At 45.6% G+C, this 57,671-nt stretch carries 53 protein-coding genes, 1 pseudogene and 1 riboswitch (2 of these 55 only partly in view); of the genes and pseudogenes, 16 read left to right on the forward strand and 38 right to left on the reverse strand.

The genetic code is table 11. The features are described 5' to 3' along the window. From MHI32_RS25105 to MHI32_RS25120, 4 genes are all read right to left on the reverse strand, one after another. Positions 1–221, reverse strand: the 5' end (the start) of a protein-coding gene (locus tag MHI32_RS25105; protein WP_076129168.1) for a sugar ABC transporter permease. It extends 655 nt beyond the left edge of the window; 221 of the gene's 876 nt are visible here — the first part of the coding sequence; it begins with the start codon at positions 219–221; its stop codon lies off the left edge, out of view. Between the two features lie 84 nt (positions 222–305). After that, positions 306–1,712, reverse strand: a complete 1,407-nt coding sequence (locus tag MHI32_RS25110) for an extracellular solute-binding protein (RefSeq protein ID WP_340011199.1) — start codon at positions 1,710–1,712, stop codon at positions 306–308. A 147-nt stretch (positions 1,713–1,859) separates the two neighbouring features. After that, positions 1,860–2,501, reverse strand: a complete 642-nt coding sequence (locus MHI32_RS25115) for an SGNH/GDSL hydrolase family protein (protein WP_076129213.1) — start codon at positions 2,499–2,501, stop codon at positions 1,860–1,862. 5 nt (positions 2,502–2,506) lie between these two features. Next, positions 2,507–3,418 (reverse strand): dihydrodipicolinate synthase family protein, encoded by a 912-nt coding sequence (locus MHI32_RS25120; protein ID WP_038573110.1) that lies wholly within the window; start codon positions 3,416–3,418, stop codon positions 2,507–2,509. A gap of 507 nt (positions 3,419–3,925) precedes the next feature. Between MHI32_RS25120 and MHI32_RS25125 the strand changes: the two genes are divergently transcribed. Further along, positions 3,926–4,111 carry a hypothetical protein gene (locus MHI32_RS25125; protein WP_036679656.1) on the forward strand — a complete coding sequence of 62 codons (186 nt, stop codon included), beginning with the start codon at positions 3,926–3,928 and terminating at the stop codon, positions 4,109–4,111. A 200-nt stretch (positions 4,112–4,311) separates the two neighbouring features. Here the strand turns inward: MHI32_RS25125 and MHI32_RS25130 are convergent, their stop codons facing one another. After that, the gene (locus MHI32_RS25130; protein ID WP_076218773.1) at positions 4,312–5,241 is read right to left on the reverse strand and encodes an aminoglycoside phosphotransferase family protein; all 930 of its coding nucleotides are present in this window, start codon (positions 5,239–5,241) and stop codon (positions 4,312–4,314) included. Positions 5,242–5,489: 248 nt separating this feature from the next. Here MHI32_RS25130 and MHI32_RS25135 point away from each other — a divergent pair, with 248 nt between their 5' ends. The 4 genes from MHI32_RS25135 to MHI32_RS25150 all read left to right on the forward strand — a co-directional run bounded on the left by MHI32_RS25135 (position 5,490) and on the right by MHI32_RS25150 (position 9,286). Then, entirely contained in the window at positions 5,490–6,701 is a 1,212-nt protein-coding gene (locus MHI32_RS25135; RefSeq protein ID WP_340011202.1) for a sugar efflux transporter, read from the forward strand. A gap of 87 nt (positions 6,702–6,788) precedes the next feature. Further along, positions 6,789–7,337, forward strand: a complete 549-nt coding sequence (locus MHI32_RS25140; RefSeq protein WP_339244764.1) for a hypothetical protein — start codon at positions 6,789–6,791, stop codon at positions 7,335–7,337. Positions 7,338–7,596: 259 nt separating this feature from the next. After that, entirely contained in the window at positions 7,597–8,130 is a 534-nt protein-coding gene (locus MHI32_RS25145; protein ID WP_076129163.1) for a sigma-70 family RNA polymerase sigma factor, read from the forward strand. After that, positions 8,117–9,286, forward strand: a complete 1,170-nt coding sequence (locus MHI32_RS25150) for a DUF4179 domain-containing protein (protein ID WP_340011203.1) — start codon at positions 8,117–8,119, stop codon at positions 9,284–9,286. The genes MHI32_RS25145 and MHI32_RS25150 overlap by 14 nt, the downstream gene beginning before the upstream one ends. 97 nt (positions 9,287–9,383) lie before the next feature. Here the strand turns inward: MHI32_RS25150 and MHI32_RS25155 are convergent, their stop codons facing one another. Next, positions 9,384–11,336 (reverse strand): AraC family transcriptional regulator, encoded by a 1,953-nt coding sequence (locus tag MHI32_RS25155; protein ID WP_076303269.1) that lies wholly within the window; start codon positions 11,334–11,336, stop codon positions 9,384–9,386. Positions 11,337–11,475: 139 nt separating this feature from the next. Here MHI32_RS25155 and MHI32_RS25160 point away from each other — a divergent pair, with 139 nt between their 5' ends. Then, positions 11,476–11,787: a hypothetical protein gene (locus tag MHI32_RS25160; protein ID WP_340011205.1), complete on the forward strand. Its 312-nt coding sequence runs from the start codon at positions 11,476–11,478 to the stop codon at positions 11,785–11,787. A 173-nt stretch (positions 11,788–11,960) separates the two neighbouring features. Here the strand turns inward: MHI32_RS25160 and MHI32_RS25165 are convergent, their stop codons facing one another. The 8 genes from MHI32_RS25165 to MHI32_RS25200 form a co-directional block, all read right to left on the reverse strand. Next, complete coding sequence (locus tag MHI32_RS25165) at positions 11,961–12,425, reverse strand: phage tail protein (RefSeq protein WP_340011206.1); 465 nt, start codon at positions 12,423–12,425, stop codon at positions 11,961–11,963. A 92-nt stretch (positions 12,426–12,517) separates the two neighbouring features. Then, entirely contained in the window at positions 12,518–13,417 is a 900-nt protein-coding gene (locus MHI32_RS25170) for a hypothetical protein (RefSeq protein ID WP_076186413.1), read from the reverse strand. Positions 13,418–14,039: 622 nt separating this feature from the next. Next, entirely contained in the window at positions 14,040–14,456 is a 417-nt protein-coding gene (locus MHI32_RS25175) for a hypothetical protein (RefSeq protein ID WP_339244773.1), read from the reverse strand. 31 nt (positions 14,457–14,487) lie between these two features. Further along, positions 14,488–16,227 carry an ABC transporter ATP-binding protein gene (locus MHI32_RS25180; RefSeq protein WP_076186415.1) on the reverse strand — a complete coding sequence of 580 codons (1,740 nt, stop codon included), beginning with the start codon at positions 16,225–16,227 and terminating at the stop codon, positions 14,488–14,490. Next, a complete protein-coding gene (locus MHI32_RS25185) occupies positions 16,224–18,005 on the reverse strand; it encodes an ABC transporter ATP-binding protein (protein ID WP_340012764.1) in 1,782 nt (593 codons plus the stop codon). The genes MHI32_RS25180 and MHI32_RS25185 overlap by 4 nt, the downstream gene beginning before the upstream one ends. Before the next feature lie 171 nt (positions 18,006–18,176). Continuing rightward, positions 18,177–19,196: an AraC family transcriptional regulator gene (locus MHI32_RS25190; RefSeq protein WP_179086330.1), complete on the reverse strand. Its 1,020-nt coding sequence runs from the start codon at positions 19,194–19,196 to the stop codon at positions 18,177–18,179. A 200-nt stretch (positions 19,197–19,396) separates the two neighbouring features. Continuing rightward, a complete protein-coding gene (locus tag MHI32_RS25195; protein ID WP_340011209.1) occupies positions 19,397–20,158 on the reverse strand; it encodes a SagB/ThcOx family dehydrogenase in 762 nt (253 codons plus the stop codon). 166 nt (positions 20,159–20,324) lie between these two features. Beyond that, on the reverse strand, positions 20,325–20,549 hold the full coding sequence (locus MHI32_RS25200; RefSeq protein WP_019908812.1) for a LuxR C-terminal-related transcriptional regulator: 225 nt from the start codon (positions 20,547–20,549) through the stop codon (positions 20,325–20,327). Positions 20,550–20,764: 215 nt separating this feature from the next. On the opposite strand from MHI32_RS25200, the gene MHI32_RS25205 reads away from it, so the two are divergent. The 8 genes from MHI32_RS25205 (at position 20,765) to nagA (ending at position 30,227) form a co-directional block, all read left to right on the forward strand. Continuing rightward, positions 20,765–20,932 carry a hypothetical protein gene (locus MHI32_RS25205; protein WP_169744806.1) on the forward strand — a complete coding sequence of 56 codons (168 nt, stop codon included), beginning with the start codon at positions 20,765–20,767 and terminating at the stop codon, positions 20,930–20,932. 1,038 nt (positions 20,933–21,970) lie between these two features. Then, entirely contained in the window at positions 21,971–22,858 is an 888-nt protein-coding gene (efeO, locus tag MHI32_RS25210; RefSeq protein WP_076219327.1) for an iron uptake system protein EfeO, read from the forward strand. Positions 22,859–22,863: 5 nt separating this feature from the next. Further along, positions 22,864–24,201: an iron uptake transporter deferrochelatase/peroxidase subunit gene (efeB, locus tag MHI32_RS25215; RefSeq protein WP_340011210.1), complete on the forward strand. Its 1,338-nt coding sequence runs from the start codon at positions 22,864–22,866 to the stop codon at positions 24,199–24,201. A 238-nt stretch (positions 24,202–24,439) separates the two neighbouring features. Beyond that, on the forward strand, positions 24,440–26,044 hold the full coding sequence (locus MHI32_RS25220) for an FTR1 family protein (protein ID WP_340011211.1): 1,605 nt from the start codon (positions 24,440–24,442) through the stop codon (positions 26,042–26,044). Between the two features lie 194 nt (positions 26,045–26,238). Beyond that, positions 26,239–27,219 (forward strand): LacI family DNA-binding transcriptional regulator, encoded by a 981-nt coding sequence (locus MHI32_RS25225; protein ID WP_076187186.1) that lies wholly within the window; start codon positions 26,239–26,241, stop codon positions 27,217–27,219. A gap of 229 nt (positions 27,220–27,448) precedes the next feature. After that, the gene (locus MHI32_RS25230) at positions 27,449–28,327 is read left to right on the forward strand and encodes a MurR/RpiR family transcriptional regulator (protein ID WP_076219325.1); all 879 of its coding nucleotides are present in this window, start codon (positions 27,449–27,451) and stop codon (positions 28,325–28,327) included. Then, positions 28,327–29,055 (forward strand): glucosamine-6-phosphate deaminase, encoded by a 729-nt coding sequence (gene nagB / locus MHI32_RS25235; protein ID WP_076130421.1) that lies wholly within the window; start codon positions 28,327–28,329, stop codon positions 29,053–29,055. The genes MHI32_RS25230 and nagB overlap by 1 nt, the downstream gene beginning before the upstream one ends. Then, entirely contained in the window at positions 29,043–30,227 is a 1,185-nt protein-coding gene (gene nagA, locus MHI32_RS25240) for an N-acetylglucosamine-6-phosphate deacetylase (protein WP_076130422.1), read from the forward strand. The genes nagB and nagA overlap by 13 nt, the downstream gene beginning before the upstream one ends. A gap of 81 nt (positions 30,228–30,308) precedes the next feature. On the opposite strand, the gene MHI32_RS25245 is transcribed toward nagA, so the two are convergent. Next, entirely contained in the window at positions 30,309–31,343 is a 1,035-nt protein-coding gene (locus MHI32_RS25245) for a YhcN/YlaJ family sporulation lipoprotein (protein WP_076187184.1), read from the reverse strand. Between the two features lie 201 nt (positions 31,344–31,544). Here MHI32_RS25245 and MHI32_RS25250 point away from each other — a divergent pair, with 201 nt between their 5' ends. Then, complete coding sequence (locus MHI32_RS25250; RefSeq protein WP_076130424.1) at positions 31,545–32,612, forward strand: glycosyltransferase family 4 protein; 1,068 nt, start codon at positions 31,545–31,547, stop codon at positions 32,610–32,612. A gap of 73 nt (positions 32,613–32,685) precedes the next feature. Here the strand turns inward: MHI32_RS25250 and MHI32_RS25255 are convergent, their stop codons facing one another. From MHI32_RS25255 to MHI32_RS25315, 13 genes are all read right to left on the reverse strand, one after another. Continuing rightward, on the reverse strand, positions 32,686–33,726 hold the full coding sequence (locus MHI32_RS25255; protein WP_339169615.1) for a glycosyltransferase family 4 protein: 1,041 nt from the start codon (positions 33,724–33,726) through the stop codon (positions 32,686–32,688). After that, a complete protein-coding gene (locus tag MHI32_RS25260) occupies positions 33,723–34,445 on the reverse strand; it encodes a glycosyltransferase (RefSeq protein ID WP_339244792.1) in 723 nt (240 codons plus the stop codon). The genes MHI32_RS25255 and MHI32_RS25260 overlap by 4 nt, the downstream gene beginning before the upstream one ends. 33 nt (positions 34,446–34,478) lie before the next feature. Then, a complete protein-coding gene (locus MHI32_RS25265) occupies positions 34,479–35,054 on the reverse strand; it encodes a class I SAM-dependent methyltransferase (RefSeq protein WP_076141519.1) in 576 nt (191 codons plus the stop codon). A gap of 5 nt (positions 35,055–35,059) precedes the next feature. Next, the gene (locus tag MHI32_RS25270) at positions 35,060–35,776 is read right to left on the reverse strand and encodes a glycosyltransferase (protein WP_076130428.1); all 717 of its coding nucleotides are present in this window, start codon (positions 35,774–35,776) and stop codon (positions 35,060–35,062) included. Then, positions 35,773–36,744 carry an NAD-dependent epimerase/dehydratase family protein gene (locus MHI32_RS25275; RefSeq protein WP_340011215.1) on the reverse strand — a complete coding sequence of 324 codons (972 nt, stop codon included), beginning with the start codon at positions 36,742–36,744 and terminating at the stop codon, positions 35,773–35,775. Before MHI32_RS25275 ends, MHI32_RS25270 begins: the two co-directional genes overlap by 4 nt. Continuing rightward, complete coding sequence (locus tag MHI32_RS25280) at positions 36,741–37,580, reverse strand: SDR family oxidoreductase (RefSeq protein WP_076130430.1); 840 nt, start codon at positions 37,578–37,580, stop codon at positions 36,741–36,743. Before MHI32_RS25280 ends, MHI32_RS25275 begins: the two co-directional genes overlap by 4 nt. Beyond that, on the reverse strand, positions 37,577–38,563 hold the full coding sequence (locus tag MHI32_RS25285) for a polysaccharide biosynthesis protein (RefSeq protein WP_340011218.1): 987 nt from the start codon (positions 38,561–38,563) through the stop codon (positions 37,577–37,579). The genes MHI32_RS25280 and MHI32_RS25285 overlap by 4 nt, the downstream gene beginning before the upstream one ends. Continuing rightward, on the reverse strand, positions 38,553–39,647 hold the full coding sequence (gene wecB / locus MHI32_RS25290) for a UDP-N-acetylglucosamine 2-epimerase (non-hydrolyzing) (RefSeq protein WP_076195127.1): 1,095 nt from the start codon (positions 39,645–39,647) through the stop codon (positions 38,553–38,555). Before wecB ends, MHI32_RS25285 begins: the two co-directional genes overlap by 11 nt. A gap of 369 nt (positions 39,648–40,016) precedes the next feature. Then, positions 40,017–40,400, reverse strand: coding sequence for a hypothetical protein (locus tag MHI32_RS25295; protein ID WP_340011220.1), 384 nt, complete (start codon positions 40,398–40,400; stop codon positions 40,017–40,019). Then, positions 40,401–41,873 carry a glycosyltransferase family 4 protein gene (locus MHI32_RS25300; RefSeq protein ID WP_076280493.1) on the reverse strand — a complete coding sequence of 491 codons (1,473 nt, stop codon included), beginning with the start codon at positions 41,871–41,873 and terminating at the stop codon, positions 40,401–40,403. 171 nt (positions 41,874–42,044) lie between these two features. Further along, positions 42,045–42,215: a hypothetical protein gene (locus MHI32_RS25305; RefSeq protein ID WP_175619029.1), complete on the reverse strand. Its 171-nt coding sequence runs from the start codon at positions 42,213–42,215 to the stop codon at positions 42,045–42,047. Between the two features lie 53 nt (positions 42,216–42,268). Continuing rightward, complete coding sequence (locus MHI32_RS25310; RefSeq protein ID WP_076134266.1) at positions 42,269–43,384, reverse strand: glycosyltransferase; 1,116 nt, start codon at positions 43,382–43,384, stop codon at positions 42,269–42,271. 54 nt (positions 43,385–43,438) lie between these two features. After that, a complete protein-coding gene (locus MHI32_RS25315; protein WP_340012766.1) occupies positions 43,439–44,539 on the reverse strand; it encodes a DUF3880 domain-containing protein in 1,101 nt (366 codons plus the stop codon). A gap of 253 nt (positions 44,540–44,792) precedes the next feature. Between MHI32_RS25315 and MHI32_RS25320 the strand changes: the two genes are divergently transcribed. Beyond that, positions 44,793–45,545 carry an AAA family ATPase gene (locus tag MHI32_RS25320; protein WP_076130435.1) on the forward strand — a complete coding sequence of 251 codons (753 nt, stop codon included), beginning with the start codon at positions 44,793–44,795 and terminating at the stop codon, positions 45,543–45,545. 328 nt (positions 45,546–45,873) lie between these two features. On the opposite strand, the gene MHI32_RS25325 is transcribed toward MHI32_RS25320, so the two are convergent. The 10 genes and pseudogenes from MHI32_RS25325 to MHI32_RS25370 form a co-directional block, all read right to left on the reverse strand. Continuing rightward, the gene (locus tag MHI32_RS25325) at positions 45,874–46,788 is read right to left on the reverse strand and encodes a phosphotransferase (RefSeq protein WP_076280494.1); all 915 of its coding nucleotides are present in this window, start codon (positions 46,786–46,788) and stop codon (positions 45,874–45,876) included. Positions 46,789–46,814: 26 nt separating this feature from the next. Then, a pseudogene (locus tag MHI32_RS25330) lies at positions 46,815–47,657 on the reverse strand (IS1595 family transposase); the annotation flags it as partial. Between the two features lie 235 nt (positions 47,658–47,892). After that, on the reverse strand, positions 47,893–49,308 hold the full coding sequence (locus tag MHI32_RS25335) for a hypothetical protein (RefSeq protein WP_076302431.1): 1,416 nt from the start codon (positions 49,306–49,308) through the stop codon (positions 47,893–47,895). A gap of 8 nt (positions 49,309–49,316) precedes the next feature. Further along, the gene (locus tag MHI32_RS25340; RefSeq protein WP_339188373.1) at positions 49,317–51,215 is read right to left on the reverse strand and encodes an LTA synthase family protein; all 1,899 of its coding nucleotides are present in this window, start codon (positions 51,213–51,215) and stop codon (positions 49,317–49,319) included. A 206-nt stretch (positions 51,216–51,421) separates the two neighbouring features. Then, positions 51,422–52,588, reverse strand: a complete 1,167-nt coding sequence (locus tag MHI32_RS25345; RefSeq protein ID WP_340011223.1) for a hypothetical protein — start codon at positions 52,586–52,588, stop codon at positions 51,422–51,424. Next, a complete protein-coding gene (locus MHI32_RS25350; protein WP_076272754.1) occupies positions 52,588–53,160 on the reverse strand; it encodes an RNA polymerase sigma factor in 573 nt (190 codons plus the stop codon). The genes MHI32_RS25345 and MHI32_RS25350 overlap by 1 nt, the downstream gene beginning before the upstream one ends. A 140-nt stretch (positions 53,161–53,300) precedes the next feature. Beyond that, a complete protein-coding gene (locus MHI32_RS25355) occupies positions 53,301–54,638 on the reverse strand; it encodes a 5'-deoxyadenosine deaminase (protein ID WP_076130441.1) in 1,338 nt (445 codons plus the stop codon). A gap of 70 nt (positions 54,639–54,708) precedes the next feature. Beyond that, positions 54,709–54,807: riboswitch (purine riboswitch) on the reverse strand. 1,625 nt (positions 54,808–56,432) lie between these two features. Beyond that, on the reverse strand, positions 56,433–56,963 hold the full coding sequence (locus MHI32_RS25360; protein WP_076179672.1) for a GNAT family N-acetyltransferase: 531 nt from the start codon (positions 56,961–56,963) through the stop codon (positions 56,433–56,435). 142 nt (positions 56,964–57,105) lie between these two features. Continuing rightward, entirely contained in the window at positions 57,106–57,546 is a 441-nt protein-coding gene (locus tag MHI32_RS25365) for a hypothetical protein (RefSeq protein WP_139330222.1), read from the reverse strand. Next, on the reverse strand, positions 57,527–57,671 hold the 3' portion of the coding sequence (locus MHI32_RS25370; protein WP_051491084.1) for a hypothetical protein. 158 nt of this gene lie beyond the right edge of the window; only the last 145 of its 303 coding nucleotides appear in the window; its start codon lies off the right edge, out of view; the stop codon is at positions 57,527–57,529. The genes MHI32_RS25365 and MHI32_RS25370 overlap by 20 nt, the downstream gene beginning before the upstream one ends.

The following is a 57,671-nucleotide window of genomic DNA, read 5'->3' on the forward strand; positions in this document are numbered from 1 at the left end:
ACGGTGTTGATAGTAGCCTTAAAAAATACCGGATCATTAAACAATGTGGTGTAATTGGCAAAACCCACAAACTTCTCGCTGTCATAATTAATCTGGTATAGACTCAGCCGCATCCCTTCTAAGATCGGATAGACAAGAAAGGCTAAGAATACTATCATCTGAGGTAAAATAAACAGATAACCTGTAATATTCTCTTTTAGGTAATTACTACGTAGTTTCATATCGTTTACCTTTCTAATTAACAGCCCTAGAGTCTCTTCAGACCCTAAAGGCTGTCAATCGTGTATTGTTTATCTGGTCTTAGATTATTGGAAAATTACAGAGCCAGCTTTATTGGTCTCAATCACCTTGTTGCCACTTGCCTGATAATCTTGCACAAACTGTTCCGGTGTCTTAGCTCCCATGTAAAGTGCTTGTAGCTCTGGATATAAGACCTCTCTTAATTGGCTGTATCCTGGAACGTTGCCTGTGAAGTTGAACAAATATTTAGAGTTGGCATCGTAAGCTGCAAACAGTGGATTTTCTGCTTTAAGTGCTTCGGCTACAGAACTTCTTACAGGAATACCATTCTTAGAGGATTTAACTAACTCAGGATCGCTTGAGAAGAACTTCACGAAATCCTTAGCTACTTCAGTCTTCTTAGCATCTTTGGACTTGAATACACTAGCGCCTACTACATAAGTAAAGGATAGAGGATCTCCGCTTTCCGACGGAATATTAGCAAGTCTCATATCGAATTTCGCTGCCGTACCGTCCGCCATATTAGCTTTCGTACCATTAAACAGAATTGGGTTAGTGAAACTGATCGCTAATTGCTGATTTTGGAACATAGCATTGGCATCATTAGAAGAAACAGATTCTGCGCCTGGATTTGTATATCCGCCGTCATATAGGTTTTTCAGCCAAGTTGCAGCTTTAACTCCGTTCTCATCATTCAGGACAATGTTGCCTTGATCATCAAAGAACTTATTGCCGAAGATTCTCATATAGGCAAGGTTCCATGTATCGCCCTGATTATTTACAGCGAATAATGCCATTGGATATGCATTGGAATACTTATCCTTCGGCAGATTGTTTTTCAGACCCTCAAGAATTTGGTGATATTCATCCAAGTTCCAAGTTTTGATTTCGGATTCTTCACCCACAAACTTTTCTAAGCCTGCTGCTTTAAACATGTCCGCGTTGTAAACCAAGGTGCCTGGGTTGTGCTGGAATGGATAGAAATAAATATCTTCTCCGAACGTTACAGCGTCCCAGTAGTTTTGAGCAATATCGCTTTTCGCGTCTTCATCAATGATGTCAGTCAAAGGAACCAATGCTCCCCGGTGAACGTAATCCCCCATCGGGAATACACTCTCAAAGAACACATCTGGAGGTGTTCCTCCGCTTAAGTTAACATTAAGCAATTGATCGCGCTGATCTCCAGCAATGACCTCTATTTGAATATCTGCATCGTATTTATCATATTGTGCTTTGAATTTCTCAGCGGCGTGCTTTAGGAAGCTATCATAGTCCGCGCCTGCCTCCGTGGCATCCACAACACCCTTCCACTGTGGAGTCAGCCATACTCTGATCGCCACTTTTTCCTTCCCAGATGCAGAAGAATTATCGGATGTATTAGAACTCGCAGCATTGTTACCTGAGCAACCTGAAATTAAAGAAATAATCACCATTAGCGCAAGCATTGCCGAGAGTAAACGTTTTTTCTTCATTTATAAACCTCCCTAAAAGTTTTGTGAGCATTACCTTCTCTGAATCGCTACGTACAAAACTCGCATCGAAAGCATACGCTTAAAGTTTTGTGAGCATTATCTTCTCTGAATCTCTTCGTACAAAACTCGCTCGAAAGCATAGAACCTTTAATTTAAAATCCGTTTGGCATGGTATTGCACTAAATCGGCCATGCTGCGATGTCCTTGCGGATCAAGATGCATATAATCAATTTCATTCATCGATACATGGTCTCTGGAATCTACAAAGTGGATACCAGTTCCCGTTAGCAAAGCTGCAAGATGCTCAGCGAGCTCCATAGACTTCTCACTACACCCGCTACCCATTGGTTTGCCAATAGGGGTATGAATATACTCTGCTCCAATCGGAGGGGGCGCGATTACTAGAACCTCTGGAGCCTTCCCCTCAGGTCCTGCACCGCTACCTTTAGCTTTAAGAGCCAGTCTAACAATACCTTGTGCGATGTTATAAGAAGTTAATCCAAACCTTTCTTTGGTATCATTGGTCCCAAGCATGATCACAACCAAGTCTAATGGCGAATGTGACATTAGGCAGGGATAGATATAGGAAATTCCAGAAAGTCCTTCGAATAGAGGGTCCTCACTGACACTTGTTCTGCCGGGAAGCCCTTCTTCGATCATACGGTAGGCGTCACCCAATTCTGTATGAAGAATTCCCGTCCAACGAATATCATCCTTAAATCTGCGGTCTGTCTCTGCGTCGTAGCCCCAAGTATTAGAATCGCCAAAGCATACGATGGATTTCTTCATTTGTCTTAACCGCAATATCTTTCAATAGCTTGATCAATCAATTTCATAATGTCTGCGATCGGACCAGCATCTTCAGCGGCTACTGCCTCAAGCGGTGCTCTTACGCTACCAATGTTTACGCCTCTTAATTTTAGAATCTCTTTTATTCCGGCATACATGGCACCTTTCAGCGAACAAAGGGCGATGATAATATCGTTGATATCGCTTTGAATTTGTCCAGCTTCTTCGAACTTACCAGCCTTAACAAATTCATTTGCTTGCAGGAACAGCTCAGGCATAACCGCATAGGTTCCACCGATTCCCGCATCCGCTCCCATAATTCTTCCCGCAACATATTGTTCATCCGGTCCATTAAATACCACTACATCTTTTCCACCCACTCTTTTGAATCTTTCAATATCCATAGTCGGCATGGAGGAGTTCTTCACACCAATCACCTTTTTGTTCGCAAGCAGCTTCTCAAATAGGGACGGAGTCAGTGTATATCCAGTAGTCTGAGGAATGTTGTAGATGATGAAGCTTAGAGGGGTTGCCTCCATAATCTCGCTCCAATATTTATAGACTGCACTATCAGGTAACTTGAAATATATAGGCGGGATTGCGGATAATGCATCGTATCCTAAGGTTGCAGCATGTTTCGCTAACTCAATACTATCTCTAGTGGAAGGGGCACCCACGTGGGCAATCAGTGTCATTTTACCTTTCAGGTTACTAGCTACGTAGCTTAGTACCGCTTTGCGTTCGTCGAGACTCTGGTAAATACATTCTCCTGAGCTGCCTCCCACATATACACCTTGAACTCCTTTTTCAAATAAGTAATCACATAAAGCATGCGTCCGGGATTCCGAAATATTTCCTTGATCGTCATAGCAGGCATAAAAGGCAGGTATAATTCCGTGGAACTTTGTGAGTGTCATTGTTAATCCCCCTTAAGTTGTGAGCGGTTTCTTTTCTACATAAACAAAATATCATTATATTTTGCTTTTGTAAATTATTTTCTCTATTTTTTGAAAAATAAAATTTATTTCCACCAATCTTATTTATGATTAGCAAAATAATGGTTTTCAGTGCAACTCGCAGCTAATAATCATTTATTTTTCCATATTCATTAGAAAATAATCCTGTAAATTCTCCACCCTAAATTTATTTCTTCAGGGCAGTATTTGTTGGATATACGGATGTAAAATAATTTAAAAAAGTGGTACTAATGAGTATCCTTTCAGCTTCGTTAAAAATGTCTCCTACAGGGAGACACTTCTCTCCAGATGAAGCACAAAACCTAAATAACACACAATGTTCACTGAATAATCTGTGTTTTTCAGACGGACACACCTTTTAAAAAATGGAGTTTAGGATTATAATGAAAGCGTAAACAAAGAACAACAAAATCTATTTTGTTTCTTCGCCAAAGGAGGCTGGAGGAAATGCTAGCAGGACTTAAGGAACTTAAAAATTGGGTGACAGAAAACTGGAATCCAACATTGAATACAGGTAATGAGGACTACCGGAAAATGGAGTACTCCGTGGAGCGCCATCTGCACACTCCGCAATCTCCGAAACCACTTAGCTATGAAGAAGAGGCTCGCATCAAGACCGTTAAATTTCATTAACTAACCCTTCAGATAAAGATTGATTCATAACGAAGACATCAGACCGCCAGTTCTGGAAGCAATTTCAGTGGATGCGGTCTTTTATTATGCCTTGTAGTTGTATACCGAAAAAACCTCCTCCACCCTAAAGGGTGAAGAAGGCTAATAGGTTACTTTCAAGGACATGGCAGTAGGTTATCAATTCAAAGGCCTTGTTTAGTTCATCCTTCGATAAACCTCAGCGCGCGTTCCGATTGATAATCAGCTAGGCCTTGGGCGAATTGTTGATCAGGAAATCCTCTATGCAGCAGCTTTAATCCACCTGAAGTTAAGGAGACATGATGGTGGAATTGATAAAATAACAGCCTATCATGATCCAGAGCATCGTTCTTTAAGTACCGGTAGAAATCCCCAAATCTCATCTGCAAAAAACTATGCTCATGCTCAATATCATAAAACATTGCTCCTTCGATATCGATCAAGAAAGGTTCCAGTTTATCGTTAACCATAACATGGTCAGGACCCAGTTCCCCGTGAATAAACCCATATTGCTGTCTGGGTTGAATTTTTGATTCAAGCTCGTACAACTTATCGAGCAGTTTGCTTTGATTAGACCTGATCTTCTCAATATGTTGGGAGGCATAGGCTAGCTGTACTTTCGCATTTTCCATTTGTAATAAATGACATTGCCCCATGCTGCTCTCGTTAGCATTTGCTTTCCCAAAAACATGCCTCTCGTGGGTATGCATAGCAGTAAGCATCTCCCCCACACGCTGAAAAACTTTATCTTGAACACGTAACTCGGGATGATGAAAATAGGTTTCTGCCATTCTTCCATCTATATATTCAACCAGAGCATAATCGAAAGAGTAACGATCTCTTACCTTATTCAGATCATAAAGAGCAGGGGTCTGAATTCCATGTTGTGTTAAGTACCTGTTATTTAATTCGAATAAATGACTTCCATAGGATTGTTCGTTTATATCTTCATTTTCTTTTTCTTCTTTAAAATAATTCATGGAAAGATCCCACACATACAAAACGCAGGAAAATCCATTACTGCACTCAATCTTGTAGACCACCTTTTGTGCGCCGCCATGCATGCGCGAAACACGAGCAACGAAATAACTGCTGCCAAAAACCCTACTAATATAATCCTGTAAGTCAGCCTTATCGAGATGACAAGTAACGTCCATTAACAACACTCCATTTATTAGGTTTTGCCGGCTTCACAATAGTAAATAAAATCCAGCCGAAAGTATAGACTTATTCTTTCTGATCAATTATGATGTTGAATAAGGTCTTGAAAAAAACAAGCATACAAAAAGCCGTTGGAATCAATTTCAACGGCTTTTTTTTATGAAATATCTATACAAATATAGAGGAGTACTTTCACAACATGTTCAAACGACTAACTGCACTATTTTCGATTCCCTCTTATGGCTTACTCTTTTTATGTATATTACTGCAGGGGATGGGGATTTCACTCAGCGCACCCTTTTTATCCATTTATTTCACGGAACAGCTTGGAGTATCTGTCGGGCTGTTTGGTGTTTTTCTGGCCACCACGTTAATTGCCGGGATATGGATCAGTACACTAATCGGAAGACGCTCTGACCTCGGCTTAAATCGAAGAAACATTTACCTTGTCTCCACGCTCTGTAATGCTCTGGCTTATAGCGGATACTTGCTCATTGGGGATTTTACGATCTTATTCATCTACATGATTGTGTTCACCGCTCTAGGTGCACCAGGGATGCCTCAATTGTTCGCCATAGCTAGAGAAGCAGTGAATAAGAGCGATTTTACGGATACTGCGTTTGCAAATTCTACCTTGCGTTCTGCTTTCTCTCTCGGCTTTATTACAGGTCCTTTAATCGGTACTCTGCTAATTGCTGCTGTTGGGTTTAAAGGGATTTTCTCGGGCACCATCGGAGTATTCCTGCTGGTTGCCTTACTTATTTCACTATTCCTGAAATCAAATACAGAAGTGAAAAGCAGTACTGCAGAAGTAAAAGTAAAAAGTTTCCGGTTGGGTCAGAACCGTAATGTTCTGCTTCCTTTTCTGATTATGATACTCATGTATGTAGCCCACTGGACGAGTAGCATCAATACTGCCCTCTTTATTACTAACAATCTAGGGGGAACAACAAGCGATGTCGGTTTAGTCAGCAGTATTTGTGCTGCGCTGGAAATTCCTTTTATGATCATGCTGGGACTACTTAGTGCGAAATACAGTAACCGAATCCTGATGATGTGCGGAGCCATTTTCGGAGGAGCTTATTATCTCGTTGTCATTACTTCAGGCGCGATGTGGCAAATGCTTGCAGCCCAAATTTTGCTTGCCTTTTTTGTTGCCGTTATTTCAGCGATTGGCATTAGCTACATTCAGGATCTGCTTCCAAACATGCCTGGGTATGCATCCACGCTCTACTCTAATTCATCCACGATCGGCAGACTGATTGGCAGTCTTGTTGGCGGGTTATTAGCTAGTGTTGTTGGGTACCGGTACTCATTTGTGCTCTGTTTCATACTCGTCATTATTTCTACAATCATGCTTGCGGTAAGCGGACGTTACTCTGTAGATGATCCACAAAAACTAGCGATTTAATCCGCTTTTTCGGGCTTCATTCAGCCCTTGAAACTTCTCCATATTTTCTCGCGACTAACTAACATATCCTTAAAAAGGTGGGGTTAGATGTTAAAAACTATTGCAAGAATGCTCATGTTGATGTCTTTAATCTTTCTGGCAGCATGTGCAGGGGATGTTAAACCCATCGAGGAGCCGAGCACAGGAGCAAATACGCCAACCCAAAGTCCAGCGATGAATACGCAGAAGCCGCAAAACACAGAACCCAAGCAGCCAAATGAAACTAGTTTTAAAGCAGAATTGTCGATAAATCTGAAATCATATTCAGATCAATTGACAGAGTATGATCTCCCCGCACTTGAAGTGCTGGAAAAAAACCTAACTGCTTTGGTTGAGCATGACCACACACTTTTCCAATCCGGGTTCGTAAACAAAAAACTAGCAGATGCTATGGAACCTTATTATGACGAACAATATCAGTACAAATTCACAGACATCGAAAGCATCGATTCCATGTTACCCAACGAACATCAGGTGAATATAACGGTAATCGGACAACGCTTGGATATGGCCGCAAAGACAGTTGAAAATGTAAAAATGCTATACGCTATTCGGCCAAACGATCAAGGGGAATGGGTCATTTATATCATTGATTGATTGATTGATTGATTGACTGACTGACTGATTGATTGACTAACTGACTGACTTGCTTATGAAAAATCGTCGACCGATTCCTGACAGGGAATTTGAACGGCGATTTTTTTGTGAAAAAAAACCAATTTCTCACCTTGCTAGCATTGCGAGATGCGGAGAATTGAATCATGTTTGTGGTAACCTTCTAGCTACCTACCCGATCTAATATTTAAGTAACGTTACGAACATCCTAAGACTTCTAGTCAAGAAAGCAGGTAAATCTTTGCATATAGATCCTATTGTCGTCAAAGCCAAAGCTGGAGACCCTGAAGCATTCGTGCAGTTGATGCAGGAGATAGAGTTACCTTTATACAGAACTGCAAGGTCCATCGTCAACAAAGAAGAAGATTGTGCAGATGCCCTGCAGGAGACGATGCTTAAAGCCTTTAAGAACATCCATACACTCAGAGAGCCCGCTTTTTTCAAAACGTGGATCTTCCGGATTCTGATTAATGAATGCAATAAAATGCTCAAAAACAACTCAAGAGCCCTCCCTTATGGAGAGCTTCCCGAAGTTCCTTCCACTTCCAAGGATTATGAGAAAATCGAATTATGGGATGCCGTTCAACATCTTGAGGAGAACCTCCGGATTGTCATTCACCTTCACTACCTACAGGACATGCCGATCCGTCAAATTTCCGACATTCTCGAAATTTCTACGGTTGCTGTGAAGACCCGGCTGCATCGCGCCCGCAAAAAGCTAAAGCATTCATCTCAATTCAATCAAGAAATGGAGTTGCGACATGGTAAACACTAAGTTAGAAGAACAGTTAAAGAACTGCCAAAGCCTACTTCCCGCTCAGTTATCGGATATTGCCCGCTCCAAACTGAATGAGACTTACCAAATCATCAGGGAGACCGATAATTCCATTTCCCCCATTCAGAGAAAGATGGATGCATCAAGAACTTTTAATAAGTGGTTGATTTCCACTGCAGCCGCTGCAATTCTTGGAGTTACAGTCCTCGCTTCCGGCTTTGTATCGCCCGCAATGGCTGGTGCACTCAAGCAAATTCCGGTTCTGGGACAAATCTATTCATTATGGGGCGAAAAAAACTTAGATCCCGGTGTTCAACAAGCCGAGGATTTCATCACAAACGTAAACCAAAGCGTGACCCATAGCGATGTGACCATGAATATCCCAACGTTGTTATTTGACGGAACCCGAATTCTTATGAACCTAACCACTCCTGGAAACCGTCTGGCTTCGGAGCCCAATTCGCCGCCTTCAGATGCCAATAAAGGGGCGGTGGATAAGTTTGAGGTTCTCTATAAAGGTCAACCTCTGCTCTGGAGTTACGAACACATGGATGGTGAGACTGCTTCCAGCATAATGGTTCAGGTTTTGAACACTTATTATGATCCGAGCACAACAACACAGACTGTCCAGTTCGCTGATCAGTTTGACTTGACTGTAAATGTAACGTTAAAGGGTTACGATGTCCCGTTCGAATTCGTTCTGCCTGTTACCAAATCAACGCCTGTTACCGCACTAACTTCAGAGGAGACCAAGCATCACGATAACATTAACTTGCAGATCAGTAAGGTAGAAATCACCCCAATCACAACGCAGGTATCCATTGAGTACAAAACCAAACCGGGCCAGAGCGTAGAAGAAATGCTCGCTTCTATCCCTTCGAAATATAAGGGTGCTAACGGGGGCGTCATCGCTCTTCAATTTGACATTGTCGATGAACGTGGCGTTCAACTGAAGCCCATCGGTGCTCACCCCTTAAGCGAATCTTATAATGTTCGTTTTGAACCCTTCAAGACTATACCGAATACCGTAACCATCAAACCGTACTTAGTCATTTCCGAAGGTCAAGCCCTAGCTGGGACTAAAGGACTGTGGGAAGACAACAATATGGTCAAGGAATATATCCCTGAGCTGGAGACTGTACTTTCGGTCCAATAGTTCATTTGTAAAAGGGTATGCAAAACTACAAAAGACGAAGCCAAATAGGCTTCGTCTTTATATTTAGATGGCTTCAGGTAGGTTCAACCCAATAAGGTTATTTTGATGAAGCCAGCTTCGATAATTTGTCGGCAATATCTTCAGCTTGTAACAAGGAGGAGTATGAATCTGCTGCAAAATATTTTTCCATATCAATCTCAATCATTCGATTGTTTTTGACTGCATCCAACATCTTCCATGTTGCTGGCAACTTAGGCGGTTCTTTGTCCTTTACGGTAAGGACAATAACGTAGTCACCTACATAATCATTTACCGTTTCCCAAGAAACTTCAACCCGGCTCATTTCCTTATCAATGATTTCACTTTGAACTTTTGGAGCGGGATTCAGACCCAAAATATCGTAAGTAGCTCTGCCGCCTCTCTCACCCTGATTACCAATGACCATTAAAAATTTCTCTACGGTGATATAATCTACGATAGAAATAGTTGCATCTTTTGCAAGTACATTATTAATTTTTTCGCGGGCAGCTATTTTACGTTTTTCGAAATCTGCCACAAACTGTTTAGCCTCTTCTTCTCGATCCAGAATTTCTCCCATAGCTGTAATCTCTTCTTGAATCGTTGCGTATTTACTTGTATCAAATAATACGGTCGGTGCGATCTTAGAATAGTTACTATAAGCATCTTTATTCCAGGTTATGATGACGTCTGGCGCTAGCTCTAATACTTTTTCAAAAGAAATACTTCCTTCTGCCCCTATATCTTGTACCGTCTCATCTAAGAAAGGTTTGAGAAACTGAGAATACTCCAGTTGGGTATTTGATGCTCCAACCGGTACTACCCCAACTGCTAAGACTGGTCCCAAATCCCAATCAACTACAACACGTTGGGGATTGGCTGGAACATTAACATCCCCCATGACCGTTGTTATTTTCCGTAAACCCGTATTTTCAATGGCCTGATTGGAAGGTTTACTTTGTGTTGGTTCTGCTCCCGCATTGCTATTACGGCTAGTGTTCCCATTTCCGCAAGCTGTAAGTAACAGTGTGAGCACAAGCATTAGCATTAATCCTTTTTTCGTTTCGATCCCCTTTAACATCTGTTTATCCCCTTCAAGTTTTAATTGATAATGATTATCATCATCAATATAACAAGCAGAAGAATATTTGCCCATGGAGGATAAGAACTCTTGCCATGGACTATCTGAAACGATCAAACCTGACTTCACCTTATTTTTGTATTGAACTGGCGTTGTCCCAACCTGCTTCTTAAACAGACGGGTAAAATAAAAGACATCACTATAACCTACGCTTACAGCAATCTCCTGTACGGTGGCATCGGTTTGAATCAGTAACTCCTTCGCTTTAGCCATCCTGGTCTGAATTACATATTCAATGGGACTTCTCCCTGTACGGCGTTTGAACTGCCTCGATAAGTATTGAATGCTATAATTCCATACTTCTGCCATAGATTCAAGTGAAATAGGTTCATAATAATGTTTGTGAATGTATTGAATGATCTGTTCCACTAAATCTATTTCTTTGGGGGCAACTCCTTGAAGCTGTAACTGCTGGACAAGTGTATATACAAACTGATAAAACTGGATTTTCGCCTGGAACCGTTCCATAGCCGGTCTGCGATTCCATTCCTCATACATCGATTCCGCATGACGGTATAAAACAACCGGAGAATTTGGTTTACATGCATATTGCAGATGAAAAGGGTTATTTATATAATAGGATTTCAATATTGTTTTACTAGCTTTAGTAGAAATACTACCTCTATATAAAATGTAATAGTATGTGACATCCTCATGTCCAACCTCGAACTTGATGTTACTTCCTTTTCCCGCATGTAAAACAAAGAATCGTTCTAAGGAATGCCTATTACCATCCAACCAGATCGCACCTTGCCCCCGCACGACAAATATAAAACAACTAGCTGGGAGTATATGTTGCTGTTTACTCTGTCTACGTATCACATGTTGGCGAATATCCACCAGTTGAATCCATGAAGCGTCCCATACCTGGATGTATTCTTCCCAATTCACTGTTAAACCTCCCAAGTCCAAAAGCATGCTAACCCTTTGCAGCTGCAAATCCCTATACAAACCAAAATCGTAAACGATAACCATTATCATTGTCAAATGATAGGTGACTTGTCGAACACATTTGAATGGATCAAATCTGATGCCCCCGGAGAGTCTCCAACCAAGTCGATATAGCCAAGCCACCTCAGCTCTTTTCTACGGGATTTATCCCGTACATTTCACCGTCCCAGCTACTTCAGCTCTTATTTGCGGGATTTATACCGCACATTCCACCGTTCCAGCCACCTCAGCTCTTTTCTACGGGATTTATCCCGTACATTCTACCGTTCCAGCCACCTTAGCTCTTTTCTACGGGATTTATACCGTACATTTTACCGTTCCAGCCACCTCAGCTCTTTTCTACGGGATTTATACCGTACATTTCACCGTTCCAGCTATTCATGCAAAATAATTATGAAGTACGCTCGCAACTCCAGTTTTCGTTGCTCTATATAATAAATTCGGCCTCTTGAATGAGAGTCCATTCCCATAGATAACCTACGCAAATTATCTATATCGGCAAGATTTAGGGCCATCCTTTTACAGGATGGCCCTCTCATTGATTAAGTTGCAATTTTGCTTACTTTAATATTCTTTTTTAATTACAAAAAACGAACCCCGAATTGTTCCGGCTAGCTTGGACTTCTGCCTAGCAAACTTAAACTTCTCTCCAAGCTCCTTTGGGATCTCCATCCCCTCAGAAAGCTTAAAACCAACAGCCCGCTTCTTAGGGTCATCCACCGTATACATAACGTTGACTGCAAGACCATCCTCATAAAAGACATAAGCAAATTTAATGTTTTCCACTTGAAAACGCGACGTTTCTAAAGGCTTGGCCGCAAACTCAATATCACGTTCTTCTTTTAAAATTCGGTTCACATAATCAAGGGTCTCCTGACTTTCGCTGGCTTGTACAACCGTAAACTCATGTTTGTATTTGTTCATAAAGTAACGGGCCTCATTAGCACGCAGACCAGCAAGTGCATCTACTACAGGTGAAGATTCTAACCCAACCGTAGACACATTTTTAAAATCAACGATATAGGACATTTTCATCTCTCCTTTTCTCTCATTATTACCAAAAAAACTTATCGTTACTTAGGATACGGTTCGCGTGTTGTCTGTAACGGCAAGTTTCTGTGTTAACTGCTGTGCTCTTTTTCTATTAAAGTGACCATCTCACGCTTCCACTTTTCTCGCTCCTCTGGCGGGATCGGCTCCCCTTTGTCATACAGAAATCTAATCATATAGAACCCATCCTTCGTAAGCAGGCTGGTAACAAGTTCATGCTCTAATACATTATTGTTCATCAACTGCGTCTCCACTATAGAGCTATTATCAGTCTGATGCAGTACTTGAGCGGTCAACAAGGTCTCTTGGGAGATATAATCCGCTGTATGCTTCTCTACAGAAGATGCCTCTATCTTATCAAAATAATTAATCGTGAACGTATGCGAAGGTTCGTACCGATGGTATTCTCCCAGCGGATAATATCCGATAAATTGACTGTTACTGTAGACATGGAAGGTTGCAGGTACATAGCTATCAAGTTGAAAATACGGGATGAATCGCGCAATGCCTGAATTGATCTCTTCTCCAGGAGGAATGACCGCATCCACACCACTAAGGAAATCACCCTTCTTATCTACATAAATCGTGCTATAAGGGCTGTACCTCGTAATCCAAATTGAACCATTCTCCTTCACAGCCTCAACGTAATAACTGATTATTTGATTTCTTTTTTCCTCACGTTCATCGGCGGGGTTGATACAGGTATGAATGTGCTTCCGAGTGTATGTAAAGACTGCTTTAGTGGCATCCATTGACAGCAATTCAAATTCGAGAATTTCAGATTTTATATTATAGATTTGAAATGTCATCATTAATTGAAAATGATTTAAAAAGGACATTCCCCTCTTATCTGGATGAAATCTTTTGCTCAAACCTTCTTCATCCTTATCCATATAAGCCTGCTCCAAGCCTTCAACCAGGGCCTGCAGCTCCTCTTTGGTGATGCCTTTATTTTTCTTAAAGAAAAACATGTCTTCTCTCCCCTCATTATCAGTCTACTGCCAATTACTTACTCCTATTTATTATACGGGCACACCTGTGTACTTTTCTAGTTATGAAGAAACCATCCCTGACAAAGGAATGGTTTCTTTGAGTAGGTATACCTTTCGGTCATCCCTACATTTTAAAATGTTCACGAACTAACCTAAATTGTTCTTCTACGCTCATGTTTGGTGTTCTTTCTATGGTTTTGATGCCCAGCTTAGTGCATTCTCTCTTCCGGGATAAACGGTAATATAAATTCAGGCATTATTCCTAAATCTATTAGGATTGGTTGGTCATCAGGTAACTTCAGCAAGTCAATAATAAAGAATTCCATCATCTCTTCGACCACTTGAAATAACCATTGGCTAGAGATCATCCTCTAATGTTTAAAAACCTAATTCCTCTACAAACTTCTTGGTTTAATTGTTCTTTCAAATAATTATTATTTATCTTCATCCAACACACCCCATTTATATTTCAAAAAGCTTACTCTGACACGTTGGTTGTGAGCGTTTGGCGGATTCTTATCTTTCTAGACAAAAAAAAGCCTTCCCACCCAAAAGGGTGAAGAAAGCTTAAATGTGTATCCCCAAAATATGGGCAGCTATATTAGGTTTTCGTACCCGAGGGTGCCTTAGTCAACTGCTCCTCCAGCCACCTTATCGCCTCAGCCTCTCCGGAGAAAGCGCCTCCGGGGCAGCCGTAGGTTCTTTTAGTGGACAACGCTGTAACTGGCTTGTAGACAGCAAGTAACTTAGCATTCTGCATTACGACCGCGATGCCTGAACAATATTGGGCGATTTCCCGCTTGTTCATCTTGCACCAGTTCATATACAGCTGTGTGACCGCACGCTCTGGACGTGTGTTTTTCTCAGCAGAATGCACCATCAGCAGGCCGAAGGCAGATCGGCGCGCGAGCAGTTCTTCCCAATAAGCGATATATTCTTCTACTGTCTCCTGATCAAACGCCTCCCCCAAACTAAGGCTTATGATCGGCCAAGCGGATTCATCCTTTGTTATAGCCAACGTTTCCCTCCTAAAATGTGCCGAGCATTGCCTAAGATGTGATGCGGAATCCAACGGATTGCTGTTGCAGCTTCCAGAGCCGGTCGTACAGTCCGCCGCGCAACAGTAAGGCTTCATGTCGTCCCTGCTCGACCAGCCGACCGTCTTCCAGTACGATAATGTTGTCCGCACCGCGTATGGTTTTCAGCCGGTGGGCGATAACAATGACGGTTCTGCCCGTAATCAACGCATCAATTCCTTTCTGGATTTCGGCCTCATTCTGCGGGTCAAGCGATGCAGTAGCTTCATCCAACAGCACAATTGGAGCATTCTTGAGAATCGCACGGGCAATGGAAATTCGCTGCTTCTCCCCTCCGGAGAGCGTACTGCCGCCTTCGCCTACCGGCGTATCATAACCAAGCGGTAATTTCATGATGAAATCATGGCAGTGAGCCATTTGCGCTGCCTGCTGAATATCCCGACGCGACGCCCCCGGCCGCCCAAAAGCAATGTTGTTCCCGATGGTATCTTGGAACAGGTACACATCCTGAAACACCACCGATACGGATCCTAGCAGATGTTCTGGATCAATATCCTTGATGTTGCGCCCACCTAGCAGAACGCTCCCTTCTTCAGGATCATAGAAACGTGAGATCAGGCGCAGCACTGTACTCTTGCCGCTGCCTGAAGGGCCCACAATTGCAGTCAGTGAACCTTGCGGCATTTCCAGACTTAAATTTTTGAGAACAGGCTCTCCTCCATAGCTGAAGGTTACATTGTCAAACCGAATGGTGCTGCTTTTAGGAAGAGGACTCGTAGCACCTGTCATTACCGGCTGACGGAGCAGATCTACTATACGTTCACCCGCTTGTTCGTTGTAGCGGAATTCGGCATAATTGGCTAGCGCTGTAGTCAATGGATCATAAATACGTGTGCCGACAATAAGGAATACTGCCAACTGCAAAATACCGAGCTCCCCGCCTAATAATAGATGAACACCTACGTATACCATTAAGGTCAGTCCCGCACGAAGAAGAGCCATAGCGGTTAGAATAACCGGACCGAACATCCCTTCCAGCTTCACACTTTCCTTCATCAAAGTTTTAAAAGAGTTATCCAGACGGACAAATCGTTCTCCCGTCAGGTTATAGGCCTTCATCACCCGTATACCGTTCAAGTATTCTTGCAAGCGGTTCGCAGCGTTCAGCTTGGCCTTCATATGATCCGCTCCGAGTCTCCGCCGCAGCTTGCCCGATAGATACATGATCAGGAGAGCAACCGGCAGCGCTACGAACATAGAAAGCGCCATCCGCCAGTCCAGAAACAGTAAACCAGCAAGTGCAAATATCGGCAGTACAAAAGCTCCCGCAAGCTGTGGCAGCAGATGTGATATGCCCGTCTCAACGAGCGTGAAATCGCCCATCATCATATTGGCTAAATCCCCTGGGTCCCGGCGAGTCAGGTAACCCAGCGGAAGCTTCCGCAGATGTTCTGCTAATTCCGCACGTCCCTGTGCAGCAACATTGTATGCCCCGCGGTAAGCGGTGCGATAGGCGGGAATCTCACTCAGGAACATCAGCACCATGACGGCGACAAGCCCTGCGCAGATCCACCAAAGGCGTTCTGTCTGAAGTTCTGCGCCTACAGTAATATAAGGAGCAAAAATCAACCGCACCGCCTCAATTACAAGCGCGAACGGCAGCACACTAACTAGATTAGCCAACAAGGAAAAAAGCACAGGCTTCAGCAACTGCTGCGGTTTACCGGCAGTAATATTATGCAATACCTTCATAGCTGATCCCCTCCTTTTTCCATATGCCAATTTCCGGCGTCAGTGTAGGCATGCCACATTTTTGTGTAAAGCCCGTCCGCCTCAATCAAACCTGCGTGCTCTCCACGTTCCACGATTTCTCCATCCCGTAGCACCAGAATTTGTGCAGCTTCACGTATAGAGGAGAGTCGGTGAGCAATGACAATAACCGTCTTGCCGCGCATAAGCTCCGTAAGTGCTAACTGCATATGAAACTCATTTTCCGGGTCGGCAAAAGCGGTCGCTTCGTCGAGCACGAGCACTGGTGCATTTTTGAGAATAGCCCGAGCTACCGCAATGCGCTGCTCCTCACCACCCGAGAGATAGACACCGCCTTCACCAATTAACGTATCGTATCCCTGCGGCAGCCGAGTAATGAACTCGTCGCATTGTGCCGCTCTGGCTGCAGCCTGGACTTCCTCCAAAGTCGCTCCCGGTTTGCCGACAGCAATATTCTCATACAAAGTGTCATAGAACAGGAAGGTTTCTTGAAATACAAAAGCAACAGTATTCATTAATTCATGGATCGCCATATGGCGAATATCGACTCCACCGATACGGATCGCACCCACTTGCGGGTCCCAGAACCGCGGCACCAAGCTGGCCACCGTCGATTTTCCCGAACCTGACGGGCCTACCAGTGCTGTAACCTTCCCTTGTTCCGCACGGAATGAGACTTCGCTGAGCGCCGCTGCAGTCCCTGCATCTTCACTGTAGGAGAAAGTTACATCCACAAATTCAACATCAAAAGTATGCGGGGATAGCGGTTCTGCTATTTCCGGTACAGGCTGCTGTGCCAAGAGTCGGTCCATCCGCTCCACGCCTTCGCCAATATCCCGAGTGCTTGAAGCCAGCAGAAGTAGCTTGTAGAGCGGAGATGAAACGCCGGGTGCCATAATCAGAAAGAACAACAGCACAAGCGCAAAGGACATGGAATCCGGCCGACCGCTTAGCATGAAGACGCCCACCGGCAAAATAAAGGCAAATGGTGATGCCAGCAATGTTTTGAATAAGATATAACCTGTTTGATAACGGTCCGTATACTCCAGACAATAATCGCGGTAGCTGGTCATATCACTGTAGAACTTTCTGAAAGAATGCACTGTCTGCCCGAACACCTTAACCGCGGGCATCCCCCGTACATACTGCACCGCCGAAGTATTGATCTGCTCCAACGAATCATGATACTGCTTCACACTGGCCTTGCCTCTGCTGCTCATCATAAGCGCTGACTGCACACCTAATCCTATAATTATCGGCAGCAGGCAAGCTACCGCCAACGGCGGACTAAGCCAAAACATCGCCACGATCATCAGCACCGTAGAAGCCAGTACGCTGACTAAATCGGGAAGCTGATGCGCTACGAAATTTTCCACTTTGTCGACATTCTGCTCTAGCGTCTTCTTGACCACGCCAGTTGAAGTCCCGTTCAGGAAACCAAGCGGCAATCTGCCCAAATGCTCGGTCATTCGCACACGCAAATTATATTGAATACGAAAAGCCGCAATATGCGAGCACATAATACCACAGTACGAAGTCACCAGCCCTCCGATTAACCCTCCAAGTGCAATCCACCCCCAGCGGATCATATACGCACCGTCGACCTGTCCAGGCGATGAAGCATGGCGCAGCAGCTCTGCCAAAATGAAATAAACAGACAAAAACGGAATCAGCATTAATACAGCGCTGACAGATGACAATATTCCGGACAAGAGCAGCAAACCTCGCTTCTCTCCGGCGATCTCCAGCAGCCTTGGCATGCCGGTTTTGGTTTTACTCACAGCCGTTCCCCCACTCTTGGTAATTACACGCAAAAAAAGTGCACTGAGAATGATTCTCTGTGCACTAGTGTATAGGAACGTTGTTCACGATTGCTACCGTTTAAGGGATTATAATTAACCAAATCAGGAGCATCTGTGCAGGATACGGACTTACAACTTAATACCGAAGAGGCGCTGCCTGCCGCTGATCAGATATTCTCCTGGACGCACACCGAACTTTTTGCGGAAGGCTGCCGAGAAATGACTCACATTACCGTATCCAACTCTGGAGGCTGCTTCACTTACAGTCATACTCCCTTGTTCCAGCAGCTGCTGCGCTCTCTGCATCCGTTGTTCGATAACGTAGGCATGCACGGTATAACCAAACATTTCCTTGAAGCCCTTTTTCAGCTTAAACTCATTGAGGCATATAATGCGAGAAAGGCCTGCAAGCGTCGGCGGGTGCAAATAATCACGCTGCAAAATCTCCTTAGCGAGCCGCAGGCTCTCCATATCCTCTCTGGACAGCTTGACCGAGCGTGGAATCCGGTCTGCTTCATATAAAGATTCATTGAGATAGACCGCCATAAGCTCCAGCATTTTGCCCTCCAGATAAAGTTCACGCATGCCATGGCTATAGGAACAATCCGCAATCTGCGATAGAATGAAGCGGATGGATGGTGTGATGTTATTTTTTCCAAAAAACAAACCCGCACCAGCTCCAATGCGAAGCCGTGTATCCTCAGTCAGACCACTGGTCATCCGCTCAAATTGTGCAGGGCTCATATCTATGCTGATGAATCGGTACCCCGCTCCACTCAGGTATGTGCAGTTTTCACTTCTTACTCCGCCATGAAACAGCGCAATTTCTCCTGTATCTATAACAAAATAGTCCGATTTCAGCGAGGTCCCCCACTCAATGCCATGCCCCATGCAGAATGCCAGCTCTGTACGCGGAGTGCTAAAATTGCCCTTCGCTTCGATATCCCGATTAAAACAGAGATTAAAATCTGTCATCTGGATATAACCATGGCTAAGCAGGCTGCGGCAACTGCCTTCCCCTATTTCGACTGGAGGTTTAATCTCAAAATGAGCCCCATCAAAACGATAATTATAATCTACCCCTTCACATGTAAGCGTCTTATGGGCATCAATCGTTTCTGCTTCTTTCAGTCCATTGCTTCGCTCCATGCACATCCCTGCTTCCTCTTACTTTGGGTTAATTATATATGTAATGAGAATGATTATCAATTAAACGTTACGATTCCCTCTTCGTTCAGACTGAGGAGTTGGGCAAATACACTGGATTATAATCAAAAAAACCTTCCCCACCCAGAAGGGTGAAAAAGGCTTATATGTCTCACTTCTGAAGCTGCATCTAGCCTTCATAGCTACTCTCGTTTCTTCCCAACTGCCCCAAGATAGATAACAAACTCTTCATCACCGTCTAATTCTAAAATCTCATCTATCAACTTTTGATCATAGATTCCAATTGCACAAGCACCTGCACCGATGGATTCGCTGGCTAAATAAAGGTTCTGGCAGACATGTCCAACATCGATGAGGATTTTTTTGTGAGCAGAAATATCATACTTCCATTCGGAGCGGTAGGGTGTGGTACTCCAGGCAAACAATACAGAAGCCTTTTTGGCAAAGTTAGGGACAAAGGGCTGATCCAAAGTAATAGCATCAATCTTTTGTTCAAGTTGATCTAATTCAAACATAAATAAGAGCTTATGTTCCACAGGCAGATATCTGTAGATCCCTTGCCCAATGCCCTCTACACGCATAATCATTAAATAGGTTTCAAAGGTGTGCGTCGCCCCACTGCAGGGTACAGTCCGCAGCGTAAGTCCGTTCTTATTCATGCCGCTAATCCCTTGGGTAGCCCATAATAAATAGGATAACTCCTCCAGACTCACAGTATCCTCAGAATAGAACCGTGTACTTCTTCTTTGATCTATACAATCAAAAATATTATCTTTACTCACAACGTCTTTGCTGACCTTAGGCAAATCAATAATTAGTGCATCTGAATCAAATGGCTTAACAATTGGCGGTTGTGCAATTCCCTTGATCTTATCTGTTTTGATATGTTTGAATTCATGAAAATTGGATTTCAGAAAATTTCTTTGTTGTTCATATCTGGTCATAACAGATCCTCCTGAACTACCTTAATAGCTCTAATTTATCATGTCATAAAAATCATACGGTGATCTAACTCACTCTTCAGTTGTTTTGGTGAGTAAACAAAAAACCTTCCTTTGCCCCGAAGGGCAAAAGAAGGCTTAAACGCGTCACTTCCGAAGACATGGCCAGCTATATTTTCAGCTCCCCAAGCTTGATCAGCTCGACAACCGCTTGTGAACGGCCTTTAACGTTTAGTTTTTGCATTACATTGGAAATGTGGTTTCGAACTGTTTTTTCGCTGATAAATAATAAGCCAGCGATATCACGAGTCGTTTTGTCCTGCACGAGAAGCTCAAAAACTTCGCGCTCACGATGAGTCAACAGAAATTTGCTGTGGTGTTCGTTCCCCTTCAATGGTGTCACCCCTCCTTGCCCTGGGTTTGTTTGGTATAACAAGGTAAAGGGATACAGTCAAAACATATTATGTATTGTTGATGTTAATGGTGCTGTCACAATTATAAAATGGGCTTAGTTCATTCAAATGCAAAAGTCTGAAATTTTCATGAATAAGAACATCTTTTTTCAGGGCAAACTACGGTTTGTTGTTCCTTATTAAAGGAGGTGTATGTATGAGCCATTCAAAAAACAATCAACCTACCAAAGCAGAAGTACAAACAACGAAATTAAACAAATTACCACTCGTAGGTAAATTCGAACCTGAATTTTCTGCAGAGGAAGCTGCAGAAGTGTTCGAAAACCAACCCTCTGCAGATCATGAATCCCATAATGAACGATAAAAAGCGGATGACGCCTTGATCTTATTCTTAAGCAGATCAAACCTTCAAAGAATGGAACTGTCACTTTAACAGCTTAATTAACTATAAATGAGACGGTTCCCTTCATTTGAACATCGTAAACGACTTAGAACAGCGATTCGCCATTAATGGGAATCGCTGCTTTATGTTGTAGGCTATTGGCTGCCCGCTCCAATAGTGTATTCATCTGCCCCTACTGAGGCCCTCGGACCCAGATGGCGTTATTAACAAATTTATCGCCTTTTGAGCGAAGTTTTGGACTCCAGTGACGCTATTCCTTAGAAACAGGCTCATATAGGGTACTTTTCAAACCAATAGCGACTATGCGGTCCGATAGCGACTCAAATATCGCATAATGCTTCCGTTAGTGTCTTCCGGGTCCTTTAGTTACTGCGTATGCGCAAAAGTTCGCTGGCGCGGTTACTGCTGCGTCGCGCAATGGTTCGCTGGGGCCGTTACTGCTGCGTGCGCGCAAAGGTTCGCTGGGGCTTTACTGCTGCATACACACACTGGTTCGCTAGGTAGGTTACTGCTGCATGCGCACAATGGTTCGCCGGGTCGGCTGCCCGCTTCAATAGTGTATTCATCAGCCCCTACTGAGGCTTTCGGACCCAGATGGCTTTATTAACAAATTTATCGCCTTTTGAGCGAAGTTTCGGACTCCAGTGACGCTATTCCTTAGAAACAGGCTCATATTCGGTACTTTTCAAGCCAATAGCGACTATGCGGTCCGATAGCGGCTCAAATATCAAATAATGCTGCATTTAGTGTCATCTGGGTCCTTTAGTTACTACGTATGCGCAAAAGTTCGCTGGCGCGGTTACTATTCTGCTTTTTCAATTGTAATCGGATACATTGCTACAAACTATACTCCCAACCCTGGGAGTTTTTTGTCGTGCCATTATTACAATGAGATACATCACATTTTTATATTGACAGTAATTGTATACGGACTTATGATAAGTCCAGCATAATTGATAACGATTATCATTTAGATATAAAAAAAGGGGTGTTTTTTTAATGAAATTTACTTATGCTGTGCCTGCAAGTCTACTTGCGGCCTCCATACTGTTCACTGGATGTGCCAATAACAACAACTCTACAAATACTGCTGCCAACAGCACTACAGCCACCAACGCACCGACGACTGCAGCAGCTACCAACACACCGGAGACTGCCACCGCTGACTTCACGTCAGCTATAGATCAATATCGCACATACGTCATCCAGCAATGTGATGAATTTGTGAAGCAAACAGAGAGTTTCACCAACGCTGTAAAAGAGGACAAGATTGATGAGGCTAAGGCGCTCTATGCTCCTGCCCGCATGTATTATGAACGGATTGAGCCTATTGCAGAAGCCCTTGGTGACTTGGACCCAAATATCGATGCCCGGGAAAATGATGTAGATGCGGCAGAATGGCGCGGTTTCCACAAGCTTGAGAAAGCACTCTGGCAGGACAATACAACTAAAGACATGACAGAAGTTGCTGACCAATTGCTGAAGGATGCACAGCTGCTGCGTGCGAAAGTGGAGACCGTTGAGATCAACGCCAATCTGCTCGTAACTGGTGCTGTTGAGCTTTTAAATGAGGTCTCCTCCTCCAAAGTAACCGGAGAGGAAGAACGTTACTCGCACACAGACCTGTATGATTTCGTCGCAAACGTTGAGGGTGCGCAAAAGATATACGAGCTGTTAAAACCAGAACTAGCTAAAAAAGATGCCGATCTTGAAAAAACCATTGGTGAACGATTCGCTGCCTTGCAAGCTGAGCTTGCCCCTTTCAAATCCGGAGATGGATATGTTTCCTATGAAGAGCTGAAAGAAGATGAAGTACGTAAACTGAGTCAGAATTTGGACGCCTTGGCTGAGCCATTGTCCAATATGGGAACTATTCTAGGAGTGTGACCCTCATGAATAAACATAACAAGTTCACTGGAGTACCAGGTAATCCTGAAAGTCCCCCTCTTAATGATCAATCGAAGAATGAGCCTATATTTGGTAAAAAAGTAAGCCGCCGCGATATGCTGCGGCTTACTGGCGCCACTGGCCTTGGTCTTTTGTTAGGGGGCGGAGGTATCGGTGGAATTATGGCTGCGCGTAATGCTGTAGCTGAGCCAACGAAGGCCGCAGAAGGTGATTCCAGTTCCATTCCTTTTTATGGGAGCCATCAGGCGGGGATTTTGACACCTGCACAGAACTTTATTTATTTTGCTGCCTTTGATTTCACCACAACCAAACTGGCCGATGTGAAAAAACTAATGCAAGCATGGACCACTGCCGCTGCCGCTCTTACTACTGGCGAGCTTATTGGTGACGTAAATGACAACCCCAATCTTCCACCCTCAGACACCGGGGAAGCGGACGGGCTAAACCCTGCACGGTGTACGCTGACCTTTGGTGTTGGTCCTTCTTTTTTTGATGAAAGATTCGGCTTAGCTTCGAAACGCCCAGCCCTATTGACCGATCTTCCGGCATTTGCGGGTGACAATCTTGATCCGAAATGGTGTGGCGGGGATATTTGTGTGCAAGCCTGTGCGGATGATCTGCAGGTCGCATTCCATGCGATCCGCAATCTGGCGCGTATCGCCCGGGGGACTGCTGTACTGCGCTGGACACAGGAAGGTTTTCAACGCACTGGAGCAGCGGATCCCAAGGGGGCTACGCCACGCAATCTTTTGGGTTTCAAAGACGGCACGGGCAATCCCGATACAACCGATAACGCTGAAATGAACGAAGTGGTCTGGAACAGCAGCAGTGACGGTCCTTCTTGGATGAGCGGCGGCACTTATATGGCGGTACGCCGGGTACGTCTGCGTATTGAAGTCTGGGATCGGTCGTCGCTAAGTGATCAGGAGGCTACCTTCGGGCGTTATCGTCACACCGGAGCTCCACTCGGAGCTAAGGATGAATTCGATGATCTGGATCTTTCAGCAGCGGACGCTTCCGGGAAACCTGTCATTCCGGCGAATTCACATTCCGCATTGGCGCATGGTGACGGTACAGTCAAAATGCTGCGCCGCTCCTACTCTTTTTCCAGCGGTTTGGACGTCACCACGGGACAGCTTGATGCAGGTTTGTTATTCATTAGCTTTCAACGTGATTTAATGAAACAATTCGTTGCCATTCAGCAGCGCCTCTCTAAGACTGATCTTTTGAACGAATATATGACTCACACCGGCAGCGCGGTATTTGCCTGCTTCCCCGGTGTCCGCAGTGGCGGCTTTATCGGGGAAACACTACTAAGCTAAATTTATGGCTGTCCATTATTGAAGGGGGATTATCCCGATGTTATCTCTTACGCATCCTAAACGGCAAATGCCAAAGGTTGCCTTGCTGATTCTGTTTGGCTTTTTGTGTATGCTTTTGCTCTCCAGCCCCGCGGGGGCGGAGGGCGATGGCACGGTCGACGAGCTCCTGCCGCCGGTCGGCAGCGCGCTCGTCGAAGCCGGCCAGAGCCGCTGGGACGCGGCCGCGGCCGATGTAGAAGTGTTCGCTGCGCTGTGGCGCACCGCGAACACAGGCACGCCGGACCCGGCACTCACCGGTCCGGCTGCTGCCGTTGACGCCGCGCTTGCAGACGCGGCGAAAGCCCTTGCGGCGGGCGGCGGCGAGCCCGCCAAAACCGCACTGTCCACGCTCGCGAGAAGCGTGGACGCGTACGTCACCGCCGCCTCCGGCACGGTCGGCGGTGACACTGGAGCCGCCGGACGCGAGACGGCGGCGAAGCTTTTGCCCGCGGCGGAACGCACGCGGGATGCGGCGCGCAGCGCCGACTGGAGCGCGGCAGCGGCAGCGTACCGCGACATCGTCAGCGGATGGAAGCCGGCGGAGCGCAACATCCGGGCGGACGATTCCGCCGTCTACAGCCTGCTGGAGACGCGAATAAGCCTGCTGCGGATTGCGCTGCAGGCTGAACCGCTTCGCGAGGCATCGGCGAAATCGGAAGCAGAAGCTCTGTATCAACTGCTGGCTGATTACAGTGAAGGCAAAACCATTGACGCTGGGGATACTTCCAGTGAACCAGCTTCTATAGAGGGATTAATCAGCTACCTGAACAAAGCATCCTCCGCTGCCAAAGACAATAACAGCACAGAGGCCGCTAACATCATGGAGCAATTCATCGTAGCCTGGCCTTCTGCCGAAGGGCAAGTCCAGATCGCCTCACCAACAGTCTACAACAATATCGAAAATGAGAGTGCGGCTGTCACAGGTTACCTGCTCTCAAATCCGCCTAAACTGGATCAAGCTTTAACCATCATGAACAATATGCTTAGCGAACTAACGCCTTTGGCTGGTGAAACCACTTATAATGCTTGGGATGCCGCTTTGATTCTCTTGCGCGAAGGGCTTGAGGCTATTCTCGTCTTGTCAGCTCTTCTTGCTTACCTGAAACGTGATGGGAACGCCAAAGCGCAAAAATGGATCTGGTCCGGTGCAGCTGCCGGCCTCATCGCAAGTATCGGATTGGCTGTTGTGCTCACTTATACCATTTCTCGGGCAGCTTCCGGGGGAGCACGGGAGATGATTGAAGGAATTACTGGTCTTGTCGCAGTAGTTATGATGCTCACAATCGGACGCTGGTTACATAGCAAATCAAACACTGCAAATTGGAACAACTACGTGGGTAGGCAAGTTGATGGCGCGCTGGCCAAAGGAAACCTTTGGTCACTGTCCTCCGTTGCAGCGCTTGCTATTTTACGTGAAGGTGCAGAAACTACAATTTTTTATGTGGGCATGGCTCCATCCATCAAGCTGTCTCAATTACTGCTTGGGATTGGATGTGCTCTGATTATTCTTGGTATTGTAGGTTATGCAATTATTGCCTTGAGTGCAAAATTACCGATTGCCGCCTTCTTCCGTACAGCTACAATTCTGATTTATTACCTAGTATTCCGCTTTCTTGGGGAGAGCATTCACTCGCTTCAGGTTGCCGGCAAACTTCCTGCACATGTACAAGAGGGCTTGCCTTCAATTAACTGGCTTGGCATGTATCCCACTTGGGAAACCTTGCTTCCACAGCTGCTTGTCTTGTTGTTTATTGTGTGGGAGCTGTTTCGGAACAGATCGCCAAAGGCTTCACGAACAGCTTAGTTTTAATACAATAGATATACCGGTCCGTCACGCCCTTGTGGTTACGCCGGTTTAGTCCGGTAATCTCTTGCATTTACAGTCTAATTTATGAAATGGATTCCATAGCAAGCTTTTTATTTGGGAGGTAATTTGCGGACAATATGATAAAATAAAATGACTATACACAAGCACAAAAGGGAGGCTGTTGTACTCTAATGGCTAATATTAAAGAAATTGCCCGTATGGCTGGTGTTTCTGTGACAACAGTCTCGCGGGTGCTCAATAATCACCCTTATGTAAGTGAAGTCAAACGAACCGCAGTCCTAAAAACTATTGAAAAATTAAACTACACGCGTAATATGAACGCCGTGCATCTGATCACTGGGCGGACTCAAGCTATAGCTGTTATTATTCCGTATACCAACTTATTTTATTTCTCAGTCATTATTGCAGGCTTGGCTCAAGAAGCACTGCTGGCTCAATACCGGCTCGTTCTCTGCCAAACCGATTATCGTACGGAAGAAGAAATTAAGGTGCTTGAGATGCTGCGGAACAAAGAAATTGACGGTGTAGTTATGGTCTCTTCAACAATGAGCTCAGAAGCTATTGAAGAATATACAGCTTATGGTCCTATTGTGGTATGTCAGGATAGGGGAGAACGCCAATTTTCTTCTGTATATATTGAGCATTATTCTGCTTTTCGCAGTGGCCTTCAATATTTGAATGATAAAGGTTACCGCCATATTGGCTACTGTGAAGGAAGACCACACGGCAGCAGCAGCTCTATCCGCCAAATTGCCTTTAGAGACTTTCTAGAAGCTACAGATCAGCCTTACAATGATGAATGGATGATCTATAACTGTCTGACCGAAGAGGACGGTGCCCGCGTACTTCACCAACTGCTGCAGATGAAGAATCGTCCTGATGCCCTGATTATTTCAGCAGGCGATCATATAGCGGCTGGTTTAATCATCGAAGCTTGGAAAAAGGATATCCACATTCCTGAAGATTTGGCCGTCATTGGATTTGATGATCAGCCTATCGGCCGAACGTTAGGTCTGACCACAGTAGATAATCAGTTAACTGAAATGGGCATATCCGCTTTTCGGATTATCTATGATCAGATCCAGCGAAATGATGGACAACCCGTCCACCGCAAGCTTGAGTACCGTATTATAGAACGCAATACAGTATAGTATCCTTTTCATCTTATATCTCCGTAATTACATCATTTTAACGGTCCACTTTGCAGCCTTCTGCGAGTAGACCGTTTTTTATTTTTGCATATTCCCCTTTAGTATTCATTTTTATCCCTTGCTTCCGAATGGAATTTGTTTTATCCTAAATATGAAAATAATTTTCTGCATTTAGTTAATAATCATAAAAATAATTTCAATACCCCATTGAAACGAGGTGGATGAATGGATGTCCCCAATACTGCATGCACTCGAGCATGAGAAGGCCAAGCTCTCTCAAATGGAACGAAAGCTGGCTGAACGAATTCTCTCCTCACCAGGCGAAATCGTTCATATGGGCATTACAGAATTAGCAGAACAATGCGGAATAAGCCCGGCAACGATCACACGTTTCTGTAAGGTGCTTCATTTTAAAGGCTTTCCGGATTTCAAGGTGAAGCTGGCAGCAGAAATTGCTCATAGTGATGCCGCGCCGCAGGATGGTGGCTCTTCTTATCAAGATATTGTAGCCGGCAACCCACTCTCCGTGATTGTGGAAGCGATGCAGACGAACCATCTGACCTCCATCCGGGATACTACCTCACTGTTAGATCTGGAGCGATTGCAGGCAGCAGTTCATTTATTGTGCCAAGCACGCCGCGTTGATCTATACGGGATGGCGACCTCTTCCATTGTCGCTCAGGATTTCTATCAGAAGCTGATCCGCATAGGCGTAAATTGTACTGCTTTTGCTGATTCCCATATGCAGATTACCTCTGCTTCATCACTCTCCGAAGGTGATGTCGTATTTGCAGTATCCTATTCGGGAGAGACTCCCGAGACCATTGATGCCTTGATGTGTGCGAAGGCTAGCGGAGCAAGCACTATCGCGCTAACCTCTTATGGCAGCAGCACCTTGGCTACTCTGGCGGATATCCCCCTATTCTCCTCATCTTTGGAGAAAGGCATGCGGCGGGGAGACATGGCCTCACGCATAGCTCAGCTTCACATCATTGATATTTTGTTCACTGGAATGGTCAGCACCCGTTTTGGGGATTTTATTCCTAGACTGGAGCAATCTTATCTCAATGTCCAACAATACCGAAACAAACGAGGAGGACAATCCTAATGAATATTCTAAAGTTCCATAGTGATGAAGATTTCGTACAAACGGGTGCGAATCTTATCGCCAGCCTGCTGCAAAGCAATCCTAAAGCCGTGCTCGGTCTTGCGACTGGAAGCTCCCCTGTTGGGGTTTATGCCAAATTGGTTGAAATGCACCAAAAAGGACTTGTGAGTTTCTCTAAAGCAACTTCCTTTAATCTGGATGAGTATATCGGCTTGCCTGTCGACCATCCACAGAGCTATCGCAGTTTCATGAACGAGCAATTATTTAACCATATAGATATTGATCCAGGACAGACACATATCCCTAACGGAAACGCAGCGGATATGGAAGCAGAATGCCTTGCATACGATAAAATGCTGGAAGAAAACGGACCCGTTGACTTGCAGATTCTCGGTATTGGCAGCAACGGCCACATTGGATTCAACGAACCCGATGCTAACCTCAGCAGCAAAACCCATGTCGTCGACCTGCTTGAAGATACCCGGGAAGCAAATGCTAGATTCTTTGACAGTTTGGATGAGGTCCCTCGGCAAGCGATCACAATGGGCATTGGAGGCATCCTAAAAGCACGCCAAATCCTCTTATTAGTTCGTGGTGCCGGCAAAGCTGAAGCCATCCGCAATGCTGTTGAAGGCCCGATTACAACCCAATGCCCTGCATCTTTGCTGCAGAGCCATCCAAATGTAATCGTTCTCGTAGATGAAGGAGCAGGCAAATGGCTGAAATAAATAAAGAACTAGAACAGTTGCTGTTCGGTAAGGTACTGACTCCCCAAGGTTTAATTGAGCACGGTGTGATTGCCGTATCTGGAGAGCAGATCCACTATGCTGGCGATGCGGCTTGGCTTCCAGAGCGTTACGCGCATTGGCCTGCCAGTGGTCAAGCAACGGATCTTCTGATCCCCGGATTTGTAGATGTACATGTTCATGGTGGAGCTGGCCACGACTTTATGTACAGTGATACTGAATCGCTTAATGCCATCACTAAGTTCCATAGTTCCCAAGGAACAACAACAATGCTGGCTACAACCATGACCGCTTCCAAGTCTGCTATTGACCAAGTATTCTCCGAAGTCAGTGCTTATCGCGCTGCTGAAATGCCTTACACACAAATCGCAGGCATGCATTTGGAAGGACCTTTCATTAGCCCGAAATGGTCCGGCGCACAAAATCCAGAGCATATTGTTCCTGCCAATATTGAGTGGCTAGCACAATGGGAGAACGATTATCCAGGAATGATCCGGCAAGTCACGCTTGCTCCGGAACGTGAAGGTGCCCTCGAAGCTATTCTCTGGCTGCGCAAGCACGGTATAACTGCAGCGCTCGGGCATACGGATGCCTCCTTTGAAGAGGTTATTGCCGCAGCAGATGCTGGACTTAACCAAGCCGTGCATATGTTCAATGCGATGACACCCCTACATCACCGTAAGCCTGGAGCGGCTGGAGCTATTTTGTTCGATAAGCGCATTCGCGCAGAGATTATAGCCGACGGGATTCATGTTCATCCCGCAGCCATTTCTATATTGACCCGTCTCAAGAAAGAGAACAATTTATTACTGATTACTGATGCCATGTCTGCAACTGGACTTAGTGATGGTGAATATACAATCGGTGATTTACCTGTACTCGTTCAAGATGGCATCGCTACCCTTAAAGATAATCCCGCTGCTCTAGCTGGAAGCACACTAACGATGATTCGCGGCTTCCGTTATCTGATCCAAGAGGTAGGACTCACCTTGGAAGAGGCCTCCCGCGCTGCAAGCCTTACGCCAGCGGCGTCCATTGGAATGGAACGAAGCATTGGCTCCTTGGAGGCTGGAAAACGCGGCGATATCCTACGCCTTGATGCTGAATTTAATATTCGCGGCGTATGGATCGGCGGACGTCCAATCACCACTTAATAAAATTAGCTCCAAACAAAAAAGCAACAATTCTCTCCAGATGGTGAGATTGTTGCTTTTTTATTTAGATCACAAAAATCATTAATAATTACGAGTTGGGAAAATTCGTTCAACCATGGTGCGGAATTCATCCACAAATCCTTTTATCGGATGACCGGCACGAGCCTCTTCAGCATAAACATTGGCGCGTTCCACGAAGTCAGGATTTGCTGATACGTATACATCCTTAATTCTCGCATCATGTTTTTTAACTTCTGCAGCAATTTTATCTTTAATTGCTTTGGTAACTGTTTCTGTTTCTCTTGTATTTATGGTGTTATTTGTGTTATTCGTGCTATTGGTGTTATACATATGCGTCGAATTACTTCTGTAATTCGTATCATGGGTACTAGGAGTGGTACTGCGCATGCCCATTCCCATTCCAGTTCCCATACCTTTTCCTATCCCCATATCTACATCATGTTTCGAGCCATTGCTGTTCAGCAGAGGACCATTATTATAAGTATGGTTTCTTGTCGTACCTGTTCCCATAGTACCTGTACCTGTTCCTGTTCCCAACATACCCGCTCCCAAATTACCCATGCCATTGATTCCATTTCTGGTTGCCGGTCCAGTACTTGTTGTACCAGGAATTGTATTTACAGTACCTTTTAAGGCTCCGTTCATACCATTGGTTACGGCTCCAGTATCATTCATTCCATCACGGCCAATTTTCACTCTTCCTGTACCAGACATTACGCCAGTCGGTCCATAATTGTGAGGAGTGGTTGAGGATTTTGCCCGATACGATGGAGTCCCTTTGGCACGCAGGCCAGCAGTTGCATCATTTAAAGTTACTGCTACATACGCGCTTTTTCCTGCAAGCATTACATTCGCTGAGCGGACTTCAGGCATTGCAGCAATCCGGTCTGCAAGCTCCTGACTAACTTCCATCTTAGTGATGTTATGCGTGCCACCGCGTACGGAATTCACACCAATACGCCCATCATTTACTCCCCGGACACTATTGGTTTGCACATTCGATTTTTCTGCCGTATTGGTTCCACACCCCGTAATACTCACCAAGCCGAGAAGCAATGCAGCTGAGACTGACATACTGATCTTGGATCGCAACATGAATTCATCCTCCATCTCTAATGTTGTATGTGTGCAGTGTACGATCGTTAGGATGACCTTCTGAAGAACAAGCTATCCTGAAAGGATTTGGAACTATGCCGCTTTGACCGTCACCCGCGAGTGCAGATCGGCGTATCTTATAAACAGTAAGCCATATCTCAACAAGTCGGTATTACTCCGCAAAAGTCAGGAGGCTTGTGCATGAAAGTTCTATTTACGTTTTATGTACCGAGTGGCGGGGTGGAGACATTAAATAAGCTGCGATGTGAAAGTCTCCAGCGAAATGGGATCGAATGCCATGTTTTATATCTAATGCCGGGTTCAGGCCAGAATACGACCAATTTTCCGGTATTTGTCTCATCTTCAGATGAAGAAATTAAAAATTTGCTGGAGACCCATAATTACGATGCCATTATTGTTACATCTGATTATTTATTACTGAAACGTCTGCGTGAACTCGGTTACCGCGGTATTATGATATACGAATCTCAAGGCCTTGGAAAACGCAGTCATGCGGAAACTCTGATCAGAGATGCCGTCCCTTATTTACGTTCTTATTGTAATGCGGTACTAATCCCGCCAACCGATCATTTATTGGAGCTGTTTATTGAAATCTGTCCCTGGCTGCATCGTTATGTAATTCCGAATATTGTTGATGTCCAGTCCTTTCAGCATATCCCTGCTGAACCTCCCGCTAATCCGGTTATCGCTTGGGTAGGCCGGCTAGAGAGCAATAAAAATTGGCGGGAATATTTGAGAATCGCCCATGATATTCGCCTTTATAAACCAGATATTCATTTGTGGATGTTCCATGATCCTAATTTAGCCGCAGAGGATCAGAAACAATCCTTTCAGGAGGAGCTACACGCCCTAGGGCTGAATGATCGTCTTAGTACTTTTACCAATATTCCTAATCATGTAATGCCGATTTATTATTCCTCGATCGCTAATTCTGGTGGATTCCTGTTAGCCACCTCCATTACAGAAGGATTTGGATATGCTGTTGCCGAAGCGATTTGCTGCACTTGTCCAGTACTTAGTACAGATTCCGATGGTGTCAGATCCTTTATTGTTCATAATGTCACGGGTAAATTTTACCCGCTTGGCAATATTCCAACTGCCGTCAACGAAGGACTGGAGCTTATGAACAATATTCCTCTGCGAGAGGGTCTCCGCCAGCAAGGAAGAGGATATATGGTCTCACGCTTCGGAACTGAGAAGTATGCGCAGTCTTTTCGTGAAATGATGAATTCCTATGCCATCTTCTAACCGAAATCATGCAAAAAAACCTTCAAGCCACTTCTCACGTGGTATTGAAGGTTTTTTATATTTTAGGGGTATATTATAAAGAGTTCCGCGATACGATCTCAAACAGCGCATTCTGAAACAATTGTGTGCTTTTTTCCCAAGTGAAACGTTGTGAATCCTGTTCACCCCTACGAGCAAGCCGCTGGCGCAAATCAGGGTCTTTGATCAAGGTTATGATATCATCCGCAAGCCGATTCTCAAACCGGTAGGACATTAAGCAGTTGTGGCCATGCCTGCCATATTCCATATTCCCACCGGAGTAAACAGTAACGAGTGCTGCTCCACAACGCATAGCCTCGATGCCTGGTAGCGATCCCGTATCATACGTACTTGAGCTTACAAAAATATCGCTCTCACTATAATGGTAACAAAGCTCAGTATCATTTGCTGGGGTTCTTATATGATATCGTTCATCCGTTAGTAAAGTTTGCAGTGTAGTCGATTCAGCAAATTCACCAGGTGGAATAATCAAATAAAGTTCAACTTCTGGATGCATTCTTCTGACCCGATTTAACTGTTCAAGCAAATAGTCTTGTTCACGATGGCCTGAGAATCCACCCTCTGGCTTTCGCATAACCGCGGAAACTACAAGCTTATTTTCAGGTTCACGAATGTTCAGGTTTCTAAAAACAGGATTCACACCAATGGGTACGATTGTCCCCTTAATCCCATGATTCTTCTGGACGATTTCTTGCTGCCAGCGGGAAAGTACGAGCAGATTGCTAGTTAAACTATAAGATGCAAAAGAGCGGCTATTGTCAGGTAAAAAAGTGGGCTCGTAGCAAAGTGCTAAGCGAATATGAATCCCTTTCCCCTCATTACTTGCCTGCTGCGATACCTCGACTGTGGTATAAAAGTTGGAGACAATCACGTCCCCCACTGGAAAATCATGGGCCGTTAATTCACCATCTGCCGCATAACGCAATTCACAATTCATCTCGTATTCAACGACACCATCGCTGGGTAGGAGAATCGTAATTTCATGACCGATTTCTGACAGACGATTAGCCAGTTCTGCCAGCATCCGTTGTGCTCCGCCCCTAGATAGAGTTAGAACAGGAAATATTAACTTCATTCCCCTCTCTCCTTTAGCAGCAGATGCGATAGAACCCCGTGATGTTTTGCTTGTACCAGTTCTATCTCTCTTTTCTGCGCCTCACTATAAATCACTGAGCCCATCTCTTGATGCACTCGATAATCAAGCTGCGGATACTCAATATAAGACCAGCTAAAATGCGGTAAAATACGCAGCCATAAATCATAGTCTTGAGTATATAACAACATTTCATCGAACGTTCCTACAGCACGAAATATATCCATATGAAGAAGAACTGTACTCCCATTCACCGGACAACCCAACATCATAGTCTCAATAAAATGGGCTCTGCTGCTAAAAAGCATACTTACCGTATCTGAGATCCGTTCTCCCTGCTCATTTATATAATAATAAGCTGTATAGTTAAACAAAGTACCCGTACTTTTGAGCTTTTCTATTTGCTTTTTGATTTTATCCGGGTGAAATTGATCATCTGCACTGAGCCAGGCAAAATACGTTCCGGTAGCCACTTCTATCCCTTTGTTCAAAGCAGAAGCCGTCCCTCCATTACTCTTTTGTATATAAATGATTCTGTCACGGAAGGGGGCCAACTTCTCCAGCCATAGGGTAGAACCGTCATCGACTACAATAAGTTCTATATTCGGATAGCTTTGATCCAAGACACTTTGGATGGCGAGATCCACATACGAACAGTTATAAAATGGGATGATCACCGATACTTTAGGTTCTTCACTCATACGCGCTCACCTCCTTCACCCGGAGCTCAACTTTTATACTGTTTTACAAGCAAGCAGGGCATCTACTGGTGCATGGCCCTCCCCGAATGCTTCACGAAACGATGGGTTTTGGGCATGATGGAAACCTTTAAGTACCGTTACCTCATACCCAAGTGCAATAAAATCCTCCGGCTCCCATCCGCTCCGATGCTTTTGAAAATACTCTCCCTGCAAATGATAATGATCCATACCCTCCTGTGGAAAAAAGCCCCGAGGGGTAAATACAACTACTCGGTTATTGGCGATTCTTTCGGCCATCCCGAGCAGAGTCTTCGCTTCATTTTTATTAAAGTGCTCTATTGAATCAATAAAGGTAACCGCTGAAAATGTTTTGGGGAGGAATAATTTATCCATATGACTGGCATCTGCATGTACCGGAATAATATGAGGTGACTTATATTGACGATGCAGCAGGTACGGCCTGTGAATTTCTAATCCAAGCACTACTGCGGCTTCATATCGTTCAAGCAGGGTACCGGTGCCGCTGCCGATATCCAGAATACTCTGGCAGAATTTCAACTGTTCCAGTAAGACTGGCAGAAAGTCATTCACTTCAATTTCCCGGTACATTACCTTCAGCCCCCCATAGAAGAAATCAAGTGCTGCAGCGAATTTTTGTAGCGGGCATTGGTCGCAGCTGCCTCTGCCATAATTACATCAAAATATTTGATCGTTCCCATGCCCTCATGCGTCCGGTAAGCTGTGAGGGATTGATTCAACATCACCGGTGGATATCCGTTCAGAATGGCGCGGAACCATAAGTCATAATCATGGGTGTAAGGAAGTGATTCATCAAAAAGCCCGATGGCTCCAAATACCTCTCGTTTAAACATCACCGTACAGCCATTAATGGGATTACCGTGTAAAAAACAACGTAAGTAATCCAGGTGACTAGGAAACAATGGCGCAGCATTCAGCTGAACCAGCTGCGATTGAGCGTTAATATAATTAAAGTTGGTATAGGAGATTAACAAGTGGTTCTGCTCCATGAACAGAACCTGATTGTTGATCTTATCCCGATAAAATAAATCATCCGAGCTAAGCCAGACCACATAGTCACCCGTTGCATTCAATATACCGTGATTCAGTGCGGAGGCGGTTCCCCCATTGCCTTTGCCCAAATAATGAATTCGGGAAAGATACGGTGTAATTAGATTGCTATGGGCATGCGAGCCGTCATCGACAACAATGATTTCGTAAGGTTCCCAAGACTGGGAGAACGCACTTTGCAGGGCGTGCTCAATATAAGGACAATTATAAAAAGGAATCACTACCGAAACCTTCGGTCTCATAACAACCTCCCCTCCCCGCTAACTCGGTAATAATTCAGAATATCCATTAACGATTGGTTAAGCCCAATTTCCGGAAGCCAGCCCAGTGAAGTCACATCAGCCTCAGGGGTTGATGCTTCTGAATGAACCTTCTTATCCGCTGTGGTTGCGATCTCTGAAATAGCCCGTTCAGCATCTGCAGGTCCCCAGTCCATTGGCACTGGACCTACAGAATGACTGAGCAACTGCTCCGCGATCTCCCCGAGTTCCCGCTGCTTCCCCGAATCGATGCGATAGATGGTTCCATTTGTACCTTTACGCAAAATGTAATCATAAGCTCTAACGGCATCTCTTACATCTAAAAAATCACGCAGCGCATAACGAGAAGAGAGCTTAAATGGAGGTATTTCCTCTTCTGGCTGGCCTTCACTTCGGACAATGTGCTGTGCTAATAAAGAGCAGAAGCCGGTGGAAGGACCGGGACCAATCAGATTACAGGGCTCAGCCAGCATAACCGGCTGTTTAAATAAGGTGCCCCAAGCGAGGGACACCAGCTCTTCTATTGTTTTGCTAAGACTGTACGGGTGTGGTGGCCCAGCCACCACACCCGGTTTGAACTTAAGTCTGGAGCCAGCCACTAGAATCCGACTGCTCGGCAGGCTTCGCATAGCCTCCAGTAAATATAAGGTGGCCATCACATTGGTCTCCATATAAAGCAAGGGATTAAGCCATGACTCGGGTACGGAGTTCTTCCCAGCCAAATGAAGGACAGCGTCCGGTGTAGTTTGCTTGATCATCTCAGCTACTGCTTTCCGGTCACTTAAATCACAAATATATATCTTTACTCCATCTGGAAAAAGAGTGGAGGCAGCTGTCGATTGCGGCCGCAATACAGCGATAACCTCAGCCCCTCCTGCCGAAAATAATCGAACGGCATGTTGCCCGGTAAATCCACCGGCTCCGGTAATCAGAAGTCTTTGACCTGTCATAAATACATCTCTGACTGTTTCATCCAGTCAGCCAGTTCCTGCAGCATTAAAGGATATGAAGGCAGCGGCAAGAGGACATCCGCTCTTGTATTCACTAGTGTACGATCCTGAATATGTTCATCCTCAGGGATGATCTCCACATTTTCTTTATGAAAAGCCGCCTGAATATGCTGAAGCAGCTCATATTTACTTACCGGCTCTGGATGCGCTAAATGGATTAGCCCCGATACGGGGGAATCCAGCATTACATCCACTGCTTTGGCTAATTGGAGCGTTGTGACCCCGTTCCACATCACCCGCCGGTATCCTGAAACTTTACCACTCTGCGCCAGGAACCAATCCATCAGACCAATACCGCCTGAGCGGATTTCGGGACCAATAATGGAAGTGCGAATCGTAAGATGCCCGGGTTTTTGCACCTCACCGAGACTTTTCGAAATTGCATATACAGAGGTTCCATCAGGAGCATCCTCTTCGGTGTACCCTCCGCGTGTTCCTTCGAACACGCAGTCGGTACTGATATGAATGAGCCTTGCCTGAACATCCTCCGCCTTTCGCCACAAGTGATGAGGGAGAAAGCCATTCACGTGGTAAGCCCCAATTTTGTCACGCTCCGCGAATTGATTGAGAACCCCCATTGCATTGATAATGCAATGAGGGGAAACGATATCGACCAGCTTCTCAACTCCGGCTATATCGTTCGCATCTACATACAGCCCGCCAAGATCGCTCTTATCCCGGGTTGTATGGAAGACGTGATGCTTGCCCTGGCGGCGAAAATAATCCGCCAGCATATGCCCCGCCATACCGTTTCCACCTAGGATAAGCAGCTTCATTGCAGGAACCCTCCCCGGATCAAGATGCTTTTGATCTCTTCCCGATCCATCAGATTCGTCTCTGAACTGAAGCTATTGAAAGAGACATGAGGATAAGCGTTATAATGTGCCTTTAATTCCGGCATGTTCAGCGTAGGGAGAATTACTAGATACTGTTCATCGTAGACAACGGTAGTTAAGCTTTCGAAATCGCTCATCAGAATCTCGTGGATTTTCTCCCCCGGACGAATCCCGGTCTCAACAATACTCACATTGGACTCTCCGGAAGCCTCAATCAGCACCTCAGCAAGATCGATAATTCGGCAGGTAGGCATAGTCATGACGAAGATTTCTCCACCCAAGCTAACCTCAGAAGCTTTAAATAATAACGTAATAGCATCGCGTAGGGTAAAAAAGAAGCGGGTCATTTTCATATCCGTAATGCGTACCTGACCCTTATCCTTAATCTGCTTCATGAACAAATGCACTACGCTGCCGTTCGTTCCGAGCACATTACCTCCGCGTACAGTAACGAACCGGGTGTTTGAGCCAATCAGATTGGCATAAACGAACAATTTTTCCCCGATCGCTTTGGTCATTCCATAGAAGTTGGATGGGTTCGCAGCCTTATCGGTAGAGATGTAAATTGCTTTCTCAACGCCATTTACAATGGCAGCTTCGATCACATTTTGAGTTCCCACTACATTGGTTTTGAGTGCTTCATAAGGCTGATCTTCACAGACTGGAACATGTTTGAGCGCCGCCAGATGAAAGATATAATCAACGCCACGGCAGGCTGCAATCAGCGCATCCTTGTCACGGATATCGCCAATGATAAAGCTGAGACGTTGATCTTCAAACTCCCGGCTCATCGCCACTTGAGCGGATTCACTGCGGGAGAATACGATGATTTCCTTAGGATTTTGTGGCAGAAGTTGCCTAATCAGCTCATGCCCCCAGGAACCAGTTCCGCCTGTGACCACAATCCTTTTATTATTGAACATGCAGGTTCCCTCCAAGCAAGAATTTAACTACCTTGACCGAAACATCCGGAGTCATGTATCCTTCCGGTGCCTCCCAATCCCGATTGAGCGCCGTCATCAGCTTGACGCTGCGCAGAATACTTTTCTGATCTACACCTGAGACTACATTGCTGCCACAATCCACTGTTTCTGGACGTTCCGTCGTTCTGCGAATCGTAACTGTTGGCACTTTCATCAAGCAGCATTCCTCCTGTACAGTCCCGCTGTCGGTGATGGCACATAAGGCGTGCTGTTCCAAATAGACAAAATCAAAAAATCCGAAAGGTTCATGAAATTCAACTAGTGGGTTCATTGGAAGGGAAAATTGCTCGGTAAGTTTGGAGCGAGTGCGAGGATGAATGCTGCATATTAAACGAATTCCAAAATGCTCAGCCACTGCGTTAAGACCCGACATAATTTGTACAAGGGACTCTGGATCATCTACATTCTCAGCACGGTGGGCCGTGACTAGGAAATACTGTCCTGCGGTAAGCTTCAGCTGTTCCAGAATGTCGCTAGTCTGGATTTTGTGCTCAAAATGGGTCATGACCTCATGGATCGGATTTCCTGTTAACACGATACGCCTGCTGGGGAAACCTTCGCTGATTAGATGTCTTTTGCTCTGCTGCGTATAAGGCATATTAATGGTCGAAACGGCGTCGATGACACGGCGGTTTTTCTCTTCTGGTACTTGGAGGTCATAGCAGCGGTTGCCCGCTTCCATATGCACCACCGGAATTCCCATACGTTCAGCCAAAATCGCGCATAACGCGCTGTTCGTATCGCCCAGAAGCAAAACGCGATCTGGCTGTTCTTTTAGTAAAATGCTTTCTAGCCCTCCGAACATGGCGGCAAGCTGGCCGCCTAGTCCTGCTTGTTTATCCTGCAGCACATAATCCGGTGCCCGCAGTCCCAGCTCAGCAAAGAAAATGCCGCTGAGACTGGCGGTGAAGTTCTGGCCTGTATGCACCAGGATGTGCCGCTCAGCATGTTCGTCGAGAAGCGGAATGATTACACTGAGGCGAATGATTTCAGGCCTCGTGCCTAAAATCGTCATGATCTTCATGAGTTCACTCCCCTGCCTGTTTAATTATGGTCTGACTTGGCTCAGTCAGCGGACTGTGCTCTGGTTGCTGGATTGAGCTCATTGAGCGGGATTTATACCGTTCATTTGGCTCTGGTTGCTGGATTGAGATCAATAAGCGGGAATTATACCGCTCATTGGGCTCCGGTTGCTGGAATGAGCTCTTTTTGCGGGAAATGTACTGTTCATTGGGCCCAGGTTGCTGGATTGAGCTCATTTAGCGGGATTTATACCGTTCATTTGGCTCAAGTTGCTGGAATGAGCTCATTTAGCGGGAAATGTACCGTTCATTTGGCTCAGGTTGCTGGAATGAGCTCAATGAAGGGCATTTTTGCCTCTCTTTGTGCTCAGTTAGCCGAATTCGACGCATTCGAGGGCATATATGCCTCTCTTTGCGCTCAGCTTGCCAATTTCGCTGCAATCTAGGGCAGATATGCCTCTCTTTGCGTTCAGCTTACCGAATTCGACGCATTCGAGGGCATATATGCCTCTCTTTGCACTCAGCTTGCCGAATTCCACGCAATCCAGGGCATATATGCCTCTCTTTGCCCTCAGCTTGCCAATTTCGCTGCAATCTAGGGCAGATATGCCTCTCTTTGCGTTCAGCTTACCGAATTCGACGCATTCGAGGGCATATATGCCTCTCTTTGCGTTCAGCTTACCGAATTCGACGCATTCGAGGGCAAATATGCCTCTCTTTGCGCTCAGCTTGCCGCTTCGCTGCAATCGAGGCATTTACGCCGCGCGCCGCCGTCCACCGCGGCGGGCCCGGCGGCGCTTACCCCCGGCAGTGCTGCGCCGCCGGGCAGAACCTTTACGCCGCTTGCGAGCAACGCGGCGCAAAACCAACGGGCGCCCGCTTCGCCGGCGCGCCCGGGCTTTGCCGCGCCGCTTGCGGGCGACGCGGCTCGGCAGACCCTTGCTTCGCGGCGGCAAAGCCGGCGACGCTGCGGGTAAATCAGGCTGGACAGCAGGTGGTTCCACCACCACCACGCTGTCAGCCTCGCGCACCGCAGGTGCGCTGCAATAGCGGAGGTTCCACATCTCCGCAAGACCCTGCAGGCGGCTCCGATAAGCCGCCGGACCATATACGGCGTCGACGCGCTCCCGCGCTTGACTGCCTAGAGTTAACGCCAATCCCGGCTGCGCCAGCATGACGTTGACTCTTTCTGCCAGCGCGGAAATGTCCGATGCTGGCACGAGATTTTCGCCGCAGCCCGCTGCGTGCAGAATTTCCCGCAAGCCCCCAGAGTCGTAAGCGATCACGGGCTTTCCAAAAGCCATTCCTTCCAAAGCAGTCATACCGAAGCCTTCGCGGATCAGACTAGGAACCACTAGCACATCCATGGCACAATAGGCAGATGGAAGACATTCAGCATAACCAACAAATTTAAACCGGGTGTACAGTCCCTCAAGCTTTACCTTGCGGACACAACGCTCATAGTAGCTTTTATCGCCAGCTGACCCAATGACAACAAATTTCGAGCTTGGATGAACCGCGTGCACAAGCACAGCCATTTTCACAAAATGTTCTAGACCTTTTTCTTTGTTGATAAAAGAAGAAATATAACCGATCAGCTGTTCATGCGGTTTAACCCGCAATTCCCGCCGCCGTTCGCTCCGAAGCTTGCTCCAAGCCTCAATCATCATCTCTTTATCATTCCAAGAGGGAGGCAGCTGGATCACTTTTTCCGCTCTCACGTCCTCTGGAAAGCAAGCTGCAGCTGTTTGTGAAATAGCTAGTATCTCATCACTATTCCGATGAATCAGCCCTACACTAATAGGTGTATATTCATTGTCTGTTATCGTCTCTGATATTTTCCATATCACCGGAATGCCCAGTGACTTTGCAGCCATTGCTGGCAGAGCATGCACACAGGTACTTGTAATAACAAACGCCGGGCGCAAGGAATTCAGCCAGTCTGTTAATTCGTGATACTCCCTGCTTTCCTGGAATTTCTGAGCATCTGCCTCCAACCCTGCATAAGGAGTGTACATTCCATATAAAAGAGGAATCGAAAGCAACTGTACACTTATTCCACAGCTTCGAGCCTGAGAAGTCAGCTTGCCGTCCTGAGGCGCAACGAGAATACAATTAAAGTACGGAGAAAGCTCCTGAGCGAAAAACAACAATAGCTTCTCCGCTCCCGTAATACTGCGTGTATTGGATACATGTGAAAAGAGGACGATTGTAGCTTTGTCAGCCATGGCGTTTCGGCGCTCCCTAACGAGGGGCCTGGAGCAGCCATTCACCTCCTTAAAAAATTTACAAACTTTGCGCTAAGTTCTGTCCTTCGCAGTAAAACTCTCTTTGAAAATGGTCGCTCCTGTGACTCGCAACATCGCTTCCGCTTCGCTCTAGAATCTCGTCAGTCAATTTCAATTCGCTCCCGAGCTTCGCCCCTTTACTTCCACTCTGCTCTCGAATCTAGCCAGTCGCTTCCGCTCCGCTATACAAGCCCGCTCCAGACGTTGCTTCTTTTCATCAGGCCACAGGCATAAGCTGAGGTTCGGTTCTACAGTATATCGAGGAAAAACAGATGCCGGCACGACACCTGTCCCCTGGTAAGCGCACATTTCCGTTCCATTTCCGGGCATATGACCTAGCCATAAATTACTGTTAACAGCTGGTGTATACGTTTGGTGTAGGTGTGATCCTTAAGCGTCCGTTCAAAAGCGCGCAGGGCAATCGCACGGCGTTCTTCCTCATGAGTCAGGTAATAACGGATTTTATCCATCATTTCTTGAGGGCTTGCAAAAGTCTCAATTTCTTCACCAGGTTTGTAGAAAGATCCCATATCATCTCTGGCATCCACTAATTGCAGCGTACCCGTAGCCGCGATTTCAAAAGTACGCGGATTAGGAGATACCGCCGGAATCGAAAGCGTATTGTTGTTCACTACTTCATCAATGTGCGAGCGGTGGAGGTTAATGACGATTTTGGATCCGCTGTAAGCTACCGCTGTTTCCTGTGGTGACATCCACTTACCAATCTCAATTCGATCTCCATAGAGTGCCGCCTCAGGCAGACGGTCCCACCAGATGCCGTTAATCACCGTGTTATAGTTCATCAAATCCGGAAGAATCTCACGGAAGAAATTAACCCGGTTCCAATAGGCAGAGCCAATAAAACTAACTTCGCGATTCAATGGTGAACGTGTTGTAGTTGGACGGTAATGCTCGCGGTGAGCGGCAAAAGGAAGATAATGAACTTCAGGGCAGCCAAGTCCCTTATAAAAATCAATACAATTACGCTCAAGCGTGAACACAAAATCGTAATGCGCCACAATTTTAACTGTAAAATCAGTGTAATAAGGATCATCTGTAAGCCAAATGGCTGTCTTAATTCCGCTAGCCCGAAGAACGGAGATCTGCTCAAGCGGTAAATCCATACCATCCAGCACAAGTACCAGATCCGGTCTTTGAGCGGCGGCTAACTCCACTAAGTTTTGACGCACATCTGTTATCGTGACTTGTGTGGTTAATTTTTGCAGCGCGTAGAGGACTGCATCGTCTAATGGAGAGTAGGGATATCCTTTACCAGAAGCCACATACATTACATGAATATTCCGTACAGGAAATACTTCTTCTGGCCGACCATCTAAAATCGCAAGCCGTCCCCGTAAATATCCCTCATCATATCCGCCCTTAAAACCACTCAGACGACCACGAAGCTTTTCTTCCTCTGGAGGTGTCAGTGGTAGCGGTGGTGCAGGCATAATAAATTCATTGTTGTTCATCATCATCCTCGCTCCTTTATCCCGTTATAGATTTCATACACTTGAAGCAATCACATTCAGCAAATGAGGCAAACGCGCAGTGAATGTATGGTTGCGCATGGTTGTCTGTAGTCCCCGTAAAGCGTAAATTCGGCGCTCTTTTTCATGCTTCAGATAGTACTCAATCTTCTCCTGCAATTCCTTAGCAGAGCCAAAAGTATCCAAGTCATAACCTGGCCGATAATAATTGCCCAGATCCTCACGAACATCCGTAAGCTGCATAGTACCGCAGGCACTGATCTCATAAGTACGTGGGTTGATAGAGCGTGATGGTAAACGGAAGCTATTCCGGTTATCCTGCCCCTCCTCCCACGGACGGTGAATATTAATGACTAGCTTTGCACCACTGTAATAGTTCGCAGTTTCCTCAGGTGGGATAAAGCCATTGCTAATAAAAGGGGCAAGCTGGTCATAAGTCGCAAGCCGTTCCCAGAAGCCGCCAGCGATCAGCACCTTCTTATCCCTTAAATAGGGGGCAAGTTCATCAAACAGCGCTGTCCGATTATGAAATGCATTGCCAATAAACACAATGTCGTACTTATACTGCGGTGCCGTACGGCGCGGATAGAACATCTTTGGATTGACGCAAAGCGGTAAATAATGAACGGATGGAACTCCAAAGGATTGATAAAACTCCACACAACCGAGCTCATGCGTAAAGACGTGATCATAATGCCGGCAAATCACTGAAGTATCCTCTGTAAAATAAGGATCATCCACAAACCAGATCGCAGTCCGAATGCCCAGCTTTCTGATTTCTGTAATCTGTTCTAAATGATTTTCCGGAAAAACATGCAGTCCATTCATAACCAGCACTGCCCCGGGCATCTCCCGAGCTGCGGTCTCCAGCATAGTTTCTGGAGTGCTTATCACAAGCTCACTTACAAGCTGCTGAAGCGCCTCAATTACCCCAGTATCGATTGCATGGAACCCTTGAGGAACATACATTAGCTTAAATGGCCGACAGGCTTCGACCTCTACAGTACTCCGACGCTGCACAGCCTCACACATGCCAAGACGATATCCTTCGTGATAACCGTCGCGATAATCTCGCGGACGCTTGTGTTTTCTCCTTTTCGCTTTCACGGCCTTCACCCTGCCCCGTTGTATTCTCAAGACAGTATAACTATATGCGGAGTCAGCACTCGCCTCATGGACATCTGTCATTACTAGAACTAAATTGGCAGATGTACCCTGTCTTTTGCCCGGCTTGCCCGAACCCCACCAGATTTCATCCACTCGCTGGATGCTGTTATACTATAAAGGTCTAGCTAGAGGCACTAAACTTGTCATCTCTGTCCAATCTGTCCGAAGATGATTACTTTTTGAAATTCACAAGGGGGGAACTATGAATAACACCACGTTGTATTTGCGACACGCGGAGCTGCTGCGTGATCTGGTGCCATCCTTTCAAACCTATCCATTTCATCTGCCTGCTGTTCGAACGCTGGATCGCCTGACTTTTCAAAAACCAGTGACCTTTCTTGTTGGAGAGAACGGCACAGGCAAATCAACCTTGTTAGAGGGAATTGCTGCTGCTTGGGGCTTTAACCCTGAGGGTGGAACGCTAAACTTTTCTTTTAACACTCGTTCCTCGCATTCGAATCTTTATGAGTATTTTAGAATTGCTAGAGGGGTTAGACGGCCGAAGGACGGCTTTTTTCTGCGTGCGGAGAGTTACTATAATGTGGCTTCTTATATTGATGAGTTGGATGAACAACCCGGTGGCCCACCGATCAAAGACTCCTACGGAGGCAAATCTCTGCATGAGCAATCCCACGGAGAGTCTTTTTTAGCTACATTCGTTCACCGTTTCGGCGGCCGCGGTCTTTATATCCTCGACGAGCCTGAAGCAGCGCTTTCCCCCTTACGTCAAATGTCTCTGCTGGTGCGTATGCATGAGCTGGTCGGGCAAGATTCACAATTCATTATCGCAACACATTCCCCCATTCTGATGTCCTATCCCGGCGCTGAAATTTTTCTCTTGGAGGGGGAGGGAATACGGTCCGTCGCCTTGGAGGAAACCGAACATTATACCGTGACCAAAGCGTTTATGAACGATCGTCAAGGGATGTTGCGTGAGTTATTTGAAGATGAATAAGCATACACGACTTCGACGTCCCTTTAAGGACGGTAAGCGTTTAAGCGAGAAATATAAGGATATTTACAACATGGAACATATAAATTCTTATATTTTTGGCTATGTTAAATTCTAATGTTGATATTTGACCATAAGAAAACCGCCTTCGTTGAAAAGGCGGTTTATTGCTAGCTATCGTGTCCCGTTAGCGCAACGACTTACTCTGTTGAATTTCGTGTTCCTCAACATAAAGCGGCATCAGAGAAGGCGGATCGTACCTTATCGCGGCCTTTAAACGACAAAATGGTGCCGATAGCCATAGCCCCATAGCCGCAACGAAATAATAAGCCTAATCCGACAGTGCCCGCATGATGTTGGATTTCGCCTCTGCCGCAATTGCTTCATTCCCGTCATCGACCGCTTGCATTAAGATCAGTATGGGGATGTATACCGCGATTAGCCGCGCCAGTAGCTTCGTTTCCTCGTCCGCTCCTCCGTACGTTTCGAAAAACACGCCGCGAGCGTAAGGTGGTAAAAAGCTATAAGCAACGCTCAAATCGCAAGCCGGATGGCCTACGCTCAGATCGCCCCAATCAATGATGCCGGAAACGATCCCGTTCTCATTCACAAGCATATTTTTGAAATGAAGATCGCCATGTAGCAGTGCATTCACCGCCTCGACACGGTCCTTTTGCAGCCTGCTAATATACGCTTCGATCACACCGGACTCCTCCGGCGACAAGTGTTCAACCACCTTCGATAGAAAGCCCTCCAATTTCACTTTGCGCGATGCTATGTCCGTCAAGTTTCGATGATCTTGCTGAACTCCGCACTCCAGCGCCGCCTGCACCGGAAACTCATGCAATCTCCGCAAAAATTTCGCCAGCGTCTCTGCCGATAAAGCCCGGCGTTCTTCCGTCAAACCGATTGGGAAATCTCCTAGCACGTAGTCATAGCCAAGAAATGGTGCCGGGTATTCGTCACTTGCTTCGCCATAAAACAACGGTTTCGGATAGGGGATGGTTATATATGTCTCCAGCTTTGGCAGCAGCTTCCCTTCCATACGAATCGAGCCAACTGCAATCGTTCTTCTTGGAAACCGGAACACGTACTCGTCACCGATGAGAAAAACCGTATTGTCCCAGCCCCAGCCCAATCGCTTCACTTGCTTCGATGACAGCTGAGGGAATTGTCTGCCGATCAGCGTCCGCGCCTGCTCTTCGTTAACCTCCCACTCCGCATCCCATACATTCGTTCCTCCCATGAATTGTCTGCCTCCTCGTTCCTTACGTTATTTAGATGTTTACATTCCCTAAAAGTGAAGCGATCCATCCATTTCTTCAAGCGGCTGTGGTAGCTGTTTACGTTTTGGATATGGTACACGCCTTTCACACGTTGTTTTCCGTCGGACTTGAATCGGTAATGAGTCATGCCTTTTGAATTCGCATAGGAGCTAAATGCCCTCCATGAATCAGTGCATAACACGTTTGAGTCAGATAGATGACCACCAATCGCTTCGTCTAATTTTGTAATCCGAATACGTCCACGCCCAAGTACGCCAGAGTAAGTCATTTTCTGACGGTCACGGGCAACCAGCACGCACACTAGATCGTGGCTTATACCACGATATTTCGCTTTGCCGCCACGTTTACGTGGCTTGCGTTCGGTAATATTCCGCTTGCCCTTTTCCGAGTAAAGAAAGTAGGTCTCGTCCATTTCACCAATATCTTGAAATGCTTCGGTTGGAATCTGCTTCAGAGCGGAAAGAATCTTATGCCGCTAGTAAAACAAGGTGACATGCGTGACTTCATCGTTTAACTGATCTGCACATTTTCTCAGAGAAAAGCCCTCAATCATGCATTCGATATAACGAACCCACATATGAGGTCGCCTCATTCGTTGCAGAGGGGTGTTCGTAAGGTCATTGAATGTTTGGCGACAGGACTTACAACGGTAACGTTGACGTTTAACCTCTCCAGTGCGTGTTCTTACAGCCTACTTTCCAAATCGAACAACAGAATGGTTTTTGCAATGCGGGCAAACAAGTCCATATTTATGCTTCTGCTCTTGAATTTTATTAATCGCTCGAACCGGAAGTGCCACTCCCTTGGTTCGGGACTGCAAAAAGTAGATAAGTTCTCGCTTACCATTATCGTCCAACGTATCAGCAAGCTTTTTCAGTTCCTTTAAATCCCTGGGCAAATCATCTCCGAACAGTTATATCGCCCTTATTATAGAACATTTGTTCGTAATTATGAATATCAACAACAAAGTTTAACATAGCCATATTTTTAAAAAAACAGCAGGTCTCCAAATCGGAAACTTGCTGTTTGCTTTGTGTTATTTTGTGTTTGATAGGTGCTTGAAATTAGCGTCTCGCAATCCCCGTCAGCTTGTGAACAATCCATCCAAACATGACTACAACCATCATATCGAAGCACACATTAAACAAGAATAAATGCTTACCGATGTCAGCCCTTCCGTCCCCAAGAATCGGAACCAAGAAGGAGAAAATCCCTATTAGCCCTAGCAGCATCAGCAGCTCGCCGGCAACTTTGCCACGAATATCCCTGCTGCGGAAATACTGGAACAAAGCTCCCGCAAAATACACCAGATAGAATATGGAGAGAAATCCGAGCGTGTGCGGAATATGTTTGTTTTTGAATTGGCTCCATGCACTGTAAGTATAGGATAATGCACCTGCTGGTTTATTCTCGCTTTTCTCATAGTTTCCTAGATAATACGGGCGAATCGCCATGCTGTTACTCGCAGCATATTTCATATTATCTATCAACCGGTCCGGATGCTTCAGATAGAAGAACAATACATCTTTATGAGATACACGGTCATAGAAGTCCGGAACCAGCGAAGGATCATCCTGCTTAATCACTGTATCGGTCTGAAAATAATTTGTACCCGCCAGTACCTCCAGCCGCTCCGGCAATCCGAGATCCTGCAAGTCTCCCTTCACATCCGGCGATTCGTTTAGAATCCCAAAAAACACCGTTTGATACAGATTAATATGCTTAAGATCTTTTGGCGCTGCCACATACAAAACGATGGATACAAGAAAGATGGCAATCGAAAAACGTAACGCCAACTTCCTCCATTTGCCCTCTCCGTCAAGCATCATAAACCGCAAGAAAATCAGTGCAAAGGCAATCCCAATCGGTGCATTCTGGATTTTGGAGGTGACCAGAAACAGAATCGCGATAAAAAATAAGGTTAATCCTTTAGTGGTTGGCTTCTCTTGGCTGGTTAATCTTAATCCTAATGCAAATGTCAGCAGCATAAACACCATCGACACTGGTTCTCCAAACAAGGAGTTGAAATAGGCCACATACCCGATATCGTAAAATACAAATAAGATAGCTGCTCCCAACAGCAGCCCTGTAACATAAGAGCCACGAGCATTATACTTCACCAGCAGCCAAGTTGCCGCCAGTAAAAGAAGCCCATAAACTGCACCCAGCAAACGAACATCAAAAAAGCTGCCATGGATGAGCCCGCCGATCAATCTCGGCACAAGTACTATAAAAATCTGTGAGGATGGATAAAAACCTCTAAATAAATTTTCATACGCAAAACTGGAATGACTAAAATTGAAAAACTGGTCGGCATACGATGCTCCAGTATCATAGTAGTTCAGACCGATGGTATTCATCATACGCAGAAAATCTCCGTTATCGGCAACACCAATAAAAGGCCCTACGAATAGCAAATAAATAATGATACCGCAGCCGGCAAGGCCTACGAGATACTCCGGTTTCCAGAACTTTTTCATGATTCCCCCTATCTCTGTGGTAACAGCTTCACATATTCGTCGGACAAATTCATTAGCTTCAAAATATACTCATAATCAGTCTGATATTTTGTGAAATCCGATACTGGCTTAAGCGTATCCAACGACACAGCTTTACCATCAGCAAAATCTTTACCAGGCACATAGAGAATATCATCATTAAAGAAAGAACCAGAAGGCAAATAATACCGCATTCCTAACACATTACGATCAATGTTCAAGAGATCATGACCAAATGCTGTATAACCTTCTTCTTTTAAAGAAACCCCCAATAGGTTAGCTATTGTTGGAAGAATATCCAACTGTCCACCGGTTCTCTCTACTACCTTCCCTTGCTCCATTCCTGGTACATGTACAATCAATGGAATATTAAAGCGACTGATTCGGGAATCGTATGGAATCCCCAGTGCACTTTCCACTTGCTCCGGTGGCACATCCTGCGGCTGCAAGCCAAAATGATCGCCATACATCACCAGCACAGTGTTATCCCACATTCCATTTTTCTTCAAACCCTCTATTAAAGTTCCAATGGCATAATCAGTATAGTTAATAGCAGTCAAATAATCGCCAAGCATCGTGTTTTTTAACTCATCAGGCACTGATATCTTCTTAAAAGAGTCCGGAATTTGGAAGGGATGATGGCTGGACGCCGTCACCATTTGTGCGTAGAAAGGAGTTCCTTTCTTCTGCAGCTCTGCCAATTTCTCGACACCCGTAATATAAAGCTGTTCATCGGAAGCACCAAACGCATTAAAATGATCATTGGTAAAATAATCTTTATCATAATAGCCGTTAAATCCAAGTGCAGGATATAGCTCATTCCGATTCCAAAAGCCCACTTGATTCACGTGAAAGGTGTACGCCTCATATCCTTTATCTCTCAGCAGACGTGGTAGGCTCGGCAGTTCTCTGTCCCCGAATCCAGTGGACATTGCCAAGGTCCCGATTGGATAAATCGACGTGTTGCTCATAAATTCAGCGTCAGAAGTATTGCCCGGACCAATCTGCTGGTAGACATGGGGGAAGTAAAATCCCTCATCTGCCAACTTGTTCAACACTGGAGTCAGCTCTTGACCCTTCAGGGATTGATGCAGCGGGAAGTTTTGGAAAGCTTCCATTTGGATGACAATTACATTTTCGCCCTTTTGCGAGCCAAAATAATCAGGTGCTGTGCCCGCGGCCTTACTACTATAAGGATAGGAAGCTTGCAGTTCATCAATCTTCGCGATGGTATCCTTAATATCTCCGGTTCCAATGAGATTGTTATCTTCCTTGACCTTAATTGCGGCAACGACCTCATAATTCAGGAATCCGGCACTTTCTGCCTGCACAAGCTCATTTGTAATTCCCCGCGCAGAATTGACAGAATTGGCCGATAAAGCAAAACCTCCAAGAATAGCCACCAGAATCACCATCATATGTGCCAATCGTGTGTTCCGGGAGCTGAATCGCTCACGCTCACGCGGATAGGCTTTTCCATGCTTCCATCTGCGGATCAAGACATAGATTGCCATGATCACAAAATCAGCGAAAAATAAATAATCAATAGTCTGTATCGTTGATTCTACGCTTGCCTTCACTTGAAACACCTGATTCAGTTCATATAAAGCCAGATACGTAGGAACAGAACCAAAGTGATTGAAATATACACTGGCTGCGAACAGCAGCAGCGATAATATCCCGTTAAATGTCCAATAGACAGCTGTTCTCACCCGCGAAGGAGTAATGACTGTCAGTATCCCCATGATGAAGAGGACTGGAGCAACATCTGCTGCAATCCACTCCCAAGCAATTCTATCAAAGAACAGCACTCTCAGCAGGAGCAGCTTCAACCATAGCAGCAGGACAACAATATAGAACTGAGCTCGATTCGGCCCGTGCTTTTTCACGTTTTAATCCCCTCTTACCTTTTCATTTGTTCTGATTATGAACTCTATTCATCTTTTCTGTAAAATATCAGATTGTTCTAGTATAACAATACTTACTTTTTTTATCAAAAATGTGCACCTTTCGCTCCCACTACAAATAGGGAAATCCCACGCCTTTTCGGCTGTGGAACCTCCCTATTTAAGCCTATTATGTTATGCCTTTCAATCTAAGACTGGCTTGCTGGCAAATCCTCTTTTACCTTCCAGATCGTTAAATCACTATCATAATATACAGTAATCTCAGGACTGCCAAGCTTATGAAAGGTGAGATTCCCGGGCTCCTGATCTCTTTTAAGCAAGCTATATTCGCCCACATCAGCAACGCTAAATATCTTAGTCAGCAGAGGTGCTGCCTTCTCACGTAGGCGATCCCCATCAATTAGAGACAGCTCCCGGTCTAATACCGTTAGTTGTTTGGGATCTGTTTTATCACTAGCACGAGGATTTGTATCACTAATCTGCTCAACCCTTCTAGTAACAGTATCGAACGTAACCGAAACCTTTGATCCGTATTGCAGCGTAAGCGTATCCTGATCCTTGTCCATAGCCCGAAATACTAAACTAAGCTCTTCATCACCTCCGTTACCTCTCAACACCTTCAATGCCTCTTCCCCAGCTTGACGCATCTCTTCTGAAACCGTCGAGGCCTCAAGCGTGGCTGATGCGTAATCGAATTCACCATTTACAAATCCGATACGCCATTTCTCCGCCCTAAAGTTATTCTCAATTTTCACGCCAGAATGTTGTGTAACATCATATTCAACGTATCTGAGCACTTCATAAGCTGAATCATTCGCATAACCCAGTTTGCCCTTGATCTCTTCCGCACGGGTATTCATTTCAGCGTCGATCTCCGCAGCTGTCAGAATCCTACTCATCTTCGTTTGCACCAGTTCTCCTGTCTCATAATTGATCCAGATATATGCGGAGTCCTCACCTTTCTGGTAAGAGTAAAATATCTGCTGTTGCTCCTTAAGCCATTCCCGGTGATCTAGCGGATAAGTCTTTCCAAGTAAACTCTGCATCACCTGATCTGCGTTCCGCTGTAGCTCAGCCTCCGTGAAATGCGACGAAACCTCAGTTTGCGCAGGGTTGCTTGAATCATTACCGAGGAACCTTCCGTTCAGAAAGAATACACCTAAGCCCAACAATACAATAAAACCCGCCACAGCCAACAATTGCACAGGCAGTCTTTTTCCTGAGTAAGATTTCGCTCCCTGTTGATCTTCTTGAATTCGGCGAATGACGTTGTCTGCATGCCTCATAGTAAACTTTTCATTTCCAAAAGGTCCTTTTCGGGCCTGAGCATACCATTCCGGTTTATGATCCTCCATCATTCTACCCCCTTTAATTTGTTCTGAATTTTTTGCCGCGCTCGGTGCAATCTTGATTTTACCGTTCCGTGACTCAAGTTCATCAGTTCAGCTATTTCTTTTATAGAGAGCTCATATTTCAAATCCAGGACCAATATTTCGCGCAGCTTTGGAGACAATGCCATAATTAGATCCCATATCTCACCAATGGACTGATTACCCAAATACTCCATCTCCGCAGATCGGGCTACGCCAAGAGGTTCGATAGTTTTTTCCCGCTGCTTCACATCAACCGTGGACAATGGCTGTACACCACCCCATAAGCCCGAACGAAAAAAGCGCGATTTCCGGTGCGAAAAAACAGTATTCCTGGCAATCGTAAGCAACCATGCTTTAAATGAAGAATTCCCCCGGTACGTTCCAATCCGGTAATAACATTTAATGAATACTTCTTGAGCCAGATCATCGGCTTGTTCAGAATTTTTGGTAAGATAATAGATATAATTCCATATATCCTCTCCGTAACGGCTCATGATTTCTCTTAGTTGCTGTTCATTCATCGTCTCGCTATGCTGAAGACCTTCCAGTTCCAATTAGCTTCACCTCACTTAATACGACCTCATAAAAGGCACTTTAGTTCCCTTATGTTCATATTTTCTCATAAAAAAACAGGGGGTCCAGTGATGATCCCCTGCGAATGATAAGATATCCGAATCCGAATCGACCTTTCCCCTCAAACGATCGAGGTATGCGTGAGTAATCTTTTAATAGAACGGTTAGCTTCATTTAGTACAATTTCTTTATCCACAGTCTTTAGCAAACCTCTTTCCATCACGATCTCCCCGTCGATTATCGTTGTCTCCACATCTGCCCGCGTAGCGGAATATACAATTCTAGAGATGGGATCTACGTCGTAAGAGGGGAAGGTATGAAAATTGTAGAGATTCAGGAGCACTAGATCTGCTTTTTTGCCTACCTCGATACTCCCGATCTTATCCTCCATCCCTACGGCCTTCGCCCCACCAATAGTAGCCATACGGAATACACTGCGGGCATCCATGGTTGTGGGTCCGTGATGAGGCTTTTGAATAATCGCCGCCAATCGCATCTCATTAAACATATCCAGATTGTTATTGCATGGAGCGCCATCCGCTCCCAGACTAAGAGAAACATGCTCATGAAGCATCCCTGGTGTGTCGGCAATTCCGGAGGCCAATTTCAGATTGGAACCCGGGCAATGACTTACATGCACCCCTCGATCCCGCAAAATCCGCCGCTCCTCAGCATCCAGCCACACGCAATGCGCCAGTATAAGCCGTTCATTGGCTAATCCTAGATGATCCAGATAGACGATGTTACGCATGCCAGTCATGGCCTGCACAATCTCAATTTCCCCTAAATTCTCAGACGCATGAGTATGCACCTTCACATCGTATCTTGCGGACAGATCCCGCACCTCGGTTAATAAAGGCTCTGTACAGGAAATCACAAAACGTGGAGAAAATGCATACTGAATCCGGCCGTTTCCATAACCATTCCATTTTTCCAGTAGATCGACACTTTCCTGCAAAGAAGATGCGGTATCCTCCTGCAGCGCCTCAGGCACATCTCCCCCTTTTTGATCCATCATCACCTTGCCGGACAAGGCCCGGATTCCACTTTTAGCTATAGCCTGAAACGCAAAATCCGTATGATGGACAGTCTCCATATCCACAATCGTCGTCGTGCCGCTGGTGATCAGTTCGCCGATGCCAAGCATAGCCGAATAATAAAGGGATTCTTCATCATGCGCGGCCTCTAATGGCCAGATTCGTTTGCGCAGCCAATCCATCAGCTCCAGATCGTCCCCTTTACCACGGAATAACGTCTGGCATAAATGAATATGAGTCTGGATAAAACCCGGAATTAATGTACGGTTCGTAGCATCAATGATCTGTTCGTCGCCCTGCGGGATCAGGCCAGTGCCGATTTCAACAATGAGATCATCCTTAATCCGGACATCCCCGTGTATTATTTCCTCTTGCTTGTTCATCGTAATGATTTCGGCATTTTTGATCAAAATATTTCCCATAGCCCTTCTCCCCCTCATTGAGTTAATTCCAGTACAACCTCACGCATGTAGCACAAAAAGGCCACAAAAATATGCCTGAGCATATTTTCGTAGCCAGAAATTTACGGTTCCCGGTAGAGACCCTTAAACCAATTATTAAGGATATACGAAAAAAAAAGACTATTCATTTGTAATTTGAATAGTCCAATAATAATCTGAAGACAGGTTACATGTCAATATATATGACATATAAAATCGATTTTGTTTTATTAATACTGTTATATAAAAGTGATTTAGTATTTTATGTTATGTTAAATAACATAATTCGATTTATGATCACGATTATTCTGTTTGAAGAAAATTTCGATCACGATACCCTGTACTTTGCGTCAGATTTACTGTCAGGAAAACATAAAAAAAAAGCTATCCGAGAGCTATTTCATGGCTTAAGAGACAGCCGTTTCGTTCGATTAGGTCGACCATTTCGGACAGTATCTCTGCTTCTTACTCTAACGCGTTGTGCTAAACCGCTGTGCATATAGCGCAATATGATAAACTGGTCAGAGCCCGCTAGTGCACGCCTAGCTCTATTCATCTAATTGACCTATGCCGACCCTACTGCTACTCAACTGCTACTCAACTGCTACTTCTGCACTGCTTCGGCTTCTACACTACTCCTACTTCTGCGCTTCTACTTCCTCCCTGCGCCTACTCCGTTGCTACGTCTACTGATACTGCTTCTGCTTCTGCTTCTGCTTCTGCTACAACTACAACTACAACTACAGCTCCTACACTACTCCTACTTCTGCACCACTACTTTCCCCTTGCGCCTATTCCACTGCTACCTCTTCTTCACCGCTACTTTCCCCATGCGCCTACTCCACTGCTACATCTACTTCTGCTTCTACTACTCTACTCCTACTTCTGCACGCACTTCTACGTTCCCCTTGCGCCTATTACACTGCTACGTCTACTGCTTCTGCTTCTACTACTGCCCCTACACTACTCCTACTTCTGTACTTCTACTTTCTCCTTGCGCCTATTACACTACTCCTTCTTCTTCACCGCTACTTTCCCCATGCGCCTACTCCACTGCTACATCTACTTCTGCTTCTACTGCTCTCGCTACGTCTACACCACAGGTGAATCATAATCCTCCATACTTTCGGACCCAGATGACGCTATTTGCACATTTATCGCCTTTTGAGCAGGGTTTCGGACTCCTGTGACGCTATTCCCTCGTAACAGGCCCATATGCAGTGTGTTTTATAGCAATAGCTGCGCTGGAGTCCGATAGCATCCCAAATGTGGGAAAATTCCACGTTTAAGGTCATCTGGGTCCGTTACTATCGAGTCACACTCAGCCACTGATGCTTTCGGACCCAGATGACACTATTTGCACATTTATCGCCTTTGGAGCAGGGTTTCGGACTCCAGTGACGCTATTCCCTCGTTACAGGCCCATATGCAGTGTGTTTTATAGCAATAGCTGCGCTGGAGTCCGATAGCATCCCAAATGTGGGAAAATTCCACGTTTAAGGTCATCTGGGTCCGTTACTATTGAGTCATACTCAACTGCTGATGCTTATGGACCCAGATGACGCTATTTGCATATTTTCGCTTATTGATCAGGGTTTCGGACTCCAATGACGCTATTTGCACACTTATCACCTTTTGAGCAGGGTTTCCGTAAGCGCAAATGCTACCTAATCAAACAAAGTTTTTGATTAGAGAAAGGTGTTATTTTCACGAAAAAAGAGGATATCCCAGCAGCCATTTGATGGCTCTGAAAAATCCTCTGGTTCTCTTGCTATGTTAAGCTTCCGAATTTCCGTGCTTTTCTAGAACCTTCTCGAATACCGGAAAATTAGCGGTGCGCCCCGGAAAAGTTACTTCACCCCTGCGATCATAACCTAACTTGGGATATAGGGCGAGTGCCCCAGTGTTCTTAGCATATGTATCCAGACGGATACTGGAATAACCATTCTGGCGAGCATATTCTTCTGCATAAGTGCTAAGACGGCGTGCAATTCCCTTCCCTTGCACTTCGGGATGCACAGCCAATCTATGCATAATTAAATGAGGCCCTTGCGTTTCAGTCCAGTCAATCTTCCCATACTGCTCGGATTGATGCTCGTCCAACACTAGAATGCCGGCCACCGCATTGTTCTCCTCACATACCCATAGATTGCCACGTTCAATATCAAGGGAGATGATCTCCCGGTTCGGATAATGCTCGTCCCACTGATCGCTGCCACCTGCTTGCATCACCTGTACGCATTTGGCAATCAGCTCCATAATTTCATCAATCTCATCTTTGCGTGCTCTGCGAATCTCAGTACCCATGAATCATCCCTGCCTTCATCTTAACCTCATATTATTTTCACTTTCATTATGAAGTTTATCACATCGGCAGCGCAGCAAACCAGTCCGCACGAAAACCCCAAGACCCGCTCACGGACGGAGCGGATCTTGTCATCTGTGTCTCCTAGCTGAATTCCAGCTTATGCCCGTCCTCGAAGCCCTTGGCGAAACCGGCGTCGAACCCCACGTTGTATGCTTCGGTGTAGCCCTGTTGAAAGGCGTCTGCCGGAGGCGTTTCCGGCGAAACGCCCAGCTCCGGGGGGAGCGGAATTACCTGTGGAGCAGGCGGAGCCTCGCTCACGGGTACCACAATCACCGGTGGTTGCGCAACCCTTACTTTACGAACAAGCTTGCGACGAAGTCTTCTTTTCTTGCGTAGCAATAGGCCTTTCTTTGACTTCCCATAACGAGCAGTTTTCCGGGCAAGAACTCTGCGGGATTTACGGGCTAGCCCTTTACGAACTTTTGCTTTCCGCGAGAGCAGCAATGTGCGTCTACGGGTTCTGCCTGAACGTAGCGTTCTGCGGCTTTTTTTCTTCATGCTTCTACTCCTCCTGTGCTCCATGTTCTCTGGAGGTTCCTACGGCGTATGCCTTGCTCAGCCATGGCGCAGCAGGAATTCCCCGTTTAGGACGATGTAGTGAAATCCCGGACATCATCCGGCACATCGCACTCTGATACCCACTTAAA

This window comes from Paenibacillus sp. FSL H7-0690, from assembly GCF_037980415.1.
In the GTDB taxonomy this organism is placed as follows: domain Bacteria; phylum Bacillota; class Bacilli; order Paenibacillales; family Paenibacillaceae; genus Paenibacillus_AQ; species Paenibacillus_AQ odorifer.

Coding starts and splice junctions, on each gene's coding strand:
- nagB (WP_076130421.1), top strand. CDS start 28,327: ATGAATATTCTAAAGTTCCATAGTGATGAAGATTTCGTACAAACGGGT.
- MHI32_RS25110 (WP_340011199.1), bottom strand. CDS start 1,712: ATGAAGAAAAAACGTTTACTCTCGGCAATGCTTGCGCTAATGGTGATT.
- efeB (WP_340011210.1), top strand. CDS start 22,864: ATGAATAAACATAACAAGTTCACTGGAGTACCAGGTAATCCTGAAAGT.
- MHI32_RS25275 (WP_340011215.1), bottom strand. CDS start 36,744: ATGACAGGTCAAAGACTTCTGATTACCGGAGCCGGTGGATTTACCGGG.
- MHI32_RS25245 (WP_076187184.1), bottom strand. CDS start 31,343: ATGTTGCGATCCAAGATCAGTATGTCAGTCTCAGCTGCATTGCTTCTC.
- MHI32_RS25280 (WP_076130430.1), bottom strand. CDS start 37,580: ATGAAGCTGCTTATCCTAGGTGGAAACGGTATGGCGGGGCATATGCTG.
- efeO (WP_076219327.1), top strand. CDS start 21,971: ATGAAATTTACTTATGCTGTGCCTGCAAGTCTACTTGCGGCCTCCATA.
- MHI32_RS25135 (WP_340011202.1), top strand. CDS start 5,490: ATGTTCAAACGACTAACTGCACTATTTTCGATTCCCTCTTATGGCTTA.
- MHI32_RS25295 (WP_340011220.1), bottom strand. CDS start 40,400: ATGCCTCGATTGCAGCGAAGCGGCAAGCTGAGCGCAAAGAGAGGCATA.
- MHI32_RS25285 (WP_340011218.1), bottom strand. CDS start 38,563: ATGTTCAATAATAAAAGGATTGTGGTCACAGGCGGAACTGGTTCCTGG.
- MHI32_RS25365 (WP_139330222.1), bottom strand. CDS start 57,546: ATGGAGCACAGGAGGAGTAGAAGCATGAAGAAAAAAAGCCGCAGAACG.
- MHI32_RS25195 (WP_340011209.1), bottom strand. CDS start 20,158: ATGACCAGATATGAACAACAAAGAAATTTTCTGAAATCCAATTTTCAT.
- MHI32_RS25230 (WP_076219325.1), top strand. CDS start 27,449: ATGTCCCCAATACTGCATGCACTCGAGCATGAGAAGGCCAAGCTCTCT.
- MHI32_RS25300 (WP_076280493.1), bottom strand. CDS start 41,873: ATGGCTGACAAAGCTACAATCGTCCTCTTTTCACATGTATCCAATACA.
- MHI32_RS25250 (WP_076130424.1), top strand. CDS start 31,545: ATGAAAGTTCTATTTACGTTTTATGTACCGAGTGGCGGGGTGGAGACA.
- MHI32_RS25355 (WP_076130441.1), bottom strand. CDS start 54,638: ATGGGAAATATTTTGATCAAAAATGCCGAAATCATTACGATGAACAAG.
- MHI32_RS25115 (WP_076129213.1), bottom strand. CDS start 2,501: ATGAAGAAATCCATCGTATGCTTTGGCGATTCTAATACTTGGGGCTAC.
- MHI32_RS25190 (WP_179086330.1), bottom strand. CDS start 19,196: ATGGAGCGAAGCAATGGACTGAAAGAAGCAGAAACGATTGATGCCCAT.
- MHI32_RS25150 (WP_340011203.1), top strand. CDS start 8,117: ATGGTAAACACTAAGTTAGAAGAACAGTTAAAGAACTGCCAAAGCCTA.
- MHI32_RS25345 (WP_340011223.1), bottom strand. CDS start 52,588: ATGGAGGATCATAAACCGGAATGGTATGCTCAGGCCCGAAAAGGACCT.
- MHI32_RS25335 (WP_076302431.1), bottom strand. CDS start 49,308: ATGAAAAAGTTCTGGAAACCGGAGTATCTCGTAGGCCTTGCCGGCTGC.
- MHI32_RS25205 (WP_169744806.1), top strand. CDS start 20,765: ATGAGCCATTCAAAAAACAATCAACCTACCAAAGCAGAAGTACAAACA.
- MHI32_RS25225 (WP_076187186.1), top strand. CDS start 26,239: ATGGCTAATATTAAAGAAATTGCCCGTATGGCTGGTGTTTCTGTGACA.
- MHI32_RS25270 (WP_076130428.1), bottom strand. CDS start 35,776: ATGAGACCGAAGGTTTCGGTAGTGATTCCTTTTTATAATTGTCCTTAT.
- MHI32_RS25185 (WP_340012764.1), bottom strand. CDS start 18,005: ATGCCAAGGCTGCTGGAGATCGCCGGAGAGAAGCGAGGTTTGCTGCTC.
- MHI32_RS25120 (WP_038573110.1), bottom strand. CDS start 3,418: ATGACACTCACAAAGTTCCACGGAATTATACCTGCCTTTTATGCCTGC.
- MHI32_RS25255 (WP_339169615.1), bottom strand. CDS start 33,726: ATGAAGTTAATATTTCCTGTTCTAACTCTATCTAGGGGCGGAGCACAA.
- MHI32_RS25140 (WP_339244764.1), top strand. CDS start 6,789: ATGTTAAAAACTATTGCAAGAATGCTCATGTTGATGTCTTTAATCTTT.
- MHI32_RS25310 (WP_076134266.1), bottom strand. CDS start 43,384: ATGCCTGCACCACCGCTACCACTGACACCTCCAGAGGAAGAAAAGCTT.
- MHI32_RS25125 (WP_036679656.1), top strand. CDS start 3,926: ATGCTAGCAGGACTTAAGGAACTTAAAAATTGGGTGACAGAAAACTGG.
- MHI32_RS25265 (WP_076141519.1), bottom strand. CDS start 35,054: ATGTACCGGGAAATTGAAGTGAATGACTTTCTGCCAGTCTTACTGGAA.
- MHI32_RS25170 (WP_076186413.1), bottom strand. CDS start 13,417: ATGTTTTTCTTTAAGAAAAATAAAGGCATCACCAAAGAGGAGCTGCAG.
- nagA (WP_076130422.1), top strand. CDS start 29,043: ATGGCTGAAATAAATAAAGAACTAGAACAGTTGCTGTTCGGTAAGGTA.
- MHI32_RS25160 (WP_340011205.1), top strand. CDS start 11,476: ATGCCCCCGGAGAGTCTCCAACCAAGTCGATATAGCCAAGCCACCTCA.
- MHI32_RS25325 (WP_076280494.1), bottom strand. CDS start 46,788: ATGGGAGGAACGAATGTATGGGATGCGGAGTGGGAGGTTAACGAAGAG.
- MHI32_RS25260 (WP_339244792.1), bottom strand. CDS start 34,445: ATGAGTGAAGAACCTAAAGTATCGGTGATCATCCCATTTTATAACTGT.
- MHI32_RS25180 (WP_076186415.1), bottom strand. CDS start 16,227: ATGAAGGTATTGCATAATATTACTGCCGGTAAACCGCAGCAGTTGCTG.
- MHI32_RS25320 (WP_076130435.1), top strand. CDS start 44,793: ATGAATAACACCACGTTGTATTTGCGACACGCGGAGCTGCTGCGTGAT.
- MHI32_RS25165 (WP_340011206.1), bottom strand. CDS start 12,425: ATGTCCTATATCGTTGATTTTAAAAATGTGTCTACGGTTGGGTTAGAA.
- wecB (WP_076195127.1), bottom strand. CDS start 39,647: ATGAAGATCATGACGATTTTAGGCACGAGGCCTGAAATCATTCGCCTC.
- MHI32_RS25360 (WP_076179672.1), bottom strand. CDS start 56,963: ATGGGTACTGAGATTCGCAGAGCACGCAAAGATGAGATTGATGAAATT.